Below are 40,685 nucleotides of genomic sequence, written 5' to 3' on the forward strand. Positions count from 1 at the left end.
TGGACCGGCGCGCAGATGGGCATTCCGCTCGACGAAATGCCGGTGTGGGACCCCGACCTCGAACTCGGCGGGCTGACACCCGAGCAGATCCGCCGCGCGCGCGTGCTGCTGTGGAAGGGCCACTGTTCGGTGCACCAGATGTTCCAGCCGCAGCACATCGCGCGCTTCCGCGCCGCGCATCCGGACGGCATCGTCATCTCGCACCCGGAATGCAGTTTCGAGGTGTGCTCGGCGTCCGACCATGTCGGCTCGACCGAACTGATCGTGCGCACGATCAAGGAAGCCGCCCCCGGCACGCGCTGGCTGGTCGGCACCGAACTCAATCTCGTGAGCCGCCTGGCTGAAGAGGTGAAGAGCGAGGGCAAGATCGTCGAGTTCATGTCGCCGATCGTCTGCATGTGCTCGACCATGCAGCGCATCGACCCGCAGCATCTGGCGTGGACACTGGAAAACCTCGCCGAGGGGCGGGTCGTGAACCGCATCCGTGTTTCCGCGCGCGACGCCGGTAACGCCAGAACGGCGCTCGAGCGGATGCTCGCCGTCTCCTGAGACGCCGACGACCATGGCGAATGATCTGCGCATCGCCACCTTCAATATTCACAAGGGTTTTTCCGCGCTCAACCGGCGCATGACGGTGCACGAGCTGCGCCAGCAATTGCGCAAGCTCGACGCCGACATCGTTTTTCTGCAGGAAGTGCAAGGCGAGCACCACGGCCACGCCGCGCGTCTCGCGCACTGGCCGGCGCTGGCGCAGGCCGAATTCCTCGCCGAGGACGTCTGGCCGCAGATCGCCTACGGTCGCAATGTCAGCTACCCGCGCGGCCATCACGGCAATGCCATCCTCGCGCGTCTGCCGATGACGGACATCCACAATCAGGACGTCACGCACTGGCGCTTCGAGCGGCGGGGGCTCCTGCATTGCACGGTGCGTCTGCCGGCGACGCCGGGGGCCAGCGGCGGCGAGGCCGTGCACTGCGTGTGCGTGCATCTGTCGCTGTTCGGCCATTCGCGGCAACGGCAGATGAACGCGCTTGCCGAACACATCGAAACCGCCATCGCGGCCGACGCGCCGCTGATCGTGGCCGGCGACTTCAACGACTGGCGCAATCGCGCCGACGCCATCCTTGCCCGACGCCTCGGTCTGCGCGAAGTCTTCGCCGCCGTCACGCAGGATACTGACCGCGACCGCGGGCAGCAGCGATCGACACCGCCGGTACGCAGCTTCCCCGCCGGCCTACCCCTCTTGCGCCTCGACCGCATCTACGTGCGCGGCTTTTCGGTCAAGGCGGCGACGCTGCACTTCGCGGCACCGGGCATACACCTTTCCGACCACGCCGCGCTCTCGGCCGAGCTGGTGCGCGACGCACCGGCGGGTACGCGCGATGCACCTTAACTTCGCCGGCGGCAACCGCCTCACACTGCTCACCTGCGGGGGCGAGTATTTCCCGGCGCTGCGCGCCGCCATCGACGCCGCCAGTCAGGATGTCCACCTTGAAAGCTACCTGTTTGCCGACGACGCAACGGGACGCGAGATCGCCGCTGCGCTCGCCCGCGCCGCCCGGCGTGGCATACGGGTGCGCTTGCTGGTCGACGGCTTTGGCGCGCGCGACTCATTGCCCGCACTGACAGAGCACATCTCCACCGCCGGTGGTGCTGTGCTGGCCTATCGCCCCGAAATCGCTCGCTTCTCGCTCAACCGGCAGCGTCTGCGCCGGATGCACCGCAAGCTCGCGCTGATTGACGGCCACATCGCCTTCATCGGCGGCATCAACGTCATCGACGATCTCGATACGCCGCACCAAACGGCGCCGCGTTTCGACTTTGCGGTGCGCGTCGAGGGGCCGCTGCTTGCCGACATCGACGACGCGCTCTGGCGACTCTGGCGGGCCGTCTCCTGGACAAGCCTGCGACAACACGCGCCTCGCCCCCAAAAGCTCACCGCCTTGCCGTGCGGCGGACAACGCGCGGCGCTCGTCGTCCGCGATAATCTGCGGCATCGCCGCGCCATCGAAAACGCCTATCTCGACGCCATTGCCGCCGCCCGCGACGACATCCTTATCGCCAACGCCTACTTCCTGCCGACACCACGCTTCCTGCGCGCGCTGCGTGCGGCGGCGGCGCGTGGCGTACGTGTCAGCCTCCTGCTGCAAGGGCACGTCGAATTCTGTCTGCTGCATTACGCGACGCAATCGCTCTACGACGATCTGCTCGCCAGCGGCGTGCGCATTCACCTCTACCAGCGCGGTTTCCTGCACGCCAAAGTCGCTGTCATCGATACGGACTGGGCAACGGTGGGATCCTCCAACATCGATCCCTTCAGCCTGCTGGCTGCGCGTGAAGCCAACCTCGTCGTGCACGATCCGGCTTTTGCCAGCGAACTACGTGCACAACTCAGCCGCGCCATGCGCGAGGACGCTGGCGAGTTGCCGGCCGCGCATTGGCGGAAACGCCGTTGGCTCGCCCGCCAGTGGCGACACCTCGCGTACGCCCTCATCAGTCTGGCGGTTGGCTTGTCCGGCTTCGGTCGTCGCCCCGCCAGACGCTCTCGCGCGCCTCGCGCATGAATTCTCACACCCAGCCCCTGTTGCCGCCGGGTGAGCGCCCCCACATGGGAGCTCTGATGGCAAACTCCGCCCCTTTCGCCGCCGCTGTGCTACCCACACCGCCAACACCCGCACCGCGACGCGCCACTCATTTCGGGAAAACCTCACCATGACCGACGACGACACACGCGCCAGCGCGCCCGTCCCGCGCGGACGCCGCCAGCGCTTTTTGCATCTGGGCCGCGCCGTCGGCGAAATGGCCGTCTCCGCCGCCGCTGATGGCATCGCCCAGCTCGCGCGCGGCGAACGTCCGCAGCTCAGCCAGCTGATGCTGACGCCGGACAACGCCCGCCGCCTCGCCGACCGGCTCTCGAAGATGCGCGGCGCCGCCATGAAAGTCGGCCAGCTGATGTCGATGGACGGCAAGGACGTGCTGCCGCCCGAATTCGCGCAACTGCTCGCCGGCCTGCGCGACAGCGCGCACGTCATGCCGCTACCGCAACTCGCGACGGTACTGGAAGAAGAATGGGGCAGCGGCTGGGAAAGCCGTTTCCGCCGCTTTTCTTTCAACCCGATTGCCGCCGCGTCAATCGGCCAGGTGCACCGCGCCGAAACCGCCGACGGACGGACGCTGGCGATCAAGATTCAGTACCCCGGCGTCCGCGACAGCATCGACAGCGACATCGCCAACATCGCCCTGCTGACGCGACTGCCGGGACTGGTGCCGCCCGGCTGGGACGTGGCGCCGCTGCTGGAGCGCGTGCGCCAGCAACTCTACGAAGAGACCGACTACGTCACGGAAGCGGCCTCGCTCACCGCCTATCGCGCGCAACTGGGCGACGACCCCCTGCTGCATGTGCCGGCGCTCTACGCTGACCTGTCGACGCCGCGCATTCTGGCGACCGACTTCGCCGCCGGCGAATCCATCGATCAGCTGATGAGCGGCGCGCACTCGCAAGCGCTGCGGGATCGGGTCGCCGAGGCGCTGACGCGTCTCGCGCTACGCGAACTCTTCGAATTCCGGCTCATGCAGACCGACCCGAATTTCGCCAATTACCTCTACGACAGCGCCAGCGACCGCATCTCGCTGCTCGACTTTGGCGCGACGCAGGCGATTGCCGAACCGGTCGTCGACATCCTGCGCGAAATGGCACGGGCGCTGCGTGCCGAAGACCGTCCGCGCATCCGCGACGCGGCCGCTGCGCTCGGCTTCATTGGTGCAGAAGATAGCGACGCGCAAGCGAATGGCGTGGTCGATATCGTCCTGCTTTCGGGCGAACCGCTGCGCACACACGGGCGCTACGATTTCGGCAACTCCGATCTCTTCGGACGCGTCTATGCCAACGGTCGCGACCAGTACCGCGAGCAGGGATTCCCCGGCGCACCGCCGGCCGACATCATGCTTTTGCAACGCAAATTCGCCGGCGTCTTCCTGCTCGCCTCGCGTCTGCGCGCGCGCATCGACATTGGCCGCCTGTTCGACCCGTATCTGTGAGGTAGCTTGGACAGGGTGCGCCGCACGTAAGACCTTGGCGGCGCGGCGGCGCATCTCACTCGGCGACGCGTGTCTGCTGCGCCGGTACGCGCGCCATCGACCAGTGCGCCACCGCCCAGGCCCAGAATTCGGACAAGGGCGCGCCGTGCAGGGCCGCCGGCACCGGCTGACCGAGAAAGGCCATCACCTCGGCCAGCACGGCAGCGCCGCCCGCGCAATCGACGGGCCTCGCCAGCGACTGCTTGGAGAGCTTTTGTCCGTGCACATCGGTCGCCACCGGCAGATGCGCGTAAGTCAGCGTCGGCACGCCGAGGCGTTGCTGCAGCCAGATCTGGCGCGGCGTCGACGCCAAAAGATCAGCGCCACGCACAACCGCAGTGACGCCCTGGTCAGCATCGTCGACGACCACTGCCAGTTGATACGCAAACTGCCCGTCCGCGCGCAACAAGACGAAGTCGCCAACATCTCGCTCCAGTTGTTGCGCGTAAGCGCCCTGCACGCGATCCATAAAGCCGACCTCCTGCGCCGGCACGCGCATGCGCCAGGCGCGCGCTGCACGCCCCGCGGCGAGGCCGGAACGACACGTCCCCGGATAAACGCGCCCGCCATCCACCGACTGCGCCACCGACGAATCGGCGATTTCGCTGCGGGAGCAGGCGCACGGATAAACGTCGCCATCGAGTTGCAAGGCAACCAGCGCCGCGTGATAGCGGTCGACGCGCCGGCTCTGCACCAGAACCTCGCCGTCCCAGACGAAGCCGAAACCGGCCAGCGTACGCACGATGGCGTCCGCCGCGCCCGGCAAACTGCGCGGCGCGTCGATGTCTTCGATGCGCAGCAACCACTCGCCGCCCGCTGCCCGCGCGTCGAGGTAACTGCCAACCGCCGCGACCAGCGAACCAAAATGCAGCGCGCCACTCGGCGAAGGCGCAAAGCGCCCGCGATAGACGGGGGAAGTCACGACAGGCATGAGCGCTCGCGACACACTCCGGGAGCGGGGCGACGCCCCCGGAGGCGTCGAACTTAGACGTTGAACAGGAAGTTCAGCACGTCGCCGTCGCGCACGACGTATTCCTTGCCTTCGGCGCGCATCTTGCCGGCTTCCTTCGCACCCGCCTCGCCCTTGAAGGCGATGAAGTCGTCGAAAGCGATCGTCTGCGCACGGATGAAACCACGCTCGAAGTCGGTGTGGATGACGGCGGCCGCCTGCGGCGCGGTGTCGCCCTTGTGGATGGTCCACGCGCGCACTTCCTTGACGCCGGCGGTGAAGTAGGTCTGCAGGCCGAGCAGGTGATAGCCGGTGCGGATCAGGCGGTCGAGGCCGGGCTCGGTGAGGCCCATCGACTCGAGGAATTCGAGCTTGTCGGCGTCGTCGAGATCGGCGATTTCGGCTTCGATCGAGGCACACAGCGCAACCACTTCGGCGCCTTCTGCCGCCGCATGCGCACGCACCGCATCGAGCAACGGATTATTGGTGAAACCATCTTCGGCGACGTTGGCGGCATAGAGCACCGGCTTGGCGGTGATCAGGCAGAGAGGCCGCAGACTCGCCCACTCTTCCTTCGCCAGCTTGAGGCCGCGCACCGGCTTGCCCTGATCGAGCTGGGCGAAACACTTCTCGAGCACGGCGACGAGGGTCTTCGCTTCCTTGTCGCCCGAAGCGGCCGGACGCTTGTAGCGGTTGATCGCCTTCTCGACCGTCGTCATGTCGGCGAGCGCGAGTTCGGTGTCGATCGTCTCGATGTCGCGGATCGGATCGACGCTGCCGGACACGTGGATCACGTTATCGTCGGCAAAGCAGCGCACCACGTGCACCACGGCATCGGTTTCGCGGATGTTGGCGAGGAACTGGTTGCCGAGGCCCTCGCCCTTCGACGCGCCGGCGACCAGTCCGGCGATGTCGACGAACTCGACGATCGCCGGCTGGATCTTCTGCGGCTTGACGATCGCCGAGAGCTGCGCCAGACGCGGATCCGGCACTTCGACGATGCCGACGTTCGGCTCGATGGTGCAGAACGGGTAGTTCTCGGCCTGGATGCCGGCCTTGGTCAGCGCATTGAACAGCGTGGACTTGCCGACGTTGGGCAGGCCGACGATTCCGCATTTGAGGCTCATGGGAGAGATTCCTGTGGGGGCTTGACGTGGAGGATACGCTGCGCGGCGGCCGTGTCGCCGGCGGCCAGTTGCGGCCAGGCGATGAGGCAGCGATCCAGCGCAGCATCGATCATTTCGCGCTCTTCGCGGCGCGGCGCCTTGAGCACGTAGCCGGCAACGGCATCGCGCTCGCCGGGGTGGCCGATACCCAGCCGCAGACGCCAAAAATCAGCCGTGCCCAGCCGCGCCTGGATGTCCTTGAGGCCGTTATGTCCACCATTGCCACCGCCTTTTTTGAGGCGGATGCTGCCGGGTGGCAAATCCAGATCGTCGTGCACGACGAGGATTTCTTCGGCCGGGATGCGATAAAACTGGGCCAGTGCGGCAACCGACTGCCCCGAGCGATTCATGAACGTCGCCGGCTGCAATAACCAGCGCTCGCCGGCGCGACCGACCGTGCCGAAAAAGCGGCCCTGCGGCGCCAGCGCGGCGCGCAGTTCAGCAGCCAGCCGGTCGACGAACCAGAAGCCGACGTTATGCCGGGTGTCGGCGTAATCGGCGCCGGGGTTGCCAAGGCCGACGATCAGACGGGGCTCACTCATGTCAGGACGGATATCGCACACAGACGGAGAACACAGCGCACGCCACACCCACTTTGCATCGCAGCTTGGGCGGTCAGGCGTTCGCCACAATAAAAAAGGCCGCCGCAGGCGCACTCAGGCGCCGGACGACGGCCTCTCATCGGCGTGAAACTCAGGCCGCAGGTGCGGCTTGCTCGCCCGCAGCTTCGCCTTCTTCAGCCGCCGCCGCGCCACCCTTCTTCAGCTGGATCAGGGCAACGACGCCGTCGTCGCCGTGCGTCAGTACACGAACGCCAGCCGGGAGAACGAGTTGCGAGACGTGGATCGAGTGGCCTGCCGCCAGATCCTTCAGATCGACCTCGATGAATTCGGGCAGATCCTTCGGCAGGCAAACGACTTCGACTTCGCTCAGCACGTGCGAAACGCTGCCACCGGCGAGCTTGACGCCCGGCGCCTGGTCGGCGTTAACGAAGTGCAGCGGCACCTTCTGGTGAATTTCGTGCGTCGCGTCGATACGCAGGAAGTCGACGTGCAGAACACGCGGCTTGTAGGCGTGGACTTGCGAGTCACGCAGCAGCACCGGCTCGGCAACGCCGTCGATGACGAGCGTCAGCACGGACGAGTGGAAGGCTTCCTTGCGCAGCGCGAGGAGGATCTGGTTGTGATCGAGTTCGATCGCTACGGCCGGCGCAGAACCGCCGTAGACGACGGCCGGGACTTTTTCAGCACGGCGCAGGCGGCGGCTCGCTCCGGACCCCCGCACAGTGCGAACTTGCGCGTTCAGTTCAAATTTCATGACAGCTCCTGGTGATGAAACAACCCGCCCGCGACCAGGCGGGGATTGGGAGCAGCGAGAACCGCCGGACGCCCGCGTTAGCCGCGGACAACCGCCGAGCGCTCACTACTCGATAAACAGGGAGGACACCGAGTCCTCGTTGCTGATGCGGCGAATCGTTTCGGCCAGCACATCGGCCACCGACAGCTGGCGGATACGCGGACACGCCTGCGCATCAAGACGCAGCGGAATGGTGTCGGTCACGACCAGTTCGTCGAGATCGGACGCGTTGATGCGTTCGACCGCCGCCCCCGACAACACCGGGTGCGTACAGTAGGCGAGCACGCGCTTGGCGCCGCGCTCCTTGAGCGCCGAGGCGGCCTTGCACAGCGTGCCGGCGGTATCGACCATGTCGTCCATCAGCACGCAGGTACGGCCATCCACCTCGCCGATGATGTTCATCACTTCCGACACATTGGCCTTCGGCCGGCGCTTGTCGATGATCGCCAGATCGCACTCGAGGCGCTTGGCCAGCGCGCGGGCACGGACGACGCCACCGACGTCAGGCGAGACGACCATGAGATCGGGGAAGTTACGCTTCCACACATCAGCCAGCAGGATCGGCAACGAGTAGATGTTATCGACCGGGATGTTGAAGAAGCCTTGAATCTGGTCGGCATGCAGGTCCATCGTCAGCATGCGGTGCACGCCGGCGGCGGTAAGCAGGTCGGCCACCAGCTTGGCGGCGATCGGCACACGCGCCGAGCGCGGGCGGCGATCCTGCCGGGCGTAACCGAAGTAGGGAACCGCCGCGGTGATGCGGCCGGCCGACGCGCGCTTCAGAGCGTCGACGAGGACCAGCAACTCCATCAGGTTTTCGTTGGCCGGCGCGCAGGTCGACTGGAGAACGAAAACGTCCTTGCCGCGAACGTGTTCGTGAATCTCGACACTCACTTCACCATCGGAAAAACGCCCAACATTGGCTCGACCGAGCGAAATGTTGAGTCGCTTGGCGACATCGGCAGCCAGCTTCGGGTTGGCATTGCCGGTGAAGACCATCAGGCTGTCGTAGGCCACTGCGCGCTGCTCCCGGCGCCGCGAATCCGGCGCCTAAAATGAAGACGGGCAGGCTTGAAGACCTGCCCGGCGTAAGCAATTCGGATGGCTGGGGAAGAAGGATTCGAACCTTCGAATACCGGAATCAAAATCCGGTGCCTTAACCAACTTGGCGACTCCCCAGCGGTCGTTCGCAAGGCTTAGCCAGCGAACGAGGCGCGGATCATACAAGATAATTTTGAAAAAAACCAGCGCGAGGAACGAAAATTCTTCAGCACATGCGTCGTGCATCTGCCGTGCAGGCCGTCATGCGCAGCGCGACACCCGCCCGGATCAGCCCTCCACCAAAGCATGCAGCGGATGGCGCGACAGGCCATCGGCCAGCCAGCCGGAAAAATGCGCCGGCATCTGACGCCACACCACCTCGGCCTGCGCGCGATCGGCAAATTCAGCAAATACGCAGGCACCGGAGCCCGTCATCCGTGCGCGGGCAAAGCCGGAGAGCCACGTCAATCGCTCGGCAACGGCCGGAAAGCGGGCGACAACCACCGCCTCAAGATCGTTATGCTCTTCGCCGGGCTGCCAGGCGGCAGGCGCCAAGGGCGGCGTATCGCGCACGAGATCAGGCGCCGAGAAGACGAGCGCCGTCGGCACTTCGACCGGCGACTCGATGACAAGGTAACAGGCGGGCGGCAGGCTCAACGGCCGCAGTTCCTCGCCCACCCCTTCGGCAAAAGCATTCTCGCCAAAAACGAACACCGGCACGTCAGCCCCCAGCGCGAGGCCAATTTCCTGTAGGCGCTGGCGCGACAGACCCAACTGCCACAGATGATTCAGCGCCAGCAGCGTCGTCGCCGCATCGGAACTACCGCCGCCCAGCCCGCCCCCCATCGGCAGGCGCTTGTCGACGGCGATATCGACCCCTCGCCGGCAGCCGGTTTCCGCCTGCAGAAGACGCGCCGCGCGGATCGTCAGATCGAGCTCGGGAGGAACGCCCGGCAGCGGCGTCACGAGCCGCAACTGCTCGTCGTCGCGCGGCGTAAAACGCAGGCCGTCGCCATGCCCAACAAAGCGAAAGGCAGTCTGCAAACAGTGATAGCCGTCCGCGCGTCGACCGACAACGTGCAGAAACAGATTGAGCTTGGCGGGCGCCGGATAGACGCTCTCCCACGTCCAATCCGTCGCCTCGCGCCCGGCAGACGACGAAGCGGAAAAAGGGGAAACCGCGGGAGCAGCAGAAGCAGTAGTCATGTCACACAGCCAATGAACAGGAATTCACGCGCCACCGAAACCGGGACGCGCCGCAAACACCCCGCGCAGATCGACAGGGGAAACCGGAACGTCCACCCACGACAGGCCCGCCGCCGCAGGCTCCGGCAGACGCCATTCGTCGATCCGCAAGCGCAACTCGGGGCCGCCGGGGCGAACGATGAATACGCGAGACGGCGCGGCTTGCGCGTCATCGCCATCATAAGAAAAATCGATGAACCAGCCGTCCCGCACGAGATGCTGCGGTCGCCCCTTCGCGTCGCGGGTATCCAGAGCGCTGGATTCGGCACCCAGCACAGAACTCGTCGCGTCACCGAGCCAATCAGCCAGCCCGCCGAGCGGCAAGGCGTAGCCGAGCACCCGACGCGTCAGCGCGTCGAGGTCGCTGTCGGACTCATGCTGACCACTCGCCGTCGTCAGGCGCGCACCGCTCGCATCGCTGACGATCTCGGCGACCCCCTGCCCGAAGGGCGATGAGAGCAGCCAGACATCGCCGCTCGGCGAGTGCTGCCAGGAGAGACGCCCCGAATGGCTTTTGCCCTCGGCCACCAGCGAAAACCGCGCCGACAACTCGAAGGAAGAAGTCATCACCAGCGTCGACCGCGCCGGCGCCGTCGTCGGCGAGCCCGAATGCAGGCCCGATGGCGAACCCGTTGGCAGCACGGAGCAGGCGCTTAGCCCCAGCAGGGCCAGCGCCACGAAAGCGCAGGCAACAGCGCACGTGCGAAAGCGTCTTGGCATCAGCAGCGAATCAGGGCAGGAAGCGTTTGACGGCAGCCGCCAGCGCGTCGTTGCCCGGATTGCTATGCTGCGCTTCCTGCCAGATGCGCCGCGCATCCTCGCGCCGGTCGAGCTTCCAGAGCACCTCGCCCAGATGCGCGGCGATCTCCGGATCACGCCGCAAACCATAAGCGCGCTCCAGCGACGACAGCGCCCCCGCCAAATCGCCCTGCTGGTAGAGCACCCAACCGAGGCTGTCGAGAATGAAGGGATCGTCCGGCGCCAAAACCAAGGCCCGCTCGATCAACTGGCGCGCCTCACCGAGACGGATGCCACGATCGGCGAACGAATAGCCCAGCGCGTTGTAGGCCTGCGCACTGTCGGGCTTGAGTTCGATCAGCTTGCGCAGGTACTTCTCGACCAGTTCCAGACGTCCGACCTTCTCCGCCAGTAGCGAGGTTTCGTAGAGCAGCTCCGGATTTTCCGGCTGCCGGGCGAGCACCCGCGAGAGAACGTCGAACGCCTCCTGCGCACGATTGGCATCGCGCAAGAATTGTGCCTCCACTTCGGCAATCTGCACCTGCTCGGCGGCATTGCGCGTCTTGATTTCGCGCAACTGGCGCAAGGCCTCGTCGAGCTTGCCGCCCGTCGCCAGAAGACGCGCCATGCGCAGGCGCGCCGGCAGATATTGCTCACCAACGCCGACAGACTGATAAAACGCCAGCGCCTCGGCATCCTGCTGACGCTGTTCGGCAATCTGCCCGAGGTAGTAGCGGACGACGCTCTTGTCCGGGAAATCGAGCGTCAACAGGTGGCGCAACAAGGTGTCGGCGCGGTTGGCGTCGTCCTGTTGCAAGGCAAGAATGGCCGCCGGAAAAACCGTTTCAGGATTATCCGGCGCCACTTTGAGCAGACGGTCGAAATTCTGCCGGGCATCGGCGTAGCGCCCTTCGCCGATCTGCGCCCGCGCCAGATAGAGCCGCGCGTCGTTGGCGTCTGGATTGCGCGCGACGAAGCGCTCGAGCGACGCCACGGCAGCCGTGTTGGACTCGCGCGACAAGAGCTGGGCTTCGAGCAAGGCCGCGAGATCCCAGTCCGGGCGAATCGCCAGCGCCCGCCGCGCTTCGGTGAGCGCCAACTCCGGCGCACTGGCCGTACTCGCCGCCATTGCGCGGACATAGTGCGCCTCGGCGAGTGCGTCGTACGGCGCCGTGAGACGCTCGACCAGACGCAGCGCGCCAACGCGATCCGGGCTGCGCGCCAGCAGTCGGTTCAAGGCCAGCAGATTGCCGGTGATCGCTGCGGGGTCTTCCGCCAGCATGCGCGCCAAAAGCGGCGTCAGTTCATCAAAACGGTTGCCGACGACGAGCACGCCGGCAAGCATCTGCTGCGCACGCAGCGACGAAGGCTCGACCTCGACCCACGTGCGCGCCAGCGTCAGCGCGTCGTCGAGATGGTGCGTGTAGCCGGCAATTTCCACCGCCCGCTCCAGGGCCCGCGGATCACGGGTGCGTACGGCAAGATCGGCCCACGCCTTGCTCGATAGTTCGAGATCGCCGCGTTGCAACGCAATCTCGGCCAGCAGGACCTGAAAGACCACCTGCCCGCTCGGCAGCGTTTCGCCCGTCGCGTCCTTGGCGGCCGGGTCGGTGGCGCGCGCAGGCACCTTGAGCGCACTCACCGGGCGAGGCGTCTTCGGCTCGGCGGCCAGCGCCGGCCAGGCGGAAGCCAGCAGCAGAGCGGCCGGCACGAGAGCAAACAGGGATCGTCGGAGGGTTCGGCTCATGATCTGTTCAGAGAAAGACGCGCTCATGGCGGTAGCAGGGGTTCCGTTAAGGCGCCCGACGGTCGGTCATGCGGCGCACAGGAAGGGGTCGGCAAAAAGCGCTCAGGAGATGATCCAACGGCGTCCGACAAATCGCGCAACCGGGCGATAGCCCCTGCGCCGATGGCCGTTGAGTCATGCACTTTGAGGCTTTTCGGCCATAATAGTTGTCGCATGTTATGAACTTTTACTCCTTGCAGCAATGCCAGAACTCCCCGAAGTCGAAGTCAGCCGTCTAGGGCTGGAGCCCGCCATCTGTGGCCGACGGATCGCCGACGCCGTTTTCCGTACGCCCGCGCTGCGGCATCCACTACCGCCGGCGCTGGCGACGCGCGTTCTGGGCTTGCGCGTCGACGCCCTGCTGCGCCGGGGCAAATACCTCCTCTTCGATTGCGAAAGCAGCGCCGGAGGCGGCTGGCTGATCATCCATCTGGGCATGTCCGGCAGTCTGCGTCTGGTGGCGCCGGGCACGCCGCCCGCCCGCCATGATCATGTCGATATCGCTTTCGGCAGTACGGTGATGCGCCTGCGCGACCCCCGCCGCTTCGGGGCCGTGCTCTGGCACGAAGGCCCGGAAGTCGGCACACACCCGCTCCTGCAACCCCTCGGCATCGAGCCACTGTCGGCAGAATTCGACGGCGACTGGTTGTACGCCGCGCTGCGCCGACGCCACGGCCCGGTCAAACCCGTGCTGATGGACAGCCACCTGATCGTCGGCATCGGCAACATCTACGCAGCGGAAAGCCTCTTTCGCGCCGGCATCGCGCCGCAGCAGGCGGCCGACCGCATCAGCGCTGCCCGCTGTGCAACACTCGCCATCGCCATCCGCGACACCCTCGCCGAGGCCGTCGCCGCCGGCGGCAGCAGCGTTCGCGATTATCTGCACAGCGATGGGGGCGCTGGCTGCTTCCAACTGACGCACGCGGTGTACGACCGCACCGGCGAACCCTGCCGTCAGTGCGCGACGCCGATCCGCCAGTTGCGTCAGGGCGGACGCTCCAGTTTTTACTGCCCTCACTGCCAACACTGAGAGCGCACCGCTGACGGGCCCGCATGGGCTAGCGGCACGCGACGTCCCCGCGCAAACGAGCGCCGGCAAGAGCCGTCTCGCCCCCGCCAACAAGCTGCTCGGCGCGCAGCAGAGCTACAAAAACGGGGCGCTAAGCTTATGACTTAAGTGATATTTTAATATCGGGAGTGGGCGCCTATCATCAGCTTCCTACTCCCCAACATGACGCCCATGAAGCACCGAGCGCCGCGCCCTTTGCACCGCCAGCATCTGCCCTTGGCGCTCCAGCGCGGACGCGGGCGGCACTATGCGCTGGCGCTGACGCTGTGGGCAGTGGCGACGTTTCTGGCGTTCGCCTTCATCCTGCAAAGCAACGTCAGCCGCCTGACCCGCGAATTCAACGACTACGGCGAAACGCTGCAGACGCGCCTGCGCGACAAGCTGCGCGCCAACGAAGCCGTTCTCTACGGCTTCGCGAGCTTTCTCGGCGCCCGCAACGAGGTAGACCTCTCCGCCGCCACGCACTACGCCAATTCGGTACTCTCCCGCTACCCGCACATCTACGCGCTGGAGGTCGTGCGCCGCGTTGGCGCCGACGATCTTGGCCGCTTCGTCGCCGCCCAGCGGCGCGGCGGACAGCCGGAATTCGCGCTGCACGAATGTCGCGCCGACGGCAACTGTGACGAACGCGCGATGGGCAAGCGCCCGACTTACTACCCGATCGTGCTGGTCGCACCGGAAACCGCACTCTCGAAAGGCATGCTCGGGCTTGACCTCGCCACCCGCCCGCAAGCCTTCAAAGGGCTCCTGCAATCCGAACAACAAGGCGTCGCCGTCAGCAGCAACGCCTTCCGGCTGATCGAGGGCGATCTGGCCTATCTGATGCTGCGCCCGGTCGTTCATCCGGGCGAGGCCAGGACGGCCGATACCTATGCCATGATGGTCGTACGCGCCATCGACCTCGTACCGCCGCCGAGCGCGCTGCATGGCAACGTGCGCCACACGATCCTCCATCAGGGGGAAGAAGACGGCAAACCAACCACTGTCGCGCTGCTCAACACGGACGCCGAAGCCTCCGACGCCATCGATGCCTGGGTGCTGCCACACCTGCGCTTCGAACGCAGTCTGGAAGGCTTCTCGCAACCGCTCTATCTCAATCTTGAGCGCCAACTGCGCCTGCGCGACCTCGACTTCAGTACGCTGCTGCTGGCGGCGCTCACCTCGGCGCTGGCGCTGGCGCTGGTCTTCCTGTACCAGCGCGCTCAAGTCCGCCAGCAACGCGCCATCGAATTCCTCGCACTGCACGACTCGCTCACCGGGCTGCCCAATCGCCACGTGCTGCACGGACACCTCGAAAAGAGCGTCGCCCTGGCGCAACGCCGGCACTCGCGACTGGCCGTGCTCTTCATCGACCTCGACCATTTCAAGCCAATCAACGACCGCTTCGGCCATCCGGCGGGCGACGCGGTACTGCGCCAGGCAGCGAGCCGGCTGCATCACTGCATTCGCGACTGCGACGTCGCCGCACGGCTCGGCGGCGACGAATTCGTCGTCCTGCTCACCGACGTCCGTAGCGCGGAAGACGCCATCCACGTCGCTGAAAAAATCAGTGCCGAACTCACCGCCCCTTACACGTTCGGCGAGGACGACATTCCTGTGGGCGCCAGCATCGGCGTCGCTGTCTTCCCCGACGACGGCGATAGCGCCGACGCCATTCTGCAAGCGGCCGATCAGGCGATGTACGCCACTAAAACCGGCGGCCGCAACGGCTTCGGGCGTTACCGCGCCGTAGCCAGCCCATCCCCCGATCCGGCCTCCGCCACCGAAGCAGAAACATCGCTCGTCGCCAACGCGGGGTGAAGTCACGAGGGGGAGGTCGCGTACTTCGCCCCCCCCAAGCCGCCGCAACCCGTTGACGAAAAAAACCGCGAACCCGAAGGAACGCGGCTTTTTTCTTGACGGCGCATCGATCAAGCCGCCCGCGCCAAGCTCACAAACTCAGCACCGACGCGCCATCGCAGCGCCCAGAAGCCTGCAGAACAACGCCTCAGGCATTACCGGTCAGCTTCTGGAACTTCGCCCACAGCTGATCCTGATTTTCAGCATGGGCCGGGTCCTTGATGATGCAGTCGACCGGGCACACTTCAACACACTGCGGCGTGTCGTAGTGGCCGACGCACTCCGTGCACTTCTCCGGAGCGATGTCGTAGGTTTCGGCGCCCGGAGAAATCGCACCGTTCGGGCATTCCGGTTCGCACACGTCACAATTGATGCATTCGTCGGTAATCTTCAAAGACATGGCTGCACTTTCCTTCAGATCATTGAAATTTCTCGGAGAACTTTTTCGCCAGCCGGGCGCACACCGCCGGCTGTGAAAACTTGCTGACATCGCCACCCAAAATGGCGATCTCGCGAACCATCGTCGCCGAGATGAACATGTACTGCTCACCCGGCGTCAGGAACACGGTTTCGACGTCGGGGTAGAGCTTGCGATTCATCCCCGCCATCTGGAATTCGTACTCAAAATCGGACACCGCACGCAGTCCGCGCAGGATCACCTGCGCGCCCTTGGCCTGCAAAAAATCCATCAGCAGCCCGTCAAACCCACAGACCTCGACGTTGGCATACGGCGCCAGCACCTCGCCCGCCATCTCGACGCGCTCGGCGAGCGTAAAGAACGGACGCTTCGACCGGCTTTCGGCAATACCGACAATGACCTTGTCGAAAAGCACCGCCGCACGCCGCACGAGGTCTTCGTGCCCGCGCGTCATCGGGTCGAAGGTGCCCGGATAGACCGCGATGCGCTTGCTGAGGACCAAGCCTGCATCATTGCGTGCTTCCGGCAACGCCGTCGTTTCCCCTGCTGCCCGCTCAATCTGTGCCAATCGATTCGCCTCGCCGCATCACGTGATAACAGACCTGCCCGGCTCGCCCGGAGCGCTCCGTTTGCCAGTCGCCAAGCCCTGTCAGCGGGCGTTCCGCTTCGACGTAGATCACCGCATCGTCATTCAGCAAACGCGGCAACTCGGGCTGCAAACGATCCAACCATCCCTGCCGGTACGGCGGGTCAAGGAACAGCACGTCGAACCGCCGGCTCGACGACCGCGCGAATTCTAGCGCATCCGCGCGCACAATCTCCAGCCGCGCATCGCCGCCAAGCAGGGCTGCGTTGGCGCGCAAGGCAGCAAACGGCGCCGCCGCCCGCTCGACCATGACCACCGACGCCGCGCCGCGCGACGCCGCTTCAAAGCCGAGCGCGCCGCTGCCGGCGAATAGATCGAGGCACGCCAGACCATCCAGACGCTGCCCCAGCCAGTTGAAGAGCGTCTCGCGGACGCGATCCGGCGTCGGCCGCAAGCCCTCGCCTTCCGGGAAACGCAGCACCCGCCGCCGCCAGTCGCCGCCGACGATACGCAAGGCTCCCTCGACGCCGCGCGCCGGCGCCTTGCCTTTCCGCACTTGCGCCACCCTATTCGCCGCCGACGACCACCGTCGTCAGCTGTGCCGGCTGAACGTGCCGCGCAAACGCCGCGCGCACGTCGGCCGCCGTCACTTTTTCGACGTTTTCCGCGTAGCGGTCGAGGTAGTCGAGCGGCATCCGGTAAAAGCCGATGGCCGCGACGTTGTCGAGAATCTTGCGATTGCTGTCGAGCCGCAGCGGGAAGCTGCCGACGAGGTTGAGCTTCGCCGCCTTCAACTCCTCTTCGGAGGGGCCATCAGCGAGAAATGTGGTCAGGGTTTCCCGCGTCAGCGCCAAAGCGGCCTTCGCCTGCGTCTTCTTCGTCTGCAAGCCGATGGTGAACGGGCCGGGCTGCACGAGGGGCATGAAATAGCTGTACACGCTGTAGGCGTAGCCGTTCTTGTCGCGCACTTCCTTGACCAGCCGCGAAACAAAGCCCCCGCCACCGAGCGTGTAGTTGCCGACCAGCAGTGGGAAATAGTCTGGATCGCCGCGCCGTACGGCGGGCATGCCGAGGAGAACGTGCGCTTGCGCCGCCGGGTGGGCGATGCGGCTTTCAGCAGGCGCCGGCGCTGCCGGCGGCGCAGGCAAGGGCGGCAGCGTTGTCTGTCTGGTATCGCTCACCGGCAAGGCAGCGGTCAGCTCGCGGGCGACAGCCTCAGCCTCGGCGCGCGACAGATCGCCGACCAGTGTGACCGTCGCCGCCGCAGCCGTGTAGTGCCGCGCATGAAAAGCCCGCAGATCGTCACGCGTCAGCGCCGCCAGCGAGGCGGGCGAAGACTGCACGCCATACGGGTGCGCCGCGTACATGCCGGACCAGAACGCCCGCGCCGCAAGAGTTTCCGGGCGAGTAAGCGCTTCTTTCAGGGCGGCGATGGTGCGCGCCTGCTCGCGCTCGACGACCGCCGCCGGGAAGCGCGGCAGACTCACGACATCACGCAAGATCGCCAAGGCCGGGCCGCGCGTTTCCGGCGCGGACAGGGTACGCAGCGACACCGACGCGCGATCCATGTCGGCCCCGCCGCCCAGTTGGGCGCCCAGATCAGCCAGGCGATTGGCGATCGCCGTCTCGTCCTGCGCGCCGGCCCCCAGATCGAGCAGATCACGGGTCAGCGACGCCAGCCCAGCTTTGCCCGGCGGGTCGAAGGCGGTGCCGGCGGCAAAATCGAGCTGCACATCGACAATCGGCAACGCGTGGTTTTCGACGAAGAAAACGCGGGCGCCCGATGGTGCCTGCCAGTGTTCGATATTCACACCGGCGTGCGCTGGCATCCCCAGAACGCTGGCCGCACACACGGAAAAACCGGCAAGCACCTTGCCGAAAGGAAAGGAGGACTTCATCGCAAAACCTCTCGAAACGTCTCAGTGGCGGGGCGCGGGCCCGGAGCGCGGGCGTGGCGCACTTGGCAGGGGCTGCGGATCGAGGACGCCGACGGTCAGCGCATCGTCGTTAAGGTAACGACGTGCCGCCGTCTGTACGTCAGCCGCAGTCACCGCCTTCAGCTTGTCGATCAGACGCGTGTTGTCGCGATAGGAGATGCCGACCGATTCCAGCTGGCCGATTTCCATCGCCTGCGCGAACATCGAATCGAGCTTGTAGATCTCGCCAGCGATGAGTTGCGCGCGAGCCCGCGCCAGTTCGTCGGCGTCGACACCGTGCTGCTGAATCCGCACGATCTCGGCGCGGAAAGCGGCTTCCAGTTCGGCAGGCGTCCGTCCGGCGCTCGGCGAGCCCTGCACGAAGAACATCCCGGGCCCGCGCGAGGTCGAGTCGTAGCCGGCGCCGGCATTGACGGCGATGCGCTGCTCCTTGACCAGACGCTTCGGGAAACGGGCACCTTCGTGTCCGTCGAGGATGGCGCTCAGCATTTCGAGCGCGTAGGGATCGACGTCGTTCGCCACGTCGCGGATGACCGGCGCCTTGTACGCCATCAACACCACCGGCAACTCTGCCGGCGCTTTCACGAGCAGTCGGCGCATACCGAGCTGCGCCGGTTCTTCCTGCGGCTTGCGTACCGGCAAGGCGCGCGGCGCCAGCGGTCCGTAGTAGGCCTCGGCCAGCCGGAACACCGCGTCGTGGTCGACGTCGCCGACGACGACCACATAGGCGTTGTTCGGCACGTACCAGCGGTCGTACCAGTCGCGCGCATCCTCGGCGGTCATGTTTTCAAGGTCGTTCATCCAGCCGATGACCGGTGCGCGGTACGGATGCGCCTGAAAGGCAACTGCATTCATCTGCTCGAACAGCAGCGCCTGCGGCTGATCGTCGGTGCGCATGCGACGCTCTTCCATCACCACCTTGATTTCCTGCGCGAACTCTTTCGGATCGAGCGAGAGGTGGCGCATGCGATCCGCCTCAAGACGCATCATTTCTTCGAGTTGTTCTTTCGGCGTCTGCTGGAAATAGGCGGTGTAATCGCGGTTGGTGAAGGCGTTGTCGCGCCCGCCAGCGGCGGCGACGCGGCGGTTGAACTCGCCGGGGCCGACATTCGGCGTGCCCTTGAACATCATGTGTTCGAGCAAATGAGCAACGCCGGTCAAACCGTTCTTCTCGTCGATGCTGCCGACACGGTACCAGACCATGTGCACCGCCGTTGGCGCCCGTCGGTCTTCCTTGACGATGACGCGCAAGCCGTTGGCAAGCTGGTATTCAAAGGGATTGGCCTGCACCAGCAAGGGAGCAAGCAGCAGGGACAGGAGGGGTATCAGTCGCGTGCAGCGCATGGGCAGGAGTCGCTTCTGTTAAAATGGGGAAAGCATCTGCGGCATAGTAGCATCGCCGCCGCTGCGGCGAATCCAGCCACCGCCGCCGGCGCGATGTCGCCGATCTGCCGTGCAATCTTAGCAACAATCGACTCCCCGCCCGCCCACTGACGCCGCCCATGTTTGGTTTTCTGAAAAAATCCACCGACGCCGCACATAGCGCGCCGGAATCGGTCGCCGCACCCGGCTGGCGCGAACGGCTGAAAGCCGGACTGGCGCGCACGCGTTCGCAGCTGGGCGGACTTGGCTCCGTCTTCGCCCGCGGCAAGGTCGACGCCGAACTGCTCGAAGAGCTCGAATCGCTGCTGTTGATGAGCGATGTCGGCATCGAAGCCACGCAACGTCTGCTCGACGCCCTGAAGGCCCGCGCCAAGCGCGAAAAGCTCGAAACACCGCAGGCGATCCAGCAGGCGCTGGCCGACGCGCTGCATGAAATCCTGCTGCCGCTCGAAGAGCCGCTCGACATCTCGACGCACAAGCCCTTCGTCATAATGCTCGCCGGCATCAACGGCGCCGGCAAGACGACCTCGATCGGCAAGCTCGCCAAGCACTTCCAGGCGCAGGGCAAGAGCGTGCTGCTCGCCGCCGGCGACACTTTCCGCGCCGCCGCGCGCGAACAGCTGGAAACCTGGGGCGAACGCAACGGCGTCACCGTCATCGGCCAGGACGGCGGCGACCCGGCAGCGGTGATCTTCGACGCCATCGCCTCGGCGCGCGCACGCGGCATCGATGTCGTCCTTGCCGACACTGCCGGCCGCTTGCCGACGCAGCTGCATCTGATGGAAGAAATCGCCAAGGTGCGCCGCGTTATCAAAAAGGCCGACCCGAGCGCGCCACACGAAACCCTGATGGTGCTTGACGCCAACATTGGCCAGAACGCGCTGGCGCAAGTGCAGGCCTTCGACCGCGCCATTTCCGTGACGGGCCTGGTGCTGACCAAGCTCGACGGCACCGCCAAGGGCGGCGTCGTCGCTGCCATCGCCGCGCATTGCCCGAAGCCGATCCGCTTCATCGGCGTCGGCGAAGGCATTGACGATCTGCGCCCCTTCAAGGCCCGCGAATTCGTCGACGCCTTGTTCGCCGACACCCACGCGGGAGCCGCTGCGGCATGATCACCGCGAGCGCCGTCTGCAAGCGTTACGCGGAAGGCCGCGAAGCGCTCAAGGATGTGAGCTTTGATATCGCCGATGGCGATTTCGCCTACATTACCGGCCGCTCCGGCGCCGGCAAGACGACGCTGTTTCGCCTGTTCGCCGCCATTGAGCGCCCCAGCTCCGGCGGCATCGTCGTCAATGGGCAGAACCTCGCCGCACTCGGCCGTAAGGCCGTGCCTTACCTGCGCCGCAATATCGGCCTCGTCTTTCAGGACCAGAAGCTGCTGTTCGACCGCAACGCACTCGCCAATGTGTTGCTGCCGCTGTCCATCGTCGGTCTGCCGGCACGCGAAGCCGAACGGCGCGCGCTCGCCGCGCTCGACAAGGTCGGCCTGCTCGACCGCGCCAAGGCCATGCCGGTCGCCCTCTCCGGTGGTGAGCAGCAACGTCTGGCGATCGCCCGCGCGGTGGTCAACCGCCCGTCGCTGCTGCTCGCCGACGAACCGACCGCCAACCTCGACACCGACTCGGCCACCGACATTCTCGGCATCTTTCGCGCCTTTCATCAGGTCGGCGTCACCGTCGTCGTTGCCACGCACGATCCACAAGCACTCGCCGACGTGAAGCCGCGCGTCCTGCGTCTCGATAGCGGACGTCTGCTCAGTGACAGCCCGCTGGGCGCTGCGCCACCCAGCGCGGGCGGACTCGCCACGGGGGGCGCGGCACGATGAGCATCTGGTTCGGACAACATCGTGCCGCGCTGGTCGACGCCGTGCGCCGACTGGCAAGTTCGCCGCTTAACTCGGCGCTGTCGCTGCTCGTCATCGGCATCGCGCTGGCCCTGCCGGCCGCCGGCTGGCTCGCCATCGACAATCTGCGCGCCGCCGTTGGTAATGTCGCGCAGATCCAGCAGATCAGTGTCTTCCTGACAACTGACGCCAGCGCCCGTGACATTGCCGATATCGAAAAACGTCTGCGCTCAAGCGGCATCGGCCGCTTCCGCTTCGTGCCGCGCGACGAGGCGCTCAAGCACCTGCAAGCGCGCGAAGGTATGGCAGATCTGGTCGCCGGACTGCCGCGCAACCCGCTGCCCGACGCCTTCGTCGTCGATGCCGAGAATGCCACGCCGGTCGCGCTGGAAGAAGCTGCGCGCACCTTCGCCGACTGGCCCAAAGTCGAGCATGTGCAACTCGACTCCGCGTGGGTGCGCCGCTTTGATGCCTTCCTGCGTATCGCTCGGCTGGCCGTCGGGCTGCTCGGTGCGCTATTCGCCGCCGGCCTGGCGGCAATCACCTTCAACACGATTCGTCTGCAAATCCTCGCGCACGCAGCAGAAATCGAAGTTGCCCGCCTGATCGGTGCGGGCGACGATTTCGTGCGGCGCCCCTTCCAGTACTACGGCGCCCTGCAAGGCATGCTGGGCGGCCTTCTCGCCGTCGGCATGGTCGCCGGCGGCGGCGCCCTGCTTGCCGGCCCGGCGGGCGAACTCGCCACGCTCTATGGCGGCAGCTTCGCCCTGCGTGGACCGAGCCCGCTCGAAATCGGTGCCTTAGCGGGCGGCGGCGCGCTGCTCGGCTGGCTCGGTGCGCAGGTATCGGTCGCCCTGCACCTGCGGCGCTTCGGCTAAACCTCTCGCGCATTCGCCGCCGCTCAGGGCGGGCCTTGCCAGTACGCTCTGTGCCCTGCCGCACAGACCGGCGCGCCGCCCCCCGCGCACGCTCGTCTCCCCTCACCCCGGTGGAGACGCATATGAAAACCGACTCGCAACTACAGCACGACGTGAGTGATGAACTCACCTGGGAACCCGCGGTGCACGCCGCGCAGATCGGCGTCGAAGCGAAAGACGGCGTGATCACGCTCGCCGGCGAAGTCGGCAGTTACGCTGAAAAATGGGCCGCCGAGCGCGCCGCGCAGCGCGTCGCGGGCGTCATGGCACTGGCCGTCGACATCGACGTCAAGCTCAACCCGCTGAGTAAACGTAGCGACGCCGATATCGCCCGCTCGGCAGAGAACGTTCTGGAGTGGATGACAGCCCTGCGCGACGGCTGCGTCAAAGTGATCGTCGAAGATGGCTGGATCACGCTCTCCGGCGAGGTCGATTGGCACTACCAACGGCAGGCGGCGGTCGATGCCGTATGCCATCTGCTCGGCGTCACCGGCGTCAGCGATCAGATCGCCATCAAGCCGGACGCCCCATTCAATGCCATCAAAAGCGATATCGAAGCGGCGATCAAGCGACGCGTCGACGGGCACGCCAACACCGTCCACGTCGCCGTGCACGACGCCGAAGTCACCTTGAGCGGCACCATTCGCGACTGGTCGGAGCGCGATCTCGTCACGCATGCTGCGTGGTGCACGCCCGGCGTGCGCCGCGTCATCGACCGCCTGACCGTCGCCAGCTGATTCCTCCCGTACCACTCCGCTCGCCAATCCCGCACTCTTCTGTGGAGAGACCGTCATGAGCCAAGAATCGCTGCCGTTTTATTCTTTCAACACCCACCGCGAAGCCGACGACGCCATCAAGGCGCTCGGCGATGCGGGCTTCGACATGAAAAAGCTCTCGCTGGTCGGCAAGGGCTGCCATAGCGAGGAGCAGCCCGTCGGCTTCTACTCGGCCGGCGACCGCATCAAGGCATGGGGCGGCGTCGGCGCCTTCTGGGGCGGCATCTGGGGGCTGCTGCTGGCGCCGGCGGTATTCTTCCTGCCCGGCGTGGGCGTCGTCGCCATGGCCGGCCCGCTGGCAACGGCGCTGATCGGCGCGCTCGAAGGGGCGGTGGTCGTCGGCGGCCTTTCGGCACTGGGTGCGGCATTGAGCCAGATCGGCATGACTACTGAGCACGCTCTCAAATACGAAACCGTGCTGAAAGCTGACAAGTACCTGCTCACCGTCCACGGCAGCGCCGCCGACCATGCGCAGGTAAAAGAAGTGCTGGCGCAGGCCGATCCGCATTCGCACGCGCACGTCCTCTCACCAGCGCCAACGCCAAGCGGATTCGGCGCACAAGCGGTGGCCTGAGACCCGCTCCGTGTATCGCGCCCTCATGCCTGACGACGCGGGGCGCCGCCTCTTGTATGCTTGGCGTCAGCTTGTACGCACGCGGACTCGGCGTGCGTCTGTCCCCACGTCGTACAGCCTCTCCTCTTGCCCAACACGCCATGTCCAGCACGCCCACTTCACTGATCGACACCGCCCACGCCACCGCGCGCACGCTGCTCGACTTCATCGACGCCAGCCCCAGCCCGTGGCACGCCGTCGCCCGTACCGAAGAAGATCTGCGCGCGCACGGTTTCACGCCGCTCGACGAAACGCAGCGCTGGCAACTCAGCACCGGCGGGCGCTACTACGTCGTCCGCGGCGGCTCGTCGATCATCGCCTTCGTTATCGGCACACGCCCCTTGGTGGAGAGCGGCCTGCGTATCGTCGGCGCACACACCGACTCGCCCGGACTGCGCCTGAAACCGCACGCCGCGCATGTCGCGGATGGCCTGTTGCGCCTAGGCGTTGAAGTCTACGGCGGCCCCATCCTTGCCACCTTTACCGACCGCGACCTGAGTCTCGCCGGGCGCGTCGTCGTGCGGGGCGCAACGGGGCCGAGCCTGCGGCGCGTGCGCTTCGAGCAGGCGCTGTTACGGCTGCCCAACCTCGCCATCCACATGAATCGTGACGTCAACGAGCATGGTCTGAAACTCAACCGGCAGAACGAGTTACCGTTGCTGCTGGCGCTCGCAGCCGGCAACGACGCACAATCGCCCAATGAGCGTCTGCGCCAACTGCTCGCCGACGCCATCGCCTGTGAGCAACGCGACATCCTGAGCTGGGAATTGGCTGTCCATGATGTGCAAGCGGGCGCCTTCTGGGGTGCCGACAAGGCCTTCATCGCCAGCCGCCAACTCGACAACCTCGCCTCCTGCCACGCCGCCCTCGCAGCCCTGGTGGCCACACCCGACCCTGACGCCACCTGCATCGCCGCGTTCTTCGACCATGAAGAAGTCGGCAGCGAAAGCGCCACAGGCGCCGGCGGCAGCTTCATTGGCGATGTGCTCGCGCGAATCGCAGGACAAGCCGGACTCGACGCAGAAGACCGTCAGCGCTGCCTGTCGCGCAGTTTTTTCATCAGCGCCGACATGGCACACGCCTACCATCCGAGCTTCCCGTCCGCCTACGAACCCGCCCACAAGGCGATGGTAAACGCCGGGCCGGTCATCAAGAGCAACGCCAACCAGCGCTATGCGACCAACGCCGAGACTGCCGCCCGCTTCATCCTCCTCTGCGAGCGCGCGGGCGTCCCGTACCAGCAGTACGCGCACCGCAGCGACCTCTCCTGCGGCAGCACGATTGGTCCGACCCTCGCCGCGCAATTGGGAATTTCCTGCGTCGATGTCGGCGCACCGCTCTGGGCCATGCACAGCATCCGCGAAAGCGCCGGAGTACTCGACCACACCTATATGATTCAGGCGCTGTCGGCGCACTTCGCGAGCTAGCGATGCGTGTCACACGCATGTCTTGATTGCTCGACCTGCGCGATGGTCGCCGGGCCGTTTGTGTGCAGCGCCGCTAGCGTGAGACGAAGGAGGAAGCGCCGTCCAAACGCGAACTCCCGCACAACTTAGCACTCTCAAGCAGTGAGTGCTAAAATCTTCCCAACACTTCTCGAAGGAGACACTGCTTCATGACGCAAGCGATCGCGCTTCCGCTCCCTTCAGCCGTTGGCGACATCGACGCCTACATCCGGGCGGCGAATCGCTTTCCTCTGCTCACCGAACAGGAAGAGTTCGACTGCGCCACCCGTTTTCGCGATCACGAAGATCTCGACGCGGCGCGGCGCTTGGTGCTTTCGCATCTGCGACTCGTCATTTCCATCGCGCGCGGTTACCTGGGTTACGGCCTGCCGCACGCCGACCTGATTCAGGAAGGCAATATCGGCCTGATGAAGGCGGTCAAGCGCTTCGACCCGGCACGCGGCGTGCGCCTGGTCTCATTTGCCACGCACTGGATCAAAGCGGAAATTCACGAATACGTCGTCCGCAACTGGCGTATGGTCAAGATGGCGACGACGAAAGCACAGCGCAAGCTGTTCTTTAATCTTCGCAGCATGAAAACCGACAGTTCGACGCTGTTGCCTGCACAAATCGCCGATATCGCCCACCGCCTGAGCGTCAAACCGGAAGAAGTCGCCGAAATGGAGACGCGGCTCTCCGGTCGCGACATGGCGATGGAAGCGAACGAGGACGACGACGAGACCTTCGCGCCGATCTCCTATCTCGCCGATCACCATAGCGAGCCGACGCAAATCCTCGAGGCCCGCGCACGCGAACACCTGCAAAGCGAAGGACTGCAAGAAGCACTCGCTGCCCTCGACCCGCGCAGCCGGCGCATCATCGAAACCCGCTGGCTGGCGGACGAGCAGTCGGCAACGCTGCACGATCTCGCTGCCGAATTCGGCGTCTCGGCCGAACGCATTCGCCAGATCGAGGCCAAGGCGCTGCAAAAAATGCGCGGCGTCCTCGCCACCGCCTGAGTTCGCCATCTCTTCACGAACCGCAAGGCGCGGCCTTACTAGCGGGGATACGTTCGCCCCGGCTCGCCACAGGGCGACGAGAAAGCCCGACCTACCTCTTGCCCTGCGCCAACCTCTTTACGCTGCCGCGCCAGCCAGCGCCGCCAGCAGCTTCTCGTGAATCCCGCCGAAGCCGCCGTTGCTCATGACCAGCACGTGGTCGCCCGAGTGCGCCTCGGCGACAATCGCACGCACCAGTTCGGGCACGTTGTCCGCAACGAAGAGATGATCGGCCAGTGGCGCCAAGGCTTCTGCAGGATTCCAGCCCAAGCCTGCCGAACTGCAAAACACGCGATCCGCCTCGCCTAAGGCGGCGGGCAGCTGAGCTTTCATCACTCCCAGCTTCATCGTATTCGAACGCGGCTCAATCACCGCAAGAATGCGGCTTTTACCGATCTTTTTCCGCATACCCGAGAGAGTCGTAGCGATAGCGGTCGGGTGATGGGCAAAATCGTCGTAGACCGACACCCCTTTCTCGACGCCACGCAACTCCAGACGCCGGCGCACGCCGACAAAGCGCGACAGCGCCTCAATCCCGCGCTCCAGAGGCACGCCGACGTGGCGCGCCGCGAGAAGTGACGCCACGGCGTTGGCCCGATTGTGCTCACCGGTGAGCGACCAGGATGTTTCGCCAATCGCTTCGCCGCCCTGATACAAGACAAAGCGCCCAGTCGCATCATCACCCTCGGCGTGCCAGCCCGCCGACTCGTTGAAGGCCTCGACGGGCGTCCAGCAGCCACGCGCCAGCACGCGCGACAGCGCCGCCTCGGCGGCATTGCACACGATCAGCCCGGAGCGCGGAAGCGTTCGCACGAGATGATGAAACTGCCGCTCGATCGCGCCAATATCGTCGAATATGTCGGCATGATCGAACTCAAGGTTATTAAGTACCAAGGTGCGCGGCGAGTAGTGCACGAACTTCGAGCGCTTGTCGCAAAACGCCGTGTCGTATTCGTCAGCCTCGATGACAAAGAAGGGAGAATCGGCCAGATTCCCGGCCAAACGCGCCGACACACCAAAATTCTGCGGCACTCCGCCGATCAAGAAGCCCGGCGAAAGTCCTGCGTCTTCGAGAATCCACGCCAGCAGCGACGAAGTCGTCGTCTTGCCGTGTGTACCGGCAACCGCCATCACCCAGCGGCCGCGCAGGACGTGCTCTGCCAACCACTGCGGCCCGGAAACATAAGGCAACCCGCGATCGAGAATGGCCTCCAGAAGCGGATTGCCGCGCGACACCGCGTTGCCAACGACGTAGATATCGGCGCCAAGATCGATCTGCGCGGGGTCATAGCCTTCGATCAAGCGAATACCGGCCGCACTCAACTGATCGCTCATCGGCGGATAGACCCCCGCATCGCAGCCACTCACCTCGTGCCCCGCCGCGCGCGCCAGCTGCGCCAAACCGCCCATGAAGGTGCCGCAGATGCCAAGAATATGTAGGTGCATGCGTGTGCCCGGCAAGTTTTGCAAAGGCGCGATTGTACCGCCCACTCCGAGACGCGCGCCGCCCACGCGCAACACCGGCCGCCAGCACGACACTCCGCGTCGCGAAAACGCAGGCGACACTTGCCAGCGCCTCACGGCAAGGCTAGTCTCAGCACGCCAATCATCCAGCGCCCGGACACCTGCGCCGTTTCCCGCCCGCCCACCGTTTGGACTGAGAACGCCGATGCCCCGCCGAAGAGACCGCAATAGCTCGCCCCAGCAACGCGCCTTGATCGCCGGCGCCGCCGCCCGATTAATCGCTGAAGACGGCATCGCCGACTACGGCACGGCCAAGCGCAAGGCAGCACGCCGTCTTGGCATTCCGGAAAGCGCGGGCTTGCCCGACGACAGCGAAGTCGAACTCGAACTGCGCACGCGCCAGCGGCTGTTTCACGATGGCGAGCAGCAGCATCGCCTTACGCACCTGCGCCGGGTCGCGCTGGAAGTGATGTCGCTCGTCGAACCCTTCACGCCCTATCTCAGTGGCTCGGTGGCCGATGGCAGCGCGGGCCGGCATGCCGAAATCGATCTCCAACTCTTCACCGACAGCGCCAAAGACGTCGAAATCTTCTTGCTCAATCGTCGCCTGGATTTTCAGCATAGCGTTCCGCGCAGCGAACGCGCCGAAGCCGTGATCACCCTTGAGCACGACGGCGCCATCGTCAATCTGGTCATCTACCCCAAGCAGGAAGAACGCTATACCGCCAAGGGACGCGATGGACGCCCGCGCGAACGAATTCGTTTGTCCGCACTCAAGAACCTGCTTGCCGATGTAACCACCGAGGACACTCAATGAATAAAGGCATCATTGCCATCGCCGCCGTCACCATTGCCATCGCCGCTGCTTTCGCGGCGATTTATGCGGAATCCGGCGATGGAAGCGTAAAAAAGAGCGCCGTTTCGACGAAGATAAGCCCCGTGGGGAGCACACAGGTACTCGCCGCGACGCTCACCGATGCATCCGGGCACACGCAGGCTATGGCGCAATGGCGAGGGAAGACGCTGGTGGTTAATTTCTGGGCCGCGTGGTGTCCGCCTTGCCGCGAAGAGATGCCAGCATTTTCACGCGTGCAGGAAAAATATCGTGAGCGAGGGGTTCAATTTGTCGGCATTGCTCTCGATTCCGCTGACAACGTGAAGGCTTTTGCGCGAGATACCCCTGTCAGCTACCCGTTGCTCGTCGCCTCCGACGACGGCGCGGACTTGGCGCGCAGCGCGGGCAACACCACCGTCGCACTTCCCTACACACTGATCATCGACGCCACTGGTAAGGCCCGCTACGCGCATCTCGGCTACCTGGCCGAAAATGATCTCGAAAGCCTTTTGCAACAGACACTTGATAAGCAACCTTAGTCGCCTGACTGATTCGCAGGCAGAGAGCCCGCCTGTTCAAATTGTCGCGCCCGCGCACCGGGCGCCATAACGAAAGTCGGGGGTGGCTCCTCCCCAGACAAAATGCGGTGCAAAAGACCGTAAACCTAGTCAAGGTGGACAACGTGCAGCCAATTACGGCAAACTTGCAGCCATGAAAAAGCAGAAGTCGACGCAAAAAACGGCCTCCGCCACGGCGGATACGGGGGAAGATGCGCCGCGTTTGCTGGTCATTCACGGCCCGAACCTGAATCTTCTCGGTTCGCGCGAGCCGGACTACTACGGTCTGACCACCCTTGCTGACATCAATCAGGCCCTGGCGCGTCGCGCTGCGGCCGCTGGCGTTGACCTCGACTGCTTCCAGAGCAATCACGAAGGTGCGCTGATCGAGCGCATCCACGCGGCGCACGAACAAGGTGTTCGCTATCTGATCATCAATCCCGCCGCCTACACGCACACCAGTGTTGCGCTACGCGACGCAATCGCGGCGGTCCGCATTCCCTTCGTCGAAGTACACCTGTCCAACGTGCATGCGCGCGAGTCTTTCCGCCATCACTCGTACTTTTCAGACATCGCCATCGGCGTCATTACCGGTCTGGGCAGTGAAGGCTACCTGCTCGCTCTGGAATACCTGCTGAGCCGGCTGAAATCGGATTAATGCCCGCGCGCCCACCCGCAGCGCCGGCAACACCCAATATTTAGGAGAAACCACATGGATTTGCGCAAACTCAAAAAACTGATCGACCTCGTTCAGGAATCGGGAATTTCCGAACTGGAAGTGACCGAAGGCGAAGAAAAGGTTCGTATCGCCAAGCAGTCGCCTTACCCGACGGCAGGCGCCGCCAACTGGGCGCCGCCGCAATACGCCGCCCCGGCACCGCAAGCCCTCGGCGCTCCAGCGCCTTCCTCGGTCTCGCTCGACGACGATGACGACGAAGATACGGAAGGCACGCCGGTTAACTCGCCGATGGTTGGCACCTTCTATCGCGCCGCCAGCCCTGGCGCGGAACCCTTCGTCGAAGTCGGCTCGACCGTCAAGGTCGGCGACACCCTGTGTATCGTCGAAGCGATGAAGCTGCTCAACGAAATCGAATCCGATTGTGCGGGCACGGTGAAAGCGATCCTCGTCGAAAACGGTCAACCGGTCGAGTTCGGCGAACCGCTGTTCATCATCGGCTAAGGCGCGCCATGTTCGGCAAAGTCCTCATCGCCAATCGCGGCGAAATCGCCCTGCGCATCCAGCGCGCCTGCCGTGAGCTCGGCATCAAGACCGTCGTCGTGCACTCAGAAGCCGACCGCGACGCCAAGTACGTGCGTCTCGCTGACGAGTCTGTGTGTATCGGCCCGGCGCCTTCGGCACTAAGCTACCTCAACATTCCGGCGATCATCTCGGCCGCTGAAGTCACCGACGCCGAGGCCATCCACCCTGGCTACGGCTTCCTCTCCGAAAACGCGGACTTCGCCGAGCGTGTCGAAAGCTCGGGCTTCGTTTTCATCGGCCCGCGCCCGGAAACGATTCGCCTGATGGGCGACAAGGTCTCGGCCAAGGCAGCGATGCGCGCAGCGGGCGTCCCCTGCGTTCCCGGCTCCGACGGCGCATTGTCCGACGATCCGCGCGAAATCCAGATGACGGCGCGCGCCATCGGCTACCCGGTGATCATCAAGGCGGCCGGCGGTGGCGGCGGACGTGGCATGCGCGTCGTGCACACGGAAGCGGCGCTCATCAACGCCGTCGCGATGACCAAACAAGAGGCACAAACTGCTTTCGGCAATCCCATGGTTTACATGGAAAAATTTCTGGAAAATCCGCGTCACGTGGAAATCCAGGTGCTCGCCGACAGCTACCGTAACGCCGTCTATCTACGCGAGCGCGACTGCTCGATGCAGCGCCGCCACCAGAAGATCATCGAAGAAGCGCCGGCCCCCGGCATTGCCTCGCGTTACCTGACGCGCATTGGCGAACGTTGCGCCGACGCCTGCCGCCGCATCAACTACCGTGGCGCCGGCACCTTCGAGTTCCTTTACGAAAACGGCGAGTTTTACTTCATCGAGATGAACACGCGGATTCAGGTCGAACATCCGGTTACCGAGATGATCAGCGGCCTTGATCTCGTGCAGGAGCAGATTCGCATTGCCGACGGCGAGAAGCTCCGCTTCCGCCAGCGCGACCTGCTGTTCCGCGGCCACGCCATCGAATGTCGTATTAACGCCGAAGATCCCTTCACGTTCGTCCCCTCTCCCGGCAAGATCAGCGTCTACCATCCGCCCGGCGGCCCCGGCATCCGCGTCGACTCGCATATTTACCAAGGCTACACGGTGCCGTCGCACTACGACTCGATGGTGGCCAAGGTGATTGCTTACGGCGACACCCGCGATCAGGCCATCCGCCGCATGCGCATTGCCCTCTCGGAAATGAGCATCGAAGGCATCAAGACCAACATCGCCTTGCACCAGGAGTTGATGCAAGACGCCCGCTTTATCGAAGGCGGCACCAGCATCCACTATCTGGAACACAAGCTCGCTGCGCGCGGCGAAGTGAAGAAGGGTAGCTAAGGCGCACCATGGGCTGGCTTTCCCTCGCCATCGAAACCCGCTGCGATCTCGCCGAGTCCCTTGCGGATGCGCTGATGGACGCTGGCGCGTTGTCGGCCAGCATCGAGGACGCCGACGCGGGCACCGAGGCCGAGACGCCGCAATTTGGCGAACCCGGCTCGGTGACGACGCCGGGCTGGGAGCGTTCGCGCGTCATCGCCCTGCTCGCCAGTGACGCCAATGCCGCAGCGATTCTTGGCGAGGCGGCGGCAGCGATTGGGCTGGCCGAAATCCCGGCGTGGACGACTGACCTTGTCGAAGAACAGGACTGGGTGCGTCTGACGCAAGCCCAATTCGAGCCCATTCGCGTTTCTGAGCGACTGTGGATCGTTCCCTCGTGGCACGAGGCGCCCGATCCTGAGGCCATTGTGCTGGTGCTCGACCCTGGCATGGCCTTCGGCACCGGATCCCACCCGACGACTCGCCTGTGCCTCGAATGGCTTGAGCGCGAAGTTCGCCCCGGCGACTCGCTGCTCGATTACGGTTGCGGTTCGGGCATCCTCGCCATCGCCGCCGCGCGGCTGGGCGCTACCAGCGTCAGCGGCATCGACATCGACCCGCAGGCATTGATCGCCGCGCGCGACAACGCTGAAGCCAACCACGTCACCGCCACGTTCATCGAAGCGGCCGAGCCGCTGACCACGCCTGCCGGCTACGACATCGTCGTCGCCAACATTCTGGCCAACCCGCTGCGCGCCCTGGCTCCGGCGCTGGTTGGTCATGTGCGGCCGGGTGGGCACCTGGCACTCTCAGGCATCCTCAGTGAGCAGGCCGACGAACTGATCGCCTGCTACGCGCCGTGGATCAGCCTTGGCGTTGCCGACACCCGCGACGGCTGGGTCTGCCTCGCCGGCAGGCGCGCGGACTAGGAAAGGGCGCCAGCCGTGAAGACGCGCTGCCCCGCCTGCACGACGACCTTCCGGGTCGTCCCCGATCAACTCAAGGCGCGCGCCGGCAAAGTGCGCTGCGGCCAATGCGGCGCCGTTTTCAACGCCCTCGACCAGCTCCAGGACGATCTGCCTGAAGCGACACCGCGTGGCGACGACATTGCGGCCAGCACGACCACAACGATCACGAGCGATCTGGCCACGCCAACGCTGACGCTCGATGCGGCAAGCGCGGGCAGCCACGCGGATTCGCCGTTCGAGCCAGAAAATCCGCAAAGCGCGCACGTCCCCGAGGCGTTTGTAGAAGAGGAGTCCACCGCCGAGAAACCACTCGTGCCACACGCCCGGCTGAACGATGTGGCCCCCATCCCGGTGGAGTTCGGAGAAGCCGAGCGGAATGAAGCACTCATGGTACGCGGCGAGGCAAGTACAGAAGAAAACGCATTGCCCGCCGAGCCGGCCGCATCGGAATTCCTCACCGAAATTGCGGACGACGCAGCACGCGTCGAGCCCCCCCTCGCCGCCCATCAAGGCGAAACGGCTGCTGCAACGCCGGACGATGGCGGCGTCTTGCCGCGCCAGATGACCGAGATTCCCGGCTACAGCAAATGGAGCGAAGGCGCACGTCCGACACCGCTGAGTGCGCCCGAAACGCCTGCCAACGGCCTCTTCGTCGCGGTCGCCGTATTGCTGGGCGCGGTTCTGGCGGGGCAGGTGGTTTTTCAGTTCCGTAGCGAGCTGGCGGCCAGCCAGCCGTCTTTGCGCCCCGCGCTCGAGCGCTTTGCCGACGTTTTTAACGCGACACTGCCACCGTTGCGCCGCGCCGAACAACTGAGCATCGAAGGCTCCGACCTCCAGGCCGACCCGGCCAACGCCAGCCGCCTGCAATTGACCGGGACGCTGGCGAATCGGGCGCCCTACGCGCAGGCCTTGCCGCTCCTCGAGCTGACGCTGACCGACATCCACGATCAGGTGGTCGCCCGCAAGGTCTTCCCGCCGGAAATCTACCTGAGCGATCCTGCCAGCGTCGGCAGCGTCTTTGCTGCGCGCAGCGAAATCGCGCTGCGCCTCTCGCTCGAGGCGAAAGATATCGGCGCTGCCGGCTACCGGCTCTACGTTTTTTATCCCTGAACCCGCAGCGCGAGCGAATTTCGCGCCGCCGCCACTGCTTCGCTCACTTCACGGAATCGTCCATGTCCACGCTCATCTGCGGCTCCATCGCCTACGACACGATCATGATCTTTCATGATCGCTTCAAGAACCACATCCTGCCGGAACAGATCCACATCCTGAACGTAGCTTTCCTGACGCCGGAGATGCGCCGCGAGTTCGGCGGCTGTGCCGGCAACATCGCCTACAACCTGCAACTCATTGGCGGCGATCCGCTGATCATGGCGACGGTCGGCGACGACGCCGACATGTACCTCGCCCGACTCGACGCGCTGGGCCTCTCGCGCAAGCACGTCCGTCGCGTTGCCGACAGCTTCACGGCACAGGCATTCATCACGACCGACCTCGACAACAACCAGATCACCGCCTTCCACCCCGGCGCCATGAGTTTCTCGCATCTCAACCATGTCGCGGACACGCAAGGCGTCACGCTCGCCATCGTCGCCCCGGACGGCCGCGACGGCATGCAAAAGCACGCGCGCGACCTGGCCGCCGCCGGCATTCCCTTCCTCTTCGACCCCGGCCAGGGCCTGCCGATGTTCTCCGGCGATGACCTGCTCGAATTTTTGCGCCTCGCTGATTTCGCCTGCTTCAACGACTACGAAGCGCAATTGCTGTGCGATCGCACCGGCCGCACCCTCGACGAACTCGCCGGCGAGGTGCGCGCGCTCATCGTCACGCGGGGCGGTGAAGGCTCGGAGATCCGTGCCGACGGGCAACTCATCAACATTCCCTGCGTCAAAGCCGACGCCATCCTTGACCCGACGGGCTGCGGCGACGCCTACCGTTCCGGCCTGCTCTACGGCATCAACGCCGGCTGGAACTGGGAAAAAACCGGGCGTCTCGCCTCGCTCATGGGCGCCATCAAGATCGCGCATCGCGGCGGCCAGAATCACACGCCGAGCCGCGATGAAATCAACCAGCGCTACGCCGGCGCTTTCGGCGAAAATCTCTGGTAGGTCGCCGTCTCGCCTCGCAGCGACATGCAGCGAACGCACAGGCGACCGATGACTACGAAAGGAACGCCATGAATACCACCTCACATCGTCTGGCGGCAGCACTGCTCGCCAGCGCCAGCCTCGTGACCCTCGCCGGTTGCGCCAGCAGCCGCTCCGGCAACGTCTACTCGCGCGATCAGGCCCGGCAGGAAATGACCGTGCGCCTGGGCGTCGTCGAAAGCGTTCGTGAAGTGCAGATGGAAGGCACCCACTCCGGCGCCGGCACGCTCGCAGGCGGCGCCATCGGCGGCGTTGCCGGCAGCAACATCGGAGGCGGCAACGGCCAGATCGTCGGCGCCATCGTCGGCGCCGTAGCGGGCGCCGTCGCCGGCAACGCCATCGAAAACAGGGCGACGGGCAAGACCGGGCTGGAAATCACCGTTCGCCTCGATCATGGCGGAATGGTCGCCATCGTTCAGGAAGCCGACGAGTACTTCGCCGCAGGACAGCGCGTGCGCGTGCTGTCCGGTCGCGGACAGTCGCGCGTCACCCACTGATAGAACAAGCGATACGCCCTCATCACCGATGCCGGCCATGCGCCGGCATCGCTCGTCTGGCTGGCCTTGGCGCCCTGCCGAACGGCGACCGAAACTTTCATCGGTCTGCAATTTCTCTGTAATGTCGCCCCCCTAAAGTTGCCCCGGACAACAACAGGGGACAACTATGACGACGACTCTCGATACCCGCCCGCAAGGCACTCGCCCGGCGCGGCAAAAACTCTCGGTCGATATCGCCCGCTGCGACCGCGAAATTCTCGAAGCCCAAAAACTGCGCTACCGCGTCTTCGCCGGCGAGCTGGGCGCCAATCTCGCAACGCGCACGCCGGGCGTCGATCACGACATTTACGACCCCTACTGCGACCACCTCGTCGTCCGCGACGAAACCTCCGGTGAGATCGTCGGCACCTACCGCATCCTCTCGCCCGAAAATGCCCGGCGCATCGGCGGCTACTACACCGAAAACGAATTCGACCTCACCCGTCTGCAACACCTGCGCCCGCACCTCGTCGAAATCGGCCGCTCCTGCGTGCATCCCGATTTCCGGACAGGCGCAACGATCACCATGCTGTGGGCCGGTCTCGCCCGCTACATGCGCGAAAACGGCCATGAATACCTGATCGGCTGCGCCAGCATCAGCATGGGCGACGGCGGCCACGCGGCAGCCAGCCTCTACAGCCAACTGGGCGAGCAGATGAGCCCGCTCGAGTACCGCGTTTTCCCACGCTGCCCACTGCCGCTGGCGGCCCTCAAGAACGATCTGCCGGCCGAAATGCCGCCGCTGATCAAGGGCTATCTGCGCGCCGGTGCCTACGTCTGCGGCGACCCGGCCTGGGATCCGGACTTCAACACGGCCGACCTGCCGCTGTTGCTGTCGATGTCACGCGTCGGCGACCGCTACGCGCGCCACTTCCTCAGCCGCTAGTCGGCGCGGCGCCACCACCGGATCACACGCACGCACGCAGGCGGGCGCGGCGCGCGCGGCACGGCCCGCCAGCGTCGGCGTCCCAGCCGCTTCGCCGCAGCCCCCTCCTCGCGTCCGGTTACTGCGTCGCGTAACGCGCCTCGCCGTAGTGCGGCGAAGGCGCAACCGCGGCAGCTTTGCGGCAAGCAACACCCACGCTGCGAATCGCCCTCGTCCCTCCGCCATCGACGGCGGGCACTGGCGCGGAGCGACAAAAGGCGTGCGTATAATCTGCCATCCCACTCTGATCGCGTTTCTCGCGCCCTCGCCACAGTGCCGAACACTCCTGAAACTGCGTCTTTGCCACTTCGCGCCATCCGGCTGTTACGACTGGCCTTGCATGTCATCTGGGGAATCAGCCTCGTCTGGGCGCTTTATCCGTTCATCCACGACCGTCGACGCCTGTGGCTCAAGCAGCGCTGGTCGCGGCAACTGCTCGATATCCTCGCGGTGCGTCTCGACGCTCATTTATCGAGCGCGGCGCCGGGCAGCCTGATCGTCGCCAATCACATCTCCTGGCTCGACATCTTTGCACTGAACGCGGCGCGACCGGTGGCCTTCATTTCCAAGGCCGAAGTGCGGCAATGGCCCCTGATTGGCTGGCTTTCGGCGCATACCGATACAGTCTTTCTCGAACGGGGCAGTCGCGCGCACGCCAAGGTGGTGAACGAGCGCATTGACGCGCTGCTCTCGGCCGAGAAGGACGTCGCCGTATTTCCGGAAGGAACGACGACGGACGGTACGCATCTGCTGGCCTTCCACGCCGCGCTGCTGCAACCGGCCATCGCCGCGGGGCGGCCGCTGCAACCCGTCGCCGTCTCCTACCATGAGCTTGACGGCAGCCGCAGCCTGGCGCCGGCGTACATTGGCGAAACGACGCTGCTCGAGTGCGTTCTGGCAATCATCAGCCGGCGCGGAATCATCGTTCGCGTGCAGCCCACCCCCGCGTTGCCGACGAGCAAACGCCATCGTCGCGAACTGGCGCACGCTGCCCGCGCCGCCATCGCCTTCCGGCTGGCCTTGCCGCTTGAACTCCCGGAAGTTACGGCGCCCGCCCCCCCCGCCGAGGCCGCCGCCGGAGTTGAACCCCAGCCAAACACCGCCCACGCGTCAGGCGCCGCAACTGATCGCGGCGCCCCCCGCAGCGCCACTGGCGACAGCAACGGCGATCAGCCCGTCGCGCAGCCCTGAACGAGTCCTTGGCGCCTGCTCAGGCGCGCGGCAACTCCAGAGGCACCGACTCGCCACTCGCGCAGTCGACCTGAAACAGGGCGCGATCTTCGAGGCGCAGGGCGGTCAAGCGCCCGCCCCAGAGGCAGCCGGAATCGAGCGCCAGCAGATTGGAGCGCAGGGTCAGGCCGAGCGCCGACCAATGGCCGACGACCATCACCGCATCGGCACTGCGCCGATGCGGGGCGTCGAACCAGGGCAGATAGCCCGCTGGTGCCTTGGCGACCTCGCCCTTCACTCGAAAATCCATGACGCCCGCCGCCGTGCAAAAACGCATTCGTGTCATGGCGTTGACGATCACCCGCAAGCGCGGCCAGCCAGCAAGATCGTCCGACCAGGCCGCCGGTTCGCTGCCCCAGAGGCGCGAGAGAAAGGTCTCGTAGTCGTCGCTGGACAGGGCGCTTTCGACCTCGGCGGCCAAGGCGCGCGCCTGCACGACGCTCCACTGCGGCAACAGGCCGGCGTGCACCATGCAAAATTCATTTTCAAGGTGACACAGGCGCTGCCGGCGCAACCAGTCGAGCAACTCGTCACGGTCGGGAGCGGCGAGAACCGCCGCCAGCGTATCGTCCTTGCCCCGCTTGCCATGGCCAGCTGCGACCATGAGCAAATACAAGTCGTGATTGCCAAGGACGGTGACCGCTGCATCGCCGAGCCCGCGGATGTAGCGCAACGTCTCCAGCGAACGCGGACCGCGATTGACGAGGTCGCCAACGAGCCAGAGGCGGTCGTGGGCCGGATCGAAGGCGCACAGATCGAGCAGGCGCCGGAACGAATCGAAACACCCCTGAATGTCACCGACCGCGTACGTCGCCATATCCTCCCCCTGATCTTTCGCCTATTTTTTCGTCAGCGCGGGCTGACGTTGCTGCCAGCGCCACGCGTCACGACACATGGCATCGATATCCCGCTGCGCGCGCCAGCCGAGCAGATGCTGCGCCGCTGCGGGATCGGCCCAACACTCCGCGATATCCCCCGGACGCCTACCGACGATGGCGAAAGGCAGCTCACGCCCGCACGCGGCAGAAAACGCCCGCACCATCTCCAACACGGAGGTGCCGCGCCCAGTGCCGAGATTCACCGTCAGCATACCCGCGTGCTGCGCCAGGTAGTTCAGTGCCGCCATGTGCCCGTCGGCGAGATCGACGACGTGAATGTAGTCGCGAACCCCCGTCCCATCCGGCGTCGGCCAATCGCCGCCAAAGACCGACAGCTTTTCGCGAACACCTGCCGCCACCTGCGCGACATAAGGCATCAGGTTATTTGGAATCCCCGTCGGCGACTCGCCCAGCAGCGCGCTCTCATGCGCGCCAACCGGATTGAAATAGCGCAGCCGGGCAATCCGCCAATCGGGATTCGCGGCAGCCATGTCGGCCAGCATATCTTCGATCATCAACTTGCTGGCACCGTACGGGTTGGTCGTCGCGCGCGGAAAATCCTCGCGAATCGGTACCGATGCGGGGTCGCCATACACCGTCGCCGACGAGCTGAAAACCAGAACACGCACGTCGGCCTCTTCCATCGCCGCCAACAACGCCGTCGTGCCGCCCACATTGCAATCGTAATAGCGCAGCGGCCACGCCACCGATTCGCCGACCGCTTTCAGTCCAGCAAAATGAATGACGGCATCAACAGGACACGTGGAAAATATCCGACGCAATAACGCACGGTCGCGCACATCGCCCTCAAAAACCGTCGGCGAAACCCCGGCCAATTCCTTGATGCGCTCAACAACAGAGGAATCGCTGTTGGACAGATTATCGAGGATCGTTACCTGATGATGAGCCGCCAGTAAGGCAACGCAGGTATGCGAACCGATATATCCAGTACCACCCGTAACCAGAATGTGCATAAGTCTCTCGAAGTTTGCGGCGCGCAGTCACCAGGATAAGGCCGCACGCCAATTACTGCGCGCTCTATCCAGCCTTCGGCGGCACGTGACGCACGTCATCGCGAAAACATCACAGGCATAACGCACACACCCAATAAAAAAGGCGCCTGGTCGCAAACAGTTGCGACGCGGCGCCTTTAGCGGCGAAGCGTGATCAGGCGATCAGGCGACGAGGAACTCGCTGCGCGTACGGCCAGCCGATTCCAGTGCCGTCAGCCACTTCGGCGCAACGCCACGGCCCGTCCACGTTTCACCGGCCGGGCCGCGATACTTGATCGCCACCGCCTTACGCAGTTTAGCCGGCGCCTTGGCCGCCCCCGACGCCTTGAAGCCGATATCCTCAGCCGTCAGGCCATGCGCGGCCACCCATTCACGAACCTGGGCAATTGCCGCCGCACGGGCGGCCTTGCGGGTTTCTTCGATTTGCTTGTCCAGCGCATCACGTTGCGCAATAAGGTCTTGTAGATTGCTCATCAGTCTCTCTCCATTGAATAAAACGTCCTGATACCCGGCCACTGTTTTTCCTGACCGGACACTGACCGAAAAGTTCTGCGCGGTAAAACGACCATCGCTCAACAGTACAAATCCCTACATACCGCAGCGCCGGATGGCCGCCAACGCTGTCACCGGCGATCATACCACTCAAAAAGACGTTTTATAACAATAACTACGGAAAGACAAAAGGACGCCGGACGAAGAAAGCGTCGCTGTTACGCCGCCCCAATGCAATCGCCATCATCCCACTATGCTGAAGGAAGCAAAACCTGAGCAGGTGAATGTAAAAATGGACGCACGCGAACGGTAAAAATCCGAGTTAAACATCAGAAACTTGTTACAAAAAATGACAGGCATAGGGTTTTAGGTGACTGAATCCCCTGACCTGCCTGACTTCTTCGGACCACTTATTCCTGGAGAACGGCCTCCGGTTGGGTGGTTGATAGACGGGCTTTCTTGAACGCCACTGGCGTCTGGTTACCCAGGCTCGAATGCGGGCGGACCTCATTGTAGTGCTGGCGCCATTGCTCGATGACCACCTTGGCCTCGAGCCGATGGCGGAACCACTTCATCGACAGGCACTCATCCCGAAACTTGCCGTTGAAGCGCTCGGTCGTCCCGTTTTGCCAAGGCTTGCCGGGATCGATCAGCGCCATGTCGAGATTCTGATCGGCCGCCCAGCGCAGTAGCGCGCAGGACACGAACTCGGGCCCGTTGTCCGACCGCAAGACCTGTGGGGCGCCGTGGATGCTGATCAGTCGGGAAAGAACCTCCACGACCCGCGCCGAACGGATCGAGCCGGCCACATCAATCGCCAGGCACTCGCGGGTGTATTCGTCGATGACGGTCAGGCATTTCAGTGC

General features: G+C 64.9%; 42 protein-coding genes and 1 tRNA gene (1 of these 43 only partly in view). 24 read left to right on the forward strand and 19 right to left on the reverse strand.

Features of this window, described 5'->3' with window-relative positions; genetic code table 11:
• From nadA to GHK24_RS10565, 4 genes are all read left to right on the forward strand, one after another.
• Nucleotides 1-549, forward strand: partial view of a quinolinate synthase NadA gene (gene nadA / locus GHK24_RS10550; RefSeq protein ID WP_153472839.1) — the 3' end only. It extends 561 nt beyond the left edge of the window; the window shows 549 of its 1,110 coding nt (coding positions 562-1,110); the start codon falls outside the window, past its left edge; it ends in the stop codon at nucleotides 547-549.
• A 13-nt stretch (nucleotides 550-562) separates the two neighbouring features.
• A complete protein-coding gene (locus GHK24_RS10555; RefSeq protein ID WP_153472840.1) occupies nucleotides 563-1,393 on the forward strand; it encodes an endonuclease/exonuclease/phosphatase family protein in 831 nt (276 codons plus the stop codon).
• Nucleotides 1,383-2,564: a cardiolipin synthase ClsB gene (gene clsB, locus GHK24_RS10560; protein ID WP_153472841.1), complete on the forward strand. Its 1,182-nt coding sequence runs from the start codon at nucleotides 1,383-1,385 to the stop codon at nucleotides 2,562-2,564. Before GHK24_RS10555 ends, clsB begins: the two co-directional genes overlap by 11 nt.
• 148 nt (nucleotides 2,565-2,712) lie before the next feature.
• On the forward strand, nucleotides 2,713-4,038 hold the full coding sequence (locus GHK24_RS10565) for an ABC1 kinase family protein (RefSeq protein ID WP_153472842.1): 1,326 nt from the start codon (nucleotides 2,713-2,715) through the stop codon (nucleotides 4,036-4,038).
• 55 nt (nucleotides 4,039-4,093) lie between these two features.
• Here the strand turns inward: GHK24_RS10565 and gluQRS are convergent, their stop codons facing one another.
• From gluQRS to GHK24_RS10610, 9 genes are all read right to left on the reverse strand, one after another.
• Nucleotides 4,094-5,008 carry a tRNA glutamyl-Q(34) synthetase GluQRS gene (gluQRS, locus tag GHK24_RS10570; protein WP_153472843.1) on the reverse strand — a complete coding sequence of 305 codons (915 nt, stop codon included), beginning with the start codon at nucleotides 5,006-5,008 and terminating at the stop codon, nucleotides 4,094-4,096.
• A 53-nt stretch (nucleotides 5,009-5,061) separates the two neighbouring features.
• Nucleotides 5,062-6,153, reverse strand: a complete 1,092-nt coding sequence (gene ychF, locus GHK24_RS10575) for a redox-regulated ATPase YchF (protein WP_153472844.1) — start codon at nucleotides 6,151-6,153, stop codon at nucleotides 5,062-5,064.
• Nucleotides 6,150-6,734, reverse strand: coding sequence for an aminoacyl-tRNA hydrolase (gene pth, locus GHK24_RS10580; protein WP_153472845.1), 585 nt, complete (start codon nucleotides 6,732-6,734; stop codon nucleotides 6,150-6,152). The genes ychF and pth overlap by 4 nt, the downstream gene beginning before the upstream one ends.
• Nucleotides 6,735-6,885: 151 nt before the next feature.
• Nucleotides 6,886-7,509, reverse strand: a complete 624-nt coding sequence (locus GHK24_RS10585) for a 50S ribosomal protein L25/general stress protein Ctc (protein ID WP_153472846.1) — start codon at nucleotides 7,507-7,509, stop codon at nucleotides 6,886-6,888.
• Between the two features lie 105 nt (nucleotides 7,510-7,614).
• Nucleotides 7,615-8,565 (reverse strand): ribose-phosphate pyrophosphokinase, encoded by a 951-nt coding sequence (locus GHK24_RS10590; protein ID WP_167682066.1) that lies wholly within the window; start codon nucleotides 8,563-8,565, stop codon nucleotides 7,615-7,617.
• Nucleotides 8,566-8,650: 85 nt separating this feature from the next.
• Nucleotides 8,651-8,727, reverse strand: a tRNA-Gln gene (locus GHK24_RS10595).
• A 150-nt stretch (nucleotides 8,728-8,877) separates the two neighbouring features.
• On the reverse strand, nucleotides 8,878-9,795 hold the full coding sequence (gene ispE / locus GHK24_RS10600; protein WP_153472847.1) for a 4-(cytidine 5'-diphospho)-2-C-methyl-D-erythritol kinase: 918 nt from the start codon (nucleotides 9,793-9,795) through the stop codon (nucleotides 8,878-8,880).
• 24 nt (nucleotides 9,796-9,819) lie between these two features.
• Nucleotides 9,820-10,512, reverse strand: coding sequence for a lipoprotein insertase outer membrane protein LolB (locus GHK24_RS10605; protein ID WP_194286414.1), 693 nt, complete (start codon nucleotides 10,510-10,512; stop codon nucleotides 9,820-9,822).
• A gap of 52 nt (nucleotides 10,513-10,564) precedes the next feature.
• Complete coding sequence (locus GHK24_RS10610; RefSeq protein ID WP_153472849.1) at nucleotides 10,565-12,319, reverse strand: tetratricopeptide repeat protein; 1,755 nt, start codon at nucleotides 12,317-12,319, stop codon at nucleotides 10,565-10,567.
• Nucleotides 12,320-12,560: 241 nt separating this feature from the next.
• On the opposite strand from GHK24_RS10610, the gene mutM reads away from it, so the two are divergent.
• Both mutM and GHK24_RS10620 read left to right on the forward strand, forming a co-directional pair.
• Nucleotides 12,561-13,388, forward strand: a complete 828-nt coding sequence (gene mutM / locus GHK24_RS10615) for a bifunctional DNA-formamidopyrimidine glycosylase/DNA-(apurinic or apyrimidinic site) lyase (protein WP_153472850.1) — start codon at nucleotides 12,561-12,563, stop codon at nucleotides 13,386-13,388.
• Between the two features lie 210 nt (nucleotides 13,389-13,598).
• Entirely contained in the window at nucleotides 13,599-15,227 is a 1,629-nt protein-coding gene (locus GHK24_RS10620; protein WP_194286415.1) for a sensor domain-containing diguanylate cyclase, read from the forward strand.
• 187 nt (nucleotides 15,228-15,414) lie between these two features.
• Here the strand turns inward: GHK24_RS10620 and GHK24_RS10625 are convergent, their stop codons facing one another.
• Genes GHK24_RS10625 through GHK24_RS10645 form a run of 5 tightly spaced genes read right to left on the reverse strand, consistent with a single transcriptional unit; the run spans nucleotide 15,415 to nucleotide 19,551 of the window.
• Nucleotides 15,415-15,666 carry a YfhL family 4Fe-4S dicluster ferredoxin gene (locus tag GHK24_RS10625; RefSeq protein ID WP_153472852.1) on the reverse strand — a complete coding sequence of 84 codons (252 nt, stop codon included), beginning with the start codon at nucleotides 15,664-15,666 and terminating at the stop codon, nucleotides 15,415-15,417.
• A gap of 19 nt (nucleotides 15,667-15,685) precedes the next feature.
• A complete protein-coding gene (coaD, locus tag GHK24_RS10630) occupies nucleotides 15,686-16,186 on the reverse strand; it encodes a pantetheine-phosphate adenylyltransferase (RefSeq protein ID WP_153472853.1) in 501 nt (166 codons plus the stop codon).
• Between the two features lie 52 nt (nucleotides 16,187-16,238).
• Entirely contained in the window at nucleotides 16,239-16,835 is a 597-nt protein-coding gene (gene rsmD / locus GHK24_RS10635; RefSeq protein WP_340642693.1) for a 16S rRNA (guanine(966)-N(2))-methyltransferase RsmD, read from the reverse strand.
• Nucleotide 16,836: 1 nt separating this feature from the next.
• Nucleotides 16,837-18,168: a M16 family metallopeptidase gene (locus GHK24_RS10640; RefSeq protein ID WP_153472854.1), complete on the reverse strand. Its 1,332-nt coding sequence runs from the start codon at nucleotides 18,166-18,168 to the stop codon at nucleotides 16,837-16,839.
• A gap of 21 nt (nucleotides 18,169-18,189) precedes the next feature.
• Nucleotides 18,190-19,551: a M16 family metallopeptidase gene (locus GHK24_RS10645; protein WP_153472855.1), complete on the reverse strand. Its 1,362-nt coding sequence runs from the start codon at nucleotides 19,549-19,551 to the stop codon at nucleotides 18,190-18,192.
• Nucleotides 19,552-19,709: 158 nt separating this feature from the next.
• Between GHK24_RS10645 and ftsY the strand changes: the two genes are divergently transcribed.
• The 7 genes from ftsY to rpoH all read left to right on the forward strand — a co-directional run bounded on the left by ftsY (nucleotide 19,710) and on the right by rpoH (nucleotide 26,203).
• Nucleotides 19,710-20,702: a signal recognition particle-docking protein FtsY gene (ftsY, locus tag GHK24_RS10650; RefSeq protein ID WP_153472856.1), complete on the forward strand. Its 993-nt coding sequence runs from the start codon at nucleotides 19,710-19,712 to the stop codon at nucleotides 20,700-20,702.
• Entirely contained in the window at nucleotides 20,699-21,415 is a 717-nt protein-coding gene (locus tag GHK24_RS10655) for a cell division ATP-binding protein FtsE (RefSeq protein ID WP_153472857.1), read from the forward strand. Before ftsY ends, GHK24_RS10655 begins: the two co-directional genes overlap by 4 nt.
• Complete coding sequence (gene ftsX, locus GHK24_RS10660; protein ID WP_153472858.1) at nucleotides 21,412-22,311, forward strand: permease-like cell division protein FtsX; 900 nt, start codon at nucleotides 21,412-21,414, stop codon at nucleotides 22,309-22,311. Before GHK24_RS10655 ends, ftsX begins: the two co-directional genes overlap by 4 nt.
• Nucleotides 22,312-22,433: 122 nt before the next feature.
• Nucleotides 22,434-23,087, forward strand: a complete 654-nt coding sequence (locus GHK24_RS10665) for a BON domain-containing protein (protein WP_153472859.1) — start codon at nucleotides 22,434-22,436, stop codon at nucleotides 23,085-23,087.
• A 55-nt stretch (nucleotides 23,088-23,142) separates the two neighbouring features.
• Complete coding sequence (locus tag GHK24_RS10670) at nucleotides 23,143-23,700, forward strand: DUF1269 domain-containing protein (RefSeq protein ID WP_228384661.1); 558 nt, start codon at nucleotides 23,143-23,145, stop codon at nucleotides 23,698-23,700.
• Between the two features lie 140 nt (nucleotides 23,701-23,840).
• The gene (locus GHK24_RS10675) at nucleotides 23,841-25,166 is read left to right on the forward strand and encodes a M18 family aminopeptidase (protein ID WP_153472860.1); all 1,326 of its coding nucleotides are present in this window, start codon (nucleotides 23,841-23,843) and stop codon (nucleotides 25,164-25,166) included.
• Between the two features lie 188 nt (nucleotides 25,167-25,354).
• A complete protein-coding gene (gene rpoH / locus GHK24_RS10680) occupies nucleotides 25,355-26,203 on the forward strand; it encodes an RNA polymerase sigma factor RpoH (protein ID WP_153472861.1) in 849 nt (282 codons plus the stop codon).
• Nucleotides 26,204-26,320: 117 nt separating this feature from the next.
• Here rpoH and mpl read toward each other — a convergent pair whose 3' ends face one another.
• A complete protein-coding gene (gene mpl, locus GHK24_RS10685; RefSeq protein ID WP_153472862.1) occupies nucleotides 26,321-27,688 on the reverse strand; it encodes a UDP-N-acetylmuramate:L-alanyl-gamma-D-glutamyl-meso-diaminopimelate ligase in 1,368 nt (455 codons plus the stop codon).
• Nucleotides 27,689-27,911: 223 nt separating this feature from the next.
• On the opposite strand from mpl, the gene GHK24_RS10690 reads away from it, so the two are divergent.
• The 11 genes from GHK24_RS10690 (at nucleotide 27,912) to GHK24_RS10740 (ending at nucleotide 37,397) form a co-directional block, all read left to right on the forward strand.
• Nucleotides 27,912-28,523 (forward strand): hypothetical protein, encoded by a 612-nt coding sequence (locus GHK24_RS10690; RefSeq protein ID WP_153472863.1) that lies wholly within the window; start codon nucleotides 27,912-27,914, stop codon nucleotides 28,521-28,523.
• A complete protein-coding gene (locus GHK24_RS10695; RefSeq protein ID WP_153472864.1) occupies nucleotides 28,520-29,080 on the forward strand; it encodes a TlpA family protein disulfide reductase in 561 nt (186 codons plus the stop codon). The genes GHK24_RS10690 and GHK24_RS10695 overlap by 4 nt, the downstream gene beginning before the upstream one ends.
• 172 nt (nucleotides 29,081-29,252) lie before the next feature.
• The gene (gene aroQ / locus GHK24_RS10700) at nucleotides 29,253-29,756 is read left to right on the forward strand and encodes a type II 3-dehydroquinate dehydratase (protein WP_153472865.1); all 504 of its coding nucleotides are present in this window, start codon (nucleotides 29,253-29,255) and stop codon (nucleotides 29,754-29,756) included.
• A gap of 54 nt (nucleotides 29,757-29,810) precedes the next feature.
• Nucleotides 29,811-30,278: an acetyl-CoA carboxylase biotin carboxyl carrier protein gene (gene accB / locus GHK24_RS10705; protein ID WP_153472866.1), complete on the forward strand. Its 468-nt coding sequence runs from the start codon at nucleotides 29,811-29,813 to the stop codon at nucleotides 30,276-30,278.
• Nucleotides 30,279-30,286: 8 nt separating this feature from the next.
• Nucleotides 30,287-31,651: an acetyl-CoA carboxylase biotin carboxylase subunit gene (gene accC, locus GHK24_RS10710; RefSeq protein ID WP_153472867.1), complete on the forward strand. Its 1,365-nt coding sequence runs from the start codon at nucleotides 30,287-30,289 to the stop codon at nucleotides 31,649-31,651.
• An 8-nt stretch (nucleotides 31,652-31,659) separates the two neighbouring features.
• Nucleotides 31,660-32,559, forward strand: coding sequence for a 50S ribosomal protein L11 methyltransferase (gene prmA, locus GHK24_RS10715; RefSeq protein WP_153472868.1), 900 nt, complete (start codon nucleotides 31,660-31,662; stop codon nucleotides 32,557-32,559).
• 15 nt (nucleotides 32,560-32,574) lie between these two features.
• Nucleotides 32,575-33,708: a DUF3426 domain-containing protein gene (locus GHK24_RS13915; protein ID WP_153472869.1), complete on the forward strand. Its 1,134-nt coding sequence runs from the start codon at nucleotides 32,575-32,577 to the stop codon at nucleotides 33,706-33,708.
• 62 nt (nucleotides 33,709-33,770) lie between these two features.
• Entirely contained in the window at nucleotides 33,771-34,706 is a 936-nt protein-coding gene (locus GHK24_RS10725) for a carbohydrate kinase family protein (RefSeq protein WP_153472870.1), read from the forward strand.
• Between the two features lie 68 nt (nucleotides 34,707-34,774).
• Nucleotides 34,775-35,242: an outer membrane lipoprotein gene (locus GHK24_RS10730; protein ID WP_153472871.1), complete on the forward strand. Its 468-nt coding sequence runs from the start codon at nucleotides 34,775-34,777 to the stop codon at nucleotides 35,240-35,242.
• Nucleotides 35,243-35,408: 166 nt separating this feature from the next.
• A complete protein-coding gene (locus tag GHK24_RS10735) occupies nucleotides 35,409-36,167 on the forward strand; it encodes a GNAT family N-acetyltransferase (RefSeq protein ID WP_153472872.1) in 759 nt (252 codons plus the stop codon).
• Between the two features lie 339 nt (nucleotides 36,168-36,506).
• A complete protein-coding gene (locus tag GHK24_RS10740) occupies nucleotides 36,507-37,397 on the forward strand; it encodes a lysophospholipid acyltransferase family protein (RefSeq protein WP_153472873.1) in 891 nt (296 codons plus the stop codon).
• Between the two features lie 19 nt (nucleotides 37,398-37,416).
• Here the strand turns inward: GHK24_RS10740 and GHK24_RS10745 are convergent, their stop codons facing one another.
• The 4 genes from GHK24_RS10745 to GHK24_RS10760 form a co-directional block, all read right to left on the reverse strand.
• Entirely contained in the window at nucleotides 37,417-38,253 is an 837-nt protein-coding gene (locus GHK24_RS10745; RefSeq protein ID WP_153472874.1) for a symmetrical bis(5'-nucleosyl)-tetraphosphatase, read from the reverse strand.
• 21 nt (nucleotides 38,254-38,274) lie between these two features.
• On the reverse strand, nucleotides 38,275-39,288 hold the full coding sequence (gene galE, locus GHK24_RS10750; RefSeq protein WP_153472875.1) for a UDP-glucose 4-epimerase GalE: 1,014 nt from the start codon (nucleotides 39,286-39,288) through the stop codon (nucleotides 38,275-38,277).
• A 201-nt stretch (nucleotides 39,289-39,489) separates the two neighbouring features.
• A complete protein-coding gene (locus GHK24_RS10755) occupies nucleotides 39,490-39,801 on the reverse strand; it encodes an H-NS histone family protein (RefSeq protein WP_153472876.1) in 312 nt (103 codons plus the stop codon).
• A 428-nt stretch (nucleotides 39,802-40,229) separates the two neighbouring features.
• Nucleotides 40,230-40,685: integrase core domain-containing protein (locus GHK24_RS10760; RefSeq protein WP_153472877.1), on the reverse strand; the 456-nt coding region annotated here is incomplete at its 5' end.

Origin of the sequence: Rhodocyclus gracilis, assembly GCF_009617575.1 — a bacterium.
In the GTDB taxonomy this organism is placed as follows: Bacteria; Pseudomonadota; Gammaproteobacteria; order Burkholderiales; family Rhodocyclaceae; genus Rhodocyclus; species Rhodocyclus gracilis.

Bases quoted from the DNA above. Each gene is read 5' to 3' on its own strand.
- GHK24_RS10555 (WP_153472840.1), top strand. From the start codon at position 563: ATGGCGAATGATCTGCGCATCGCCACCTTCAATATTCACAAGGGTTTT.
- clsB (WP_153472841.1), top strand. From the start codon at position 1,383: ATGCACCTTAACTTCGCCGGCGGCAACCGCCTCACACTGCTCACCTGC.
- GHK24_RS10565 (WP_153472842.1), top strand. From the start codon at position 2,713: ATGACCGACGACGACACACGCGCCAGCGCGCCCGTCCCGCGCGGACGC.
- gluQRS (WP_153472843.1), bottom strand. From the start codon at position 5,008: ATGCCTGTCGTGACTTCCCCCGTCTATCGCGGGCGCTTTGCGCCTTCG.
- ychF (WP_153472844.1), bottom strand. From the start codon at position 6,153: ATGAGCCTCAAATGCGGAATCGTCGGCCTGCCCAACGTCGGCAAGTCC.
- pth (WP_153472845.1), bottom strand. From the start codon at position 6,734: ATGAGTGAGCCCCGTCTGATCGTCGGCCTTGGCAACCCCGGCGCCGAT.
- GHK24_RS10585 (WP_153472846.1), bottom strand. From the start codon at position 7,509: ATGAAATTTGAACTGAACGCGCAAGTTCGCACTGTGCGGGGGTCCGGA.
- ispE (WP_153472847.1), bottom strand. From the start codon at position 9,795: ATGACTACTGCTTCTGCTGCTCCCGCGGTTTCCCCTTTTTCCGCTTCG.
- GHK24_RS10610 (WP_153472849.1), bottom strand. From the start codon at position 12,319: ATGAGCCGAACCCTCCGACGATCCCTGTTTGCTCTCGTGCCGGCCGCT.
- mutM (WP_153472850.1), top strand. From the start codon at position 12,561: ATGCCAGAACTCCCCGAAGTCGAAGTCAGCCGTCTAGGGCTGGAGCCC.
- GHK24_RS10620 (WP_194286415.1), top strand. From the start codon at position 13,599: ATGAAGCACCGAGCGCCGCGCCCTTTGCACCGCCAGCATCTGCCCTTG.
- GHK24_RS10625 (WP_153472852.1), bottom strand. From the start codon at position 15,666: ATGTCTTTGAAGATTACCGACGAATGCATCAATTGTGACGTGTGCGAA.
- GHK24_RS10640 (WP_153472854.1), bottom strand. From the start codon at position 18,168: ATGAAGTCCTCCTTTCCTTTCGGCAAGGTGCTTGCCGGTTTTTCCGTG.
- GHK24_RS10645 (WP_153472855.1), bottom strand. From the start codon at position 19,551: ATGCGCTGCACGCGACTGATACCCCTCCTGTCCCTGCTGCTTGCTCCC.
- ftsY (WP_153472856.1), top strand. From the start codon at position 19,710: ATGTTTGGTTTTCTGAAAAAATCCACCGACGCCGCACATAGCGCGCCG.
- GHK24_RS10655 (WP_153472857.1), top strand. From the start codon at position 20,699: ATGATCACCGCGAGCGCCGTCTGCAAGCGTTACGCGGAAGGCCGCGAA.
- ftsX (WP_153472858.1), top strand. From the start codon at position 21,412: ATGAGCATCTGGTTCGGACAACATCGTGCCGCGCTGGTCGACGCCGTG.
- GHK24_RS10665 (WP_153472859.1), top strand. From the start codon at position 22,434: ATGAAAACCGACTCGCAACTACAGCACGACGTGAGTGATGAACTCACC.
- GHK24_RS10670 (WP_228384661.1), top strand. From the start codon at position 23,143: ATGAGCCAAGAATCGCTGCCGTTTTATTCTTTCAACACCCACCGCGAA.
- GHK24_RS10675 (WP_153472860.1), top strand. From the start codon at position 23,841: ATGTCCAGCACGCCCACTTCACTGATCGACACCGCCCACGCCACCGCG.
- rpoH (WP_153472861.1), top strand. From the start codon at position 25,355: ATGACGCAAGCGATCGCGCTTCCGCTCCCTTCAGCCGTTGGCGACATC.
- mpl (WP_153472862.1), bottom strand. From the start codon at position 27,688: ATGCACCTACATATTCTTGGCATCTGCGGCACCTTCATGGGCGGTTTG.
- GHK24_RS10690 (WP_153472863.1), top strand. From the start codon at position 27,912: ATGCCCCGCCGAAGAGACCGCAATAGCTCGCCCCAGCAACGCGCCTTG.
- GHK24_RS10695 (WP_153472864.1), top strand. From the start codon at position 28,520: ATGAATAAAGGCATCATTGCCATCGCCGCCGTCACCATTGCCATCGCC.
- aroQ (WP_153472865.1), top strand. From the start codon at position 29,253: ATGAAAAAGCAGAAGTCGACGCAAAAAACGGCCTCCGCCACGGCGGAT.
- accB (WP_153472866.1), top strand. From the start codon at position 29,811: ATGGATTTGCGCAAACTCAAAAAACTGATCGACCTCGTTCAGGAATCG.
- accC (WP_153472867.1), top strand. From the start codon at position 30,287: ATGTTCGGCAAAGTCCTCATCGCCAATCGCGGCGAAATCGCCCTGCGC.
- prmA (WP_153472868.1), top strand. From the start codon at position 31,660: ATGGGCTGGCTTTCCCTCGCCATCGAAACCCGCTGCGATCTCGCCGAG.
- GHK24_RS10725 (WP_153472870.1), top strand. From the start codon at position 33,771: ATGTCCACGCTCATCTGCGGCTCCATCGCCTACGACACGATCATGATC.
- GHK24_RS10730 (WP_153472871.1), top strand. From the start codon at position 34,775: ATGAATACCACCTCACATCGTCTGGCGGCAGCACTGCTCGCCAGCGCC.
- GHK24_RS10735 (WP_153472872.1), top strand. From the start codon at position 35,409: ATGACGACGACTCTCGATACCCGCCCGCAAGGCACTCGCCCGGCGCGG.
- GHK24_RS10745 (WP_153472874.1), bottom strand. From the start codon at position 38,253: ATGGCGACGTACGCGGTCGGTGACATTCAGGGGTGTTTCGATTCGTTC.
- galE (WP_153472875.1), bottom strand. From the start codon at position 39,288: ATGCACATTCTGGTTACGGGTGGTACTGGATATATCGGTTCGCATACC.
- GHK24_RS10755 (WP_153472876.1), bottom strand. From the start codon at position 39,801: ATGAGCAATCTACAAGACCTTATTGCGCAACGTGATGCGCTGGACAAG.